The organism is Leifsonia xyli (genome assembly GCA_001647635.1).
Taxonomy (GTDB): Bacteria; Actinomycetota; Actinomycetes; order Actinomycetales; family Microbacteriaceae; genus Leifsonia; species Leifsonia xyli_A.
On the sequence record CP014761.1, the window covers coordinates 2569424 to 2624573 of the forward strand.

A 55150-nucleotide genomic window follows, 5' to 3' on the forward strand; every position below is an offset into this window, starting at 1 on the left:
TTCCACAACATCAACTACTCCAACAGCACCCAGACGAATCTCGTCACCGTCCCGATCGGTGCCGACGGTGCGATCAAGCTCCACAACGTCTCCGGCGACACCGTCCACTTCATCCTCGACATTGAGGGCTTCTACAGCCCGCTGGCGCCGAATATCTCCTGTCCTTCGCCCTTCAGGGACGGAAGTTGGACGACCGCCCTCCCCGCCGCTCCGATCGCTTGCCGCGTCGCCTCGGCGGGGACGGCTGGCAAGAATCTCATGGTCGCCCTCGACGGAGTAGAGGGCGCCCCATTGGCGATGGGACTGGAATCAACATCCGTGAACGTGGATGTCTCACCCTCTGCTGGCATCCATCTGATTGAAGCCCGGGTGATAAGCGCGAATGGCGACGTCGAGTCGAAGTCTCAATATGAGCTCTCTTTTGGTGATTGGGCGAAGTCTCCCATCGCCGGGTATCCGCAGGCCGACCTCGTAACGCAAACCTTGTCGCCGGCGCTGATGGTCAACTCCGACGGGGACAAGTTCTCTCCTGACGTGCTTATTCGATACACGGTCTCGCTCAATCCAGATGGCACGAGCCAGCCGGTTGTTACGAGCGAATGGGTGCCTGGAGAGTTTCGCGTCCCCGACGGTGTTCTTGCCGAAGGTGTTCGGTACTTCTGGTCCGCGACGGTTAAGGGCCTGTCGGGTGGTCGAAGCGCAATCGACACAGTCCACTCGGGCGTCTGGTCATTCGTTGCGAGCTCCAATGGCCCCGTGGATCCGAGTTCGTCCACCGTCGACGCTGTCACCGCCAGCCCGACAGTGGAAGACCTCCAAGCGCGGGCCGATCGGGGGGAAACCCCGCTGACTCTCAGCGAGACCGCTCCTGGTACAAGCGCACCGTCACCTGGCGTCACGCCTCTGAGCGGCGGCGGAATCAACATCACCTGCACTGGCAAACTCCAATATCCGCATCTGTCAGCGAGTTTGAAGAAGTTTGGGATCCGATCGGTGGACAACAAGATCGACATCTCCTGCACCGGTTACGGCGCGGCGTCAGTCCAAGTCAGAGTACGAGGAATCATCTCCTTTGCCCCTGCCGTCAGCGCCACAGACACGAAAAACAAGGTCTATCAGCTGCGAGCTTCAACCAGCGAGACGAAGACCCTGACGGTGAACGGGAAAAAGGTCGAATTTACCTGTCCGAGCACCGGTCGTGCGGGTGCGGGCCTCGGCAAGGGGTTCTGGGCCACTACCTTCACATACCAACCCAGCGCTGGACGGTATGTTGGCACCGTGGGCACACAGACCTCCACACATTTCCTGGACCTTCGATGAGGATCGCAAGCGGAAGCGGTCGACCGGAGTCGAGAGGTGGTTCGGCGTGGATTGGTTCGTAGACCCCTCTCGTGGCGAGTGGCTGCGGAGAAGGATAGCCGAGTTGGACACGAGCGGGCCTTCGGGCTTTCCCGCCTATATTCGAATCCTTCATCCGGTGGACGCGTGGCGGCCGTTGGTTGTCTCCGAATCCGTCGTCACAGAGCTCGAGACGGAGACCTGGTCATGGGCTCACCTCGCCGCACTCAACGGGGCATCCTTGAGTGCGAGCAGTGAGTGGTGGGACATCTCCGGTCAGACGGATTCCGTCGACGGGTGGACGTTCGCGAAGCCTCATGACGGATGGGTTGACCCCCACACGCTCGCCTCACTGGTACCCGCCCTGCGGGCCCACACGACAACACCGGCTGATGTGACAGTGGCCCTGTGGGAAGGCTGGGGTTTTGGAGCGTCGGGCTCGCCCGCGGTTCTGCGGAACGACAGTGTCGAGCTTGATGCAGCAGTCGTCGAGGGCGATCCGTTCGTCGACGCCAAGCTGGCGCTCATGGCCGCCTCCGATCGCAGTATGCCCGAGCGCAAAGAACCCGCTGAATCCATCGGGTTCCCGCTTCCCAGGTTGGAATTGCCCGACCGCAGATACGTACTGGGCGCCTCCAGTCTGACGGAACTGGAAGACCCCTCCTGGCCATTCCGTGCCGGCCTCGGCTGGCGACCCGGCGACCTCGATGGCCCCACGCCACAACTGATCTGGCCGGCGGATCATGCGTGGTGCGTCTCGACCGAAATCGACGCCCCGTACACCGTCGTTGCCGCCTCCGAGCCGCTCGCCGCAGTGCTACTGGATCGTCCCGATCTCGAAACGCAGCGAGTACCACCCCCCTCGGGCGCGCCGATGTGACTGTGGCCAAGCTGGACTGGGCTGGGCTCGCCGCTATCATCGCGATCGGTACTATCGGATACGTTCTCGGCCTGCCCTGGTGGCTAGTCGCGCTAGCCGGTGCCGGCTACGCGATAATCCAGATCGCCGTCGAGTTCGCCTGGCGCTCAAAGCGCCGCTCGACCACTCGACCGACCAAGGCTCAGGACGAGGAAAAGGGCAAGCGCTCAAGCTGTGGTTAGGCGAGCTCGAACGCCTTCAGCAGCTCGCGGTTGAACGCCTCCAGGTCGTCGGGCTTCCGCGACGACACCAGCGTGAACGGCCCCTCGTCGACGTGCACCTGCTCGTCGACCCAGGTCGCGCCCGCGTTGCGGTAGTCGGTCTGGAGGCTCGGCCAGGACGTCAGCGTGCGTCCGGACACCACGGCCGCCTCGATGAGCACCCAGCCGCCGTGGCAGATCACCGCGATCGGCTTGCCCGCGTCGGCGAACGCCTTCACCAGGGACACGGCCTCCGGGAAGGTGCGCACCTGGTCGCCGTTGGCGACGCCGCCGGGGAGCACGAGCGCGTCGTACTGGTCCGCGCTCGCTGCATCCAGCGTCACGTCCACCGGGAACGTGTCGGCGGGGGTCAGGTGGTTGAACGCCTGGACCGTGCCCTCCTCCTTCGAGATCAGCTTCGGCGTGCCGCCGGCATCGCTCACCGCCGACCACGGCTCGACCAGCTCCGCCTGCTCGATGCCCTCCGGGCCCACCAGGAACGCGATCGTCTTTCCATTCAATGCCATGGGTGTTCTCCTTCCGTGCCCCTACCTGTACGCGCGCGGAGCGGCAGAATGAACCCATGGCGAGCATCCCGGAGCTGACTCTCAACGACGGCACGACCATCCCGCAGCTGGGATTCGGCGTGTACAAGATCCCGGAGGCCGAGACCGCGGACGCGGTGCTGACGGCTCTGGACGCGGGGTACCGTCACATCGACACCGCCGCCTTCTACGAGAACGAGCGCGGCGTCGGGGAGGGCGTGCGGCTGAGCGGGCTGGACCGGTCCGAGGTCTTCGTCACCAGCAAGGTGTGGTGGACGGAGAACGGGTACGACTCGACCCTGCGGTCGTTCGACGCGACCCTCGAGCGTCTCGGCTTCGACACGATCGACCTGTTCCTCATCCACTGGCCGGCGCCGAAGAGCGATCGCTACGTCGAGACGTGGCGCGCGCTGGAGCGGGTGCGGGATGAGGGGCGGGCGCGGTCCATCGGGGTCGCGAACTTCCACATCCACCACCTGGAGCGGCTGGCGCGCGAGACGGAGACGGTGCCCGCGGTGAACCAGGTGGAGCTGCACCCGTGGCTGCCGCAGGCCGATGTGCGCGCGTACGACACGGCGCACGGCATCGTGACCGAGGCGTGGTCGCCGCTGGCGCGCGGGCGGATCCTGGGCGATCCGACGCTCGACCGGCTGGCGGCGAAGCACGGGGTCAGTCCGGCGCAGATCGTGATCCGCTGGCAGCTGCAGCTCGGCAACGTCGTCATCCCGAAGTCGACCTCGCCGGAGCGGATCCGCTCGAACCTGGACGTCTTCGGGTTCGAGCTGGACGCGGACGACCTCGCCGCGATCGCCGGCCTGGAGTCGGGCGAGCGGACGGGCAAGGACCCGGACGACCTGGGGTGAGGGGCGGCCCCGGCGCGACCCCTGCTTGGGGGTATAGGACGCGGTCCCCTCCACCGATAGCCTGACGCGGCCGCGCGTCGACGCGGCGAGACTGGGGGCCGTTCCGTGAAGTTCCGCACCGCCGCTGCGGCGTCCGTCGTCGTCGCCCTCGCCGCGGCGATCCTGCCCGTCACACCGGCGTCGGCCAACCTGTCGTCGATCGCGCCGATCGGGTCCATGGAGAGCATCTCCGTTCGCTACACCGGCACGGACCCGCGCCCGACCCTCCACATCAAGGGGTGGGCGGCGGACGCCAACGACGGATATGCGAACGGCTCGAACGGGGCGGGCGTCGAGTTCACGGTGGCCGTCGGAAGCGGCCCGCGATCCTCCATCGGCTACGCGGAATTCGGCGGCTTCGTCGGATACCGTCCGGATATCGCCTGGGCGCATCCCGGCATAGGACCGAACCAGGGCTTCGACTACCTCTCGGGAGCGCTCCCGGTGACCGGCGCCGTCAGTGTCTGCGCCCGGCTGTACAACATCGACGCCGCGCCGGTGTACACGGCCATCCTCGGCTGCGTCACCGTGAACGTGCCGGCGGCGAGGCCGGCCTGGACCGCGTCGATCACCGGCTCATCTGAGGCGGGCTCCGTCCTCACGGCCTCCCTCGCTCAGCCGAGCGGCGGCACCGAGACGTACGCGTGGAACTCCTTGGCCAACGTCATCAACACCCCCGCGACGGTCATCGCCGGGGCCACCGCTCCCACTTACACCACCGACCTCAGCCAGGCCGGTCGGGGTATCTTCGCGATCGTGACCACCCGCGTGCCGGGATACACGATCGAGCAGGCTACCGACCCGGTCCAAGTGAGCTTCACCCTCCCCGGCGGGTGGACGCGCGTCGCCGCGGCCGACCGGTTCGCGACCTCGGTGGCCGCCTCCCAGGCGGCGTTCCCGGACTCCGCAGCGGGCGTCCCGGTCGCGTACATCGCGTCGGGCGTCGCCTTCCCGGATGCGCTCTCCGCCGGTGCGGCCGCCGCGAAGCAGCACGGCACGCTCCTCCTCACCCAGCCGGGCGCGCTGGACCCGAACGTCGCCGCCGAGCTTGTGCGGCTGCATCCCACGCGGATCATCGTCGTCGGCGGCGTCCAGGCGCTGTCCGACGCGGTGGTCGCCGCGCTCCAGGGCCTTCCGTTCGCTCCGCAGGTGAAGCGCATCGGCGGGTCCGACCGCTTCGAGGTGTCGCGCGCGATCGTCGACGACGCGTTCGGAGGCAGCGTCCCCGACCTCTACCTCGTGACCGGGAACGCGTTCCCGGATGCGCTCGCCGCGGCGGCCGCCGGCGCCCAGACCGGCCGACCGGTGCTGCTCGTGAACGGCTGGCTGCCGAAGCCGGATGCGGCGACGGCGTCGGCGCTGAGCCGCTGGGGCACGACGCACGCGACCGTCGTGGGCGGGACCGACACCGTCAGCTCGGGCCTGGCCGCGAACCTCGGTGTCGCCGTCGACCGGGTGGCGGGCTCGGACCGCTTCGCGACTGCGGCGGCTCTCGCACGCACGCTGCCGCCCACTGGGATCGCCTACATGGCGAGCGGCATGAACTTCCCGGACGCCCTGAGCACCGCGGTACTCGCCGCGAGCAAACCCGGGCCGCTGCTGCTGGCGACCGGATGGTGCGCCCCGGTCAGCGCGCTCTCCGCGATGCGGGACACCGCCGTCAACCGCCTCGTCGCGGTCGGCGGGGACGATGTGCTGAACCCGTCCTCCTGGTACTACGCGTGCTGACCGGCCGCGCCCGCATCGCATCCCTCGCCGCGGTGATCGCGGCGGTCGTCGTCGGCGTGTTCTCGGCCGGTCCGGCGGCCGCGGAGCCGATCCCGGTGCATGGACTCACGGACGACTACCCGGCCGCCGTCGGCTCGATCGACGCGACGGTCATCCAGTACTCCGACTGGGACAGCCAGAACGCCTGGAGACCTCGCCTCCACATCACCGGATGGGCTGCCGACCTCCTGCACCCCGCCGCGAACGGTGTCCAGGCGTGGGTGCAGCTGACCGTCAACGGGAGCTGGAACCCGTTCGCCACCGCCACGAACGAGGGGTGGGCCGTGCCGCGCCCCGACGTCCAGCGGGTGTACCCGACGACCGGCCCGAACCAGGGATTCGACATCACGGTCGACGCCCCGCAGTCGGGCCGTTTCACCTTCTGCGCCAACATGACGTCGCCGTACGCGTGGCGGGTGAGCGCGCCCTTCGCGTGCGCGACGGTCGACGTCCCCGCCAGCGCGCCGACGTATCGGGCGACGTTGTCGACGACCTCCGGGGTGGTGGGGGCGCCGGTCTCCGCCGCGGTCACCGGATCTCTCGGCGGGCCGGCGAGCCTGCAGTGGCTGACCGAACCGCCCACGGGCTGGCGGCCGACCGCCGTCCCCGGCGCCACGACCGACACGTACACGCCGGTCGTCGCGGACATCGGTCACAACCTGTGGCTGGCAAGCACCCGCCGAATGTCTGCCGAGCGCGTGATCCAGGTGTGGAGCAGCCTCGCCGACGTCCCCTTCCCCATCCCCATCAACAGCACCAGGATTGCGGGCGACGACCGCTTCGCGACCTCGGTGGCCGTCTCCCGGCAGGCGTTCCCGGATACCGCGTCCGGCGCGCCGGTCGCGTATCTGGCGTCCGGGACGACGTTCCCGGACGCGCTGTCGGCCGGCGCGGCCGCCGCGCACCGGCACGGCACACTCCTGCTCACCCGGCCGGAGAGCCTGGACCCGCGGGTCGCTGCCGAGCTGGTCCGGCTCCACCCGGCGACCGTCGTCGTGGCGGGCGGTCCGGCGGCCGTCTCGGAGGCGGTGGTCGCCCAGGTGCGTGCGCTGCCCTTCGCGCCGACCGTCGTCCGTGTCGCCGGACCGGACCGGTTCGCGACGTCGCGCGCCATCATCGCCGACGCCTTCGGGACCGCCATCCCCTCGCTGTTCCTGGCGACCGGGGACAACTATCCGGACGCCCTCACCGCGGCGGCCGCAGGCGCGAGCACGGGGCAGCCGGTTCTCCTCACCGACGGGTGGTCACCGGGTCTCGACGCGGCGACGGCGGCTGCCCTGTCGGGCTGGGGCACCTCGCACGTCACCGTCGTCGGGGGCACGACCAGCGTCTCGAACGGCATCTACTCCGACATGCTCCACGCCGGCATCACGGTCGAAAGAGCGGCCGGCTACGACCGCTTCGACACGGCTGCGAAGCTCGCCTCCCGCCTCGGCCCGACCGGCCGGGTCTACTTCGCGACCGGTTTCGGCTTCGCCGACGCTCTGACAGCGGCGGTCCTCGCGGGCCGGTCTCCTGCGCCGCTTCTGCTGTCCGCGGGCGGGTGCGCCCCGCTGCCGACGATGCAGGTGCTGCTCGATCAGCAGCCCGGCGAGGGGATCGAGATCGGCGGCAACCCGGCGGAGAGCTCCTCGACCTCGTTCTGGTCGCTCACCTGCTGAGCGGCTCCACCGGCTGTCGCAGGATGGTGCGGAGCTTCTCCGGCTCCGTCCTGCGAGCGTCGCTGAGGTAGATCTCGTGATGGCGGCCGGTCATCCGCAGACCCTCTCCGGGGATGAAAGACTCGTGCAGCTCCGCCAGCACCGGCGCTTCGTCGTCGTACGGCCCGACGTGGAGCGTCTGCACGCAGAGCCCCTCGTCGAGAGTCGCCACGCGCAGCTCATCGAGCAGCGGCGCCTCGCCCTTCGCGGCGACCGCCGCCCGGGCCTCCTCGAGCTGGGCGTCGGTAAGCCAGTCCGGCAGCAGGTTCAGCAGCGTCCAGTCCCACTGCGATTTGTCGCGCGCGCTGGTGAACGCGGTCATGTCGTCCGCCCACCACAGCGCTTCCAGCGGCATGACCGTGTAGTCGCGGTCCAGCGTCCGCTTGCTGAGGAACTTGGCCGCGTAGGCGACCGGGTAGAGGGTGCGCAGCGCATCCTGATACCGCGCGGCGCTGTTCGGGTCCCCGTGCCCGTCGATCATGAGGTAGCGGAGCGGCGGCACCGTGACGAGGTCGAAGCGTCCCCGCCGCGCCGCGTACGCGCCGAGCTCTTTCTTCAGGTCGACCTTCACGGCAGCGCTCACTCGCCTGAGGGATGCGCCCCGACGACGTCGAGCAGCCACGCCAGCGCGAAGGCCCGCTCGCGCCATGCGGCGTACCGCCCCGAGACACCGCCGTGCCCGGCCGCCATTTCGATCTTCAGCAGCGGGTCGGCGCCCACCTCGCGCAGCTTCGCGACCCACTTCGCCGGCTCGACGTAGAGCACGCGCGTGTCGTTGAGGCTCGTGATCGCGAGGATGCGCGGGTACGTCGTGCGGTGCACGTTCTCGTAGGGCGAGTACGACTTCATGTAGTCGTAGACCTCGGGGTCGTGCAGCGGGTCGCCCCACTCGTCCCACTCGATCACCGTCAGCGGCAGCGACGGGTCGAGGATGCTGGTGAGCGGGTCCACGAACGGCACCTCGGCGAGGATGCCGGCGAAGTCCCGCGGGGCGAGGTTCGCCACTGCGCCCATGAGCAGGCCGCCGGCGCTGCCGCCCTGTGCCGCCATGCGGGAGGGCTCGGTCCAGCCGCGGTCGACCAGGTGCCGGGCGGCGGCGACGAAGTCGGTGAAGGTGTTCTTCTTGTGCAGCTCCTTGCCGTTATCGTACCAGAGGCGGCCGAGCTCGCCGCCGCCGCGCACGTGGGCGATGGCGAAGACGACGCCGCGGTCGAGGAGGCTAAGGCGCGGGATGCCGAACGACGGGTCCATGCTGGCCTCGTACGAGCCGTAGCCGTACAGGACCAGCGGGGCCGGCTCGCCGGGCGTCACGAGGTCGCGGCGGTAGACCAGGGAGATCGGGACGCGCGCGCCGTCCTCGGCGACGGCCCACTCACGGCGCTGTTCGAACAGGGACGGGTCGAAGCCACCGAGCACCGGCTGCTGCTTGCGAAGGGCGAGCTCGCCGGTCGCCACATCGTAGTCGTACACGGTCGACGGGGTGACGAAGCTGCCGTAGCCCAGGCGGAGGAACGGCTGCGTCCACTCGGGATTGCCGCCGACGCCGACGGTGAACAGCTCCTCGTCGAAGTGCAGCTCGTGCGGGGTGTCGTCCTTCGGCTCGCCGTCACGCGGGAGGCGGGCCACGGCGACGCGGGTCATGCCCTCGCGCCGGTACTCGACGCTGACGAAGTCGCGGAACGCATCCACCCCCTCCAGCCGCACGGCCGGATCGTGGGGGAGCAGCACGCGCCTCGCACCCTGCGGGTCCTCGGCGGCGACGCTCACCAGCTCGAAGTTGACGGCGCCGTCGTTGTGCACGATCAGCAGCCGGTCGTGGCCGCCGACCACCGCGTGCTCGATGTCGTACTCGACGCCGTCCTTCCGCGGCCAGACGACGCGGAACTCGCCGGTCGGGTCGTCCGAGCGCAGAAGCCAGGCCTCGCTGGTGATGCTCGACCCGGCCTCGATCACGAGGAACCGGCGGCTGCGGGTGAGGCCCACGCCGATCCAGAAGCGCTCGTCCGGCTCGTGGAACACCCGCGCGTCGTCGACGTCCGGGCCGTCGCCGACGCGATGACGCCAGACGGTGTCCGGCCGCCAGGAGTCGTCGACCGTCGTGTAGAAGACGTAGGCGCCGGTCTGGTCGAACAGCGCGCCGCCCGCGGTCCCGGCGATCTCGTCGGGGAAGGTCGCGCCGTCGTCGGTGAGCGAGCGGACCCGGAGGGTGTAGCGCTCGTCGCCCTCGGTGTCGACGGCCCAAAGCAGCCGCGTGCCGTCGGCGCTGACGTCGAAGCTGCCGAGCGCGTAGAAGTCGTGGCCCTCGGCCTCCACGTTGTCGTCGAGCAGGATCTGCTCGCCGGGAAGGCCGTTCTGCTGCGCGACCTCGTCGAGCACCGGCGGAACCCAGTCGTCGGCCGACGCGATGGGGGCGCGGCAGTGGATGCCGTACTGCTTCCCCTCGACCGTGCGGGTGTAGTACCACCAGTCGCCTTCGCGGACCGGGACGCTCATGTCGGTCTCGCGGGTACGCGTCTTGATCTCGTCGAAGATCTGCTCGCGCAGCAGGGAGAGGTGCTCGGTGCGGGCGTTGGTGTAGGCGTTCTCCTCGTGGAGGTGCGCGGTGACCGCCGGGTCGTCCTTCTCGCGCAGCCACTCATAGTCGTCGACGTAGACGTCGCCGTGGTGAGTGCGTTCGACGGGCTTCTTCGGCGTGACCGGCGGGGTGAGCATGAGCCCAGGCTATCGGGCGCAGCCCACCCCGTCGGTGCCGGTCAGGGGCGCAGGAGCACCTTGCCGACACGGCCCGGCTGGTCGCTCGCGGCGACGGCGGACGCGATGTCGTCGAGGGAGTGGATGCTCGCGACCGGGAGGGTCAGCGTCCCGTCGAGGATGCGGGCGAACAGCTCCTGGAACAGGCGGCCGCGGATGTCGGCGGGCATCTCGCGGCTGACGACGCTGCCCCAGAATCCCTTCACGGTGGCCTGCTTGAAGATGATGTCGCCCGAGGAGAGCTCGAGGGTCGAGGACGCCATGGCCCCGAACACGACGAGCGTGCCGTTCTCGGCGAGCGTCGACAGCACGTCGCCCGCGGAGGACCCGCCGACGGAGTCGACGCCCACGCGGATCGGGGCGCCGCCGGTGATCTCGGCGAGGCGGTCGCGCCAGCTCTCGTCGTCGGTCGCGATGACGCGCTCGATGCCCTGAGCGCGGAGCTCGTCGACGCCGGCGGACCGGCGGACCAGCCCGACGACGTTCAGCCCGCGGGCGGCGCCGAGCTGCGCGACCATCCGGCCGACGGCGCCGTTCGCGGCGTTCTGGATGAGCCAGTCGCCCTCGCTCAGGTCGAGCGACTCGAGCAGGCTGATGGCGCTGAACGGCATCGAGACCAGCTGTGCGGCGGACTCGTCCGGGAGTCCCTCCGGAACCGGGATGAGCCCGGCCGCGCGGGTGACGAAGTACTCGCTCCAGACGCCGAAGGTGCCGCCGGTGACGACGCGCTGGCCGACCGTGAGGTTGTCGACGCCCTCGCCGAGCGCATCCACGACGCCGAGCGCCTCGGTGCCGGCCTGCGCGGGCAGCTCCGGCTTGTAGCCGTAGGTGCCGCGGACGGTCCACAGGTCGTGGTTGTGAATGGGGGAGAGCAGCAGGCGGACGCGGACCTCGCCGGCGCCGGGCTCGGGGAGCGGACGCTCCTCGGTGGCCAGCACCTCGGCCGGGTCGCCGAACTCGTGGTGGATGAGCGCCTTCATGTCAGTCCTCCGAGACCAGGATCTGCACGTCGATGTTGCCGCGCGTCGCGTTCGAGTAGGGGCAGACCTGGTGGGCTGCATCCGCGAGCGCCTGCGCCTGGTCCGCCTCCAGACCCGGCAGGACGACCTCGAGCAGCACCGCGAGCTGGTAGCCGCCCTGGCCGTTCGGGCCGATCTGCACGCGGCCGCCGACCGACGAGTCGTCGATCTTCACCTTCTGGCTGCGGGCCACGGCCTGCAGCGCGGAGTGGAAGCACGCCGCGTAGCCGGCGGCGAACAGCTGCTCGGGGTTGGTGCCGGAGCCCGAGCCGCCCATCTCCTTCGGCACGGCGAGGTCGAGCGCGAAGGTGCCGTCGCTGGTGGCGACGCGGCCGTCGCGGCCTGCTCCGGTCGAGAGGGCTTCGGCGGTGTAGAGGACGTTCATGAGTTCCTTTCTGAGGGGGTTCAGTTCGTCGGGGCGACCGTGCGCTCCGCGGTAGCGGCGTGCATGGTCTCGGTGAGACGGTGGAGGGTGTCGATCAGGGCCGTGGCGGCCTCCTGGTCGGGAAGCCCGGTGCCCGCGGCGATCCGGGCGGGGATGTGCGCCAGCTCCGGACGCAGCTCGCGGCCGCGCTCGCCGATGCTCACGGTCACGACGCGCTCGTCGTCCGACCGGCGCTCGCGCGTCACCAGCCCGGCCTGTTCCATGCGGCGCAGGAGCGGGGACAGCGTCCCCGAGTCGAGCTGCAGGTGGTCGCCGAGGGAGGACACGGTCTGGTCGCCCTCCATCCAGAGGGTGACGAGCACGAGGTACTGCGGATACGTGAGGCCCCACGGCTCCAGCAGTGTGCGGTACGCCTGGGTCGTGGCGCGGGTCGCTGCGTAGAGCGAGAAGCACACCATCTCGTCGGTCACGGGCATACCGCTAACATCGCACACAATCCAGTTGTGCACAACTCATTCTCACCGACTGGACGCCTAGTTGACGCAACACGCCGTCGGCGGTGCACGCATTGCGGCGTGTTGCGTCAACCAGACGAGGGAGAGGGTAGGGGCGGGCGGGGTCAGCGGGCGGCGGCGAAGGCGAGGAGCGCGGCTCCGGCGCGGCCGGCGTCGCCGCCGAGGGCGGACTGCACGACCGGAGGGCGGTCGCGCCAGGCGAGGCCGGCCGACATGCGCTCGCCGAGCGGGGCGAACAGCGCGTCTCCGGCGTGCGACACGCCTCCGCCGAGCACGATGAGCCCGGGGTCGAGCAGCAGGGTGAGGATGTTGAGGCCCTGCGCGAGGACGTCGAGCGCCTCCGACCACACGCGATCAGCGATCGGGTCGATGCCCAGTCGCTCCACGATCCGCCGGGTGCTGAGGTCGCCGCCGCCGGCCGCGCGGTAGCGGCGGGCTACACCCGCGCCGGACATGTAGACCTCGAGGCAGCCGCGCTGCCCGCACGTGCACGGCTCGCCGCCGGGGATCACGGGGATGTGGCCGAACTCGCCGGCGGCGCCGGTCGCGCCGGTCACGGCGCCGCCGGACGAGACGAGGGCGGCGGCGACGCCCGTGCCGATCGGCACGAGGGCGAAGTCGCCGAAGCCGCGGGCCGCCCCGGCGCTGCGCTCCGCGAGCCCGGCCGCGCGCACGTCGTGGCCGACGGCGACCGGAAGGCCGAGCTCGGAGCGCAGGATGTCGAGGAGCGGCACATCCCGCCAGCCCAGATTGGACGCGTAGTGCACGAGCCCGCGCTGCTCGTCGAGCATCCCGGGGGTGGCCACGCCCGCGCCGACCACGTCGTGACCGTCGTCGCCCGCGGTCCGCCGCAGCTCCTCCAGCATCGCGACGAGCGACCCGAGGATGCCGTCGGCGGGTGTCGCGCGCGTCGACTCGGCGACGGCGGTGCCGTCCTCGGCGACGATCGCGCCCTTCATCGCCGTCCCGCCGAGGTCGACGGCGAGGACGACGGAGGACCCGCTCACGCGACGCCCTCCTCGACGCCGGTATCCCGCCCGATCGCCGCCATCACGGCGCGCACGACACCCGCCGACGTGACCTCGCGCGTCCCCGCGTCGTACGCCGTCGGCGCCCCGGCGGCGACGGTCGCGACCGGCTCCTGCGCCCGAAGGTGCACCTCCCGCACGCCCGTCCGCGATACCAGCTCGGCCACGTTCGCCGGCCGCACGCCGCCACCGGCGAGCACCGCTATGCGGTCGCCCGCCTGCGCCACGAGCGCCGCGAGCGACTCCGCACCGGCCGTTGCCGTCTCCGCCCCTCCGGACGTCAGCACCCGCGCAACACCCAGCGACACCAGGCGCTCCAGCGCCTCCGCCCGGTCGGGCACCTGGTCGAACGCCTTGTGGAACGTCAGCGGAGCATCCCCGCACGCGGCCACGAGCCGTCGCGTCGCGTCCACGTCGATCCGACCGTCCGGCCGGAGCGCCCCGACCACGAAGCCCAGGGTGACACCCGGTGCGTGGGGCAGCACGCGCAGCGAGTGGATGTCGTCCACCATCGCCTGCAGCTCGTCCTCGTCGTAGACGAAGTCGCCGGGCCGCTGGCGGATGAGCACCTGGATGCCGATCCGCGTCGCAGCACGCAGCGCGCCCGCGACCGTCCCGACGGACGGGGTGATGCCGCCCTCGGACAGCGCCGCGCACAGCTCCACCCGGTCTGCCCCCGCCTCCTCGGCGACGCGGACCCCGGGGAGGTCGTCCAGGCAGATCTCGACGACGGTCACGCGAGGCGCTCCAGCGCGGCCGTCAGGTCCGCGCCGGGCTCGATCGCGCCGACCGGCACGCCGCCGCCGAGCACCGGCAGGTCGACGAGCGCGCGGGCGTCCGCGATCGGGGTGCCCAGCGCCTCCAGCACGCGCAGGGCGATCAGGGTCGTCGCCCGCGGGCTGCCGTCCACGATCTTCATGGCGACCGCGGTACCGTCGGCCGCCGCGACGCCGATCACGCCCTCGGCGCCGCCCTTCGCGAGCGCGCCGGGGACCGTCTCCATCAGCGTCGTGTTCTGGTGGCCGCTTCCGCCGACGTAGTAGGGGTGCTCGCGCATGGCGTCGGTGACCGCGCGCTCCGGCGTCCCGGGCTCGGCCTGCACCAGGCGGCCGAACGCGCGGGCGACGCCGCGCACGCTGGTCCCGAAGAGCGGCGCGCCGCAGCCGTCGATCGCGTCGTGTCCCACGGGGACGCCCGTCAGCGAAGCCATCGTGGCGCGGACGTGCTGCTGAAGGGGGTGCGACGGATCGAGGTAGCCCTCGGTGGGCCAGCCGTTGGTCGCGGCGGCGAGCAGCATCGCGGCGTGCTTGCCGGAGCAGTTCATCCGGATCCGCGACCGGCCCTCGCCGTCGCGCAGCATCCGCTCGAACGTCGCCTCGTCCTCCGGCCGGTCGACCGGGCAGCCGAGCGCCGCGTCGTCGACGCCGGCCCGCGTGAGCAGCGAGCGCACCAGGCGCACGTGCTCGTCCTCGCCGGTGTGGCTGCCCGCCGCGATCGCCAGTTCGGGGCCGGACAGCGGCGCACCCGCCGTCAGGCAGGCGAGCGCCTGCAGCGGCTTCACCGTGCTGCGCGGCAGCACCACCGCATCCGGGTCGCCCAGCTCGATCAGCGGTGATCCCGCCGGGTCGAGGGCGACGAGGCTGCCGAAGTGCCGGCTCTCGATCAGTCCCGAGCGGCGGACGACCGCGAGCTCGGCGAGGGTGGAAACGGTGGGTGCGGCGCTAGGCATGATCGGCTCTCGGGTGGCGGTGGCCGCGTCGTCGTCGTGGTCGACGGCGGCGACGGCGGGAAGGGACGGGAGGGTCGGCGGCGCGGTGCTCCGGCGCCGCGACCCGCGCTGCAGGCGCGACGCGAACGCCGACAGGCTGCCGTTGACGATCAGGTAGATCACGGTCACCGCGACGTACGTCGGGATGAGGAGGTGCAGGTATGACGCGAGCACCTGGCCGCGGTACAGCAGCTCGGTGAAGGCGACGATGTAGCCGAGCGATGTGTCCTTGAGAAGGCTCACGAACTGGGTCACCAGCGACGGCGTCACGTTCCGGATGGCCTGCGGCAGCACCACGTACGTCATGGCCTGGACCGGCCGCATCCCGAGGCTGAGCGCCGCCTCGCGCTGCCCGCGCGGAAGGCTCAGGATGCCGGCGCGCACGATCTCGGCGAAGACGGCCGCGTTCGCGATGGTCAGCGGCACGACGAGCTTCCACAGCGTCGGCAGGTTGATGCCGATCTGCGGCAGGCCGAACAGCATCAGGTAGATGACGAGCAGCACGGGCACCGTGCGCGCGATCTCGATGTAGAGGCCGCAGACGAAGCGCACCCAGCGGACCTGGCTGACCCGGCCGAGCGCGAGCAGCACGCCGAGGATGGCGCCGAGCACGGCGACGATGGCCGCTGCCTCCAGCGTCCCGAGCAGTCCGACCAGCAGGTACTGCCAGATCGCCCACTCGGTGAACGGAGCCCAGCGCTCGGGCGCGAGCTGCCCGTGCGCGGCGAACTGCCAAAGCCCGAGGCCGACGATGACGGCGAAGATCAGGATGCTGACGATCGACCCGACGAGGATGTTCCGACGACCGCGGGGCCCCGGCACGTCGTAGATGAAGGCGGCGTCGTAGCGGCGCTTCGTGCGCGTGGCGCGCACCGGCGCCGGACGGTCGGGGATGAGCTGTGCGGTCATCGGGCGATCGCCACCTTCCGCTCCACCCAGCCGGCGGCGAGGCCGATGGCGAGGGCGATGGCCATGTACACGAGTCCGGCGCTCGAGAAGATCACGATGGGCTGCGCGGCGACGAGGTTCACCTTGTTGACCTCGGCCGTGAGCTCGACGACGCCGACCGCCGCGGCGAGGGCGGTGTTCATCGCGAGGGCGATCATGACGTTTCCGATCGGCTGCACGACCGCACGCAACGCCTGCGGCACGACGACGTACCGCAGCGACTGCCACAGGGTCAGCCCGAGCGCGCGGGACGCCTCCACCTGCCCGACCGGGACGGTGTTCACACCCGAGCGCACGGCCTCCGCGACGTAGGCGGCCTCGTACACGGTCAGCACGATGATCGCCGTCGGGGTCAGCGGCAGCAGGATGCCCGCATCCGGCAGTGCGAACACCGCGAGCAGGAGCAGCGCCAGCAGCGGCACATTGATGAAGAACTGGACGTAGAGGAACGCCGCGGCGCGCAGCACCGGAATCGGGCTGACGCGCGCGATCATCACCAGCACGCCGAGCACGATGGAGCCGACGCCTGCCACCACGGCCATCAGCAGCGTGGTGCCGAGCGCCTGGACCAGCGGTCCCAGGTTGTCGATCAGGGGGTTCATCGTTCTCTCGTCGGGCGCGGGTGGGAGCAGAGGGGGAGGGGAGGCCGGATGCGCGCGGGCGTGGGGGTCGCCTCCACGCGCATCCGGCCCGTCTGTCAGGAGCCGGGGACGGACCCGATCTCCGGCGGCGTCGGCACGTCGGAGTCGGTCACGGTGCCGAGCGTGGTCTTCCACGCCTTGCCCCACTGGCCCCCCTTCTGGATGGTCTTCAGCCAGTCGTTGACGAACTTCTTGAAGTCGTCGTCGCCGTGCTTGAGGCCGATGCCGTAGGGCTCCTTCGTGAAGGGGTTGCCGACGACCTTGATCTGCTTCTCGCTGGCGGCGTCGCTCGCGAGCAGGGTGTAGTCCTGCACGTAGGCGTCGCCGCGGCCCTGGATGAGCGCCTGCACGGCGGCCGGGTCGGTGCCGAACGCGGTGACGGTGGCCTTCGGGGCGATCTTGGGCACCTCGGTCACGGCCGGCGTGTTGGCGCCGACGATGACGTTCTTGCCGTCGATGTCCTTGTAGCTCTTAATGTCCGTGTTGTCGCTCTTGACCGCGACCGCGAGGCCGGACTCGAAGTACGGACCGGCGAACGCGACCTGCTTGGCGCGCTCCTCGGTGATCGTGTACGTGTTGAAGACCACGTCGACGGTGTCGTTCTGGAGCATCGCCTCGCGGGTCTCCGACGCCGGCGGGACGATCTCCACGTTCGGCTTGCCGATGATGTAGGTCGCGAGCAGCTTGGCGAGCTCGGCGTCGAAGCCGTTCACCTTACTGGGGTCGGTCGGGTCCTGCTGCGAGAGCAGCGGGGCGTCGAGCGCTTCGGCGACGATGAGCTTGCCGCGCTTCTTGATCTTCTCCATGGTCGAGCCGGAGAGGATGAGGTCGGCCTTCGCGACGGGCGCGCCGGCCAGCACCGAGTCACCGGACGCGGTCGAGCTGGCGTCGCTGCCGGGCAGTGCCGTACCTCCGGAGCACGCGGTGACGGCGAGCGTCACGGCGGCGAGCAGGACGCCGGCGACGGCGCTCTTCCTGCGGATGCTGCGGGTCATGGGATGCATCCCTTTCTGATGTGGGCGGGGTGTGATGTGGAGCGGTGGTGCGCGGCCCTGCGCTGTCAGTGCGACAGCACGGAGGCCAGGAACGACTGCGCCCGCGCGGTGGCCGGCGAGTCGAAGAACTGTGCGGGCGGGGCCTGCTCGACGATCTGGCCGCGGTCCATGAAGACCACGCGGTCGGCGGCGCGACGGGCGAAGCCCATCTCGTGGGTGACGACGATCATCGTCATGCCCTCCTTGGCGAGGGAGGTCATGACATCCAGCACCTCGCCGACCATCTCGGGGTCGAGCGCGCTCGTCGGCTCGTCGAAGAGCATGACCTTCGGTTGCATGGCGAGCGCGCGGGCGATGGCTGCGCGCTGCTGCTGGCCGCCGGAGAGCTGGGCCGGGTGGCTGTCGGCCTTGTCGGCGATCCCCACACGGTCGAGGAGCTGCATCGCCTGGGCGCGCGCGGCGTCCTTGCCGAGCTTGCGCACCTTGAGCGGGGCGAGTGTGACGTTGTCGAGGATCGTGCGGTGTGCGAACAGGTTGAACGACTGGAAGACCATGCCGACCTCGGCGCGGAGCTTCGCGAGCGGAGCGCCCTCCTCGGGGAGCAGCTCGCCGTCGACGCGGATCTCACCGGAGTCGATCGTCTCGAGCCGGTTGATGGAGCGGCACAGCGTCGACTTGCCCGAGCCGGACGGCCCGACCACCACGACGACCTCGCGCTCGGCGACGTCGAGGTCGATGTTCTGCAGCACGTGGAGGTCGCCGAAATGCTTGTCGACCGCGCGCAGGCTGACCATCGGCCGGGCGTTCGTTGCTGTCATCGGTGGTTCCTCGCGTCGTTGTCGGGCAGGTTTCGATGAGCGTACTAAGTAACCCCCGATAACCGCAATATCGAAATTAGTTAATGCGATATCGAACGAACTCGGTACAGTATTCTCGACGAAACGAGGGGACGCGCCGATGGTGAGCACGATGGGGCCGAGCACGGTCGAAGGGACGCCGGTCCACGCCGGTCCCGGTACACCCGGTGGCATCCTCGACCTCGTGCGCTCCGGCCGCTCCCGGTCGCGCGCCGACATTGCGCGCAGCACCGGCCTCTCGCCCTCGACCGTCTCGCAGCGGGTGGACGCTCTGATCGCGGCGGGCTATCTCCGCGAGGCCGGCGCGGGCGTCTCGCACGGCGGACGCCGCCCGCGGGCCCTCGAAGTGGATGCGTCCACGGGTGTCGTCTGCGCCGCAGACCTCGGTTCGCACCACGCCACGTTCGGACTCATCGACCTCGGCGGCCGCCTCCTCGCCTCCCGGAACGAGCCGATGGACATCGGCACCGGCCCCGGCGCCGTGCTCGGCTGGATCGCCGAGATCGCCGCCGAGCTGACGGCCGAGCACGCGCAGCCCGGACAGACACTCCGCGGCTTCGGGATCGGCTTGCCCGGCCCGGTCGACTCGACCTCCGGCCGCATGGTGTCACCCTCGCGCATGCCTGGATGGAACGGGGTCGACGTCGCCGCCGAGCTCACCCGGATCACCGGCCTCCCGGCCGCCGCGGACAACGACGCCAACCTGATGGCCCTGGGGGAGTACGACACCCTCGCGGCAGGGGGCGCGGAGGTCGGCGAGCTGGTGTTCGTCAAGGCGGGGTCGAGCATCGGCTGCGGCATCATCGCCTTCGGCGGCGTCTATCACGGCTTCCATGGCATGGCCGGCGACATCAGCCACGTCACGGTCCCCGGCGCGCCTGCCGTCCTCTGCTCCTGCGGGCGGATCGGCTGCCTGGACGCGGTCGCCGGGGGCGCCGCGATCGTGCAGGCCCTGCGGTCCTCCGGCGTCGACGTCGCCGACACGCGCGAGGTGCTGGCGCTGGCCCGCGACGCGCATCCCCGTGCGACGCAGGAGCTGCGGGAGGCGGGTCTCCGCACCGGCGGCGTGCTGGCGACGATCATGAACTTCTTCAACCCGCAGCGGCTCGTGCTCGGCGGCATCCTGGGCGAGGCGGAGGCGTTCGTCGCCGGTGTGCGGTCGGCGATCTACTCCGACTGCCTGCCGATGATCACCGACCAGCTCGACATCGCGGTGAGCGCGGCGAAGGAGAACGCGGGCATCCGCGGCGCCGGTCGGCTCATCCTCGACGCCCTGTTCGACCCGTCGCGCGTCGACCTCGTCGTGCGATGACCGCGCACGGCGTCGCGGTCGTCGGCGCGGGCCGGATGGGTGAGGCGCACGCGACGGCCTGGGCGCGGCTCGGCGTTCCGGTGCGCTGGGCCGTCTCCCCGCGCCGCCGCCCCGAACTCCGGGATGCGCCGGACGCCCGCTGGGCGACCTCCCTGGCGGAGGCGCTCGCCGATCCGGACGTCACGATCGTGTCCATCTGCACGCCGACGCCGTCGCACGCCCCGCTGGCGATCGAGGCGCTCGACGCCGGGCGTCACGTGCTGCTGGAGAAGCCGATCGCGCTGACCGTCGACGACGCGCACCGGGTCGCCGCTGCGGCATCCCGCGCACCCGGGACCCTCATGGTCGCGCACGTCGTCCGGTTCTTCCCCGGCTACGCCGCGCTCGCCTCCCGCGTCGCCGCCGGGTCGGTCGGCCGCCCACGGGTCGTGCGCGCCTCCCGGATCTCGGACGCGCCCGTCGGCTACGACTGGCTGGAGGACGAGGAGCGTTCCGGCGGGATGCTCGTCGACTTCGCCATCCACGACATCGACCAGGCGAACGCCCACCTCGGACGCGCGGTCGCGGTGACGAGCGTCCCGCTGCGCGGCGAGGGCTTCGGTGCCCCGGTCGCCACCACCATCGAGTACGCCGACGGCGGTGTCGCGCAGCTGCTGCATGCCTCCGACCTGCCCGCCGGCGTTCCGTTCCGTTCCACGCTCGAGGTCGTCGGGGACGCCGGGGTGGACACGGCAGAGACGGCCGCCTGGGAGGCCTTCGTGGCGCAGGCCCGCTACTTCCTGGAGTGCGCCGAGCGCGGCGCCGAGCCGGCGCGCGCGCCCGTGGCCGCGGCGGTCGAGGCCCTCACGGTCGCGTTGGCCGCCCGCGAGTCGGCGCGGACGGGACGGCGGGTGCCGCTCCCCGGGTAGGGTGGGCGCGTGAACGACAAGTGGTGGCAGTCGGCGGTCGTCTATCAGGTCTACCCGCGGAGCTTCGCCGACAGCGACGGCGACGGCATCGGCGACCTGCGCGGCGTGATCGAGCACCTCGACTACCTCAAGACGCTCGGCGTCGATGTGGTCTGGCTGTCCCCGATCTACGCCTCGCCGCATGACGACAACGGCTACGACATCAGCGACTACCGCGCGATCGACCCGCTGTTCGGCACCTTCGAGGACTTCGACGAACTGCTCGACGGCCTGCACGCGCGCGGGATGAAGCTCGTCATGGACCTCGTGGTCAACCACACCTCCGATGAGCACCCGTGGTTCATCGAGTCGGCATCCTCGACCGACAACCCCAAGCGCGACTGGTACTGGTGGCGCCCGGCGCGGGCCGGCCACCAGCCCGGCGAGCACGGCGCCGAGCCGAACAACTGGGGCTCCTTCTTCTCCGGTCCCGCCTGGCAGCTCGACCCGCAGACCGGCGAGTACTACCTCCACCTGTTCTCCCGGAAGCAGCCCGACCTCAACTGGGAGAACCCGGAGGTGCGCGAGGCCGTCTACGACATGATGAACTGGTGGCTCGACCGTGGGGTCGACGGGTTCCGGATGGACGTCATCAACTTCATCTCGAAGGTGACCGACCTGCCCGACGGCGAGGTGCCCGAGGGCGCGCTGTACGGGAACGCGTACCCGTACTTCGGTCAGGGGCCGCGCATCCACGAGTTCCTGCACGAGATGCACCAGCGGGTGTTCCTCGGCCGCGGCGACCGCTACCTCACGGTCGGCGAGATGCCGGGCGTCGACGTCGAGCAGGCGCGGCGCTTCACCGACCCGGCGAACGGCGAGCTGGACATGGTGTTCCAGTTCGAGCACGTCGACCTCGACCACGGCCCCGGCGGCAAGTGGGACCACCGTCCCGCCTCGGTACTGGACCTGAAGCGCAACCTGTCGAAGTGGCAGGAGGGTCTCGCGGAGGTGGGCTGGAACAGCCTGTACTGGAACAACCACGACCAGCCGCGGGTCGTCAGCCGGTTCGGCGACGACGGCGAGCACCGGGTGGTGTCCGCCAAGGCGCTCGGGACGGTCCTGCACCTGATGCGCGGCACGCCCTACGTCTACCAGGGCGAGGAGCTCGGGATGACGAACGTGCCGTTCGCGTCCATCGACGACTTCCGCGACATCGAGTCGCTCAACCACTACGCCGAAGCGGTCGACATCCTGGGCGCCCCCTCGGAGGTCGTGCTGGCGGCCCTGCGGCGGACCAGCCGCGACAACGCCCGTACGCCGATGCAGTGGACCGCCGGCCCGAACGCCGGGTTCACGACCGGGACGCCGTGGATCGCGGCCAACCCGAACGCGAGAGAGATCAACGCCGAGGCGGAGGTCGCCGACGACGACTCCGTGTTCGCGCACTACCGCGCCCTGATCGACCTGCGGCACCGGTCGGAGGTCGTGGCGCGCGGCGACTACACGCTGGTGCTGCCGGAGCATCCGCAGATCTTCGCGTACACCCGGATGCTCGGTGACGAGGCGTTGCTCGTGCTCGCGAACCTGACCGGCGACGAGGCGACGTTCGACCCCGCAGAGCTGCCCGGATGGTCGGACGCGGAGCCCGTGCTCTCGAACCTCGACGGCTCGGCCGCCGCCCGTGGCGTGCTGCGGCCCTGGGAGGCGGTCGTCCTCGCGCGAGGCTGACGTGCGCCGCGCCGGTCTTGCGCCGTCGCTCCCGAGAGGTGTGGGATAGGCGGCACGAACCGGGAGGCGATATGGGCGAGTACGTGGCGCGTGCGGAGATCGACGTGACGGCCCCGCGCAGCACGGTCTGGAAGGTGCTGACCTCGAACGGCGCACGGCCGGAGATCATGTTCGGGGCGGAGGTCGTCTCGGACTGGCGGGTCGGTTCGAGGATCGCCTGGCGCGGCGAGTGGCAGGGCAAGACGTTCGAGGATCACGGCCGCGTCATCGAGCTCGAGAACCGCGAGGAGCCCTGGCGCATCGTGCTGACGCACTTCAGCCCGCTGAGCGGTCAGCCGGACGTGCCCGACAACTACCACACGCTCCGGTTCGAGTTGGATGCCATCCCGGGCGGCACGCGCATCACCCTCGACCAGGACAACAATCCCACCCGGGAGGCCGCCGAGCACGCGCAGGCGAACTGGGCTCAGATGCTCGCCGGCGTGAAGACCGTCGCCGAGCGCGACCAGAACTGACGCTCAGTCGCCGAACGCCTCGCGGAGGAACGCCGTCAGGAAGACGTCGAACGCCTGCACGGTGCCGTTGCGGTCGCCGCTGATCAGGAAACCGAAGTGCAGGCCGGCGGCGGAGTCGACCAGCCAGTGCGCGAGCACCCCCGCGCGGCGCGTCTCGATGCCCTGCTCCTTGAGCCAGGACTTCACGGTGTCGCGCCACTGCGTGAAGGCGACGGTGACGCGCTGTCCGATGTCGGGGTCGATCGGCTCCAAGGCGCCCGCCTCGAACTGCAGGCGCAGGGCCGTCCGGTTGTTCTCGCGGAGCGAGTGACGGAAGGCCTCCTTGTACCAGTCGCGGAACTGATTGCGGTCGAATGCGGTCACATCCACGCCGACCAGCGACTCGGACTGCTGGCGCACTCCCTCTTCGAGGATGGCGTCGATCATCTCCTGACGCGACCCGAAGTGGTAGACGAACGAGTAGGTGCTGACCCCGAGGGCGCTCGCCAGGCTGCGGAACGTCATGCGCGAGAGCGGCTCGGTCGCGACATGGTCCATGATGCGCGCGAGGAGCTCCGGCTTGCGATTCGGATCTGGAGTGCGGCCCACGCGATAACACTAGTCCGAATATCGCGCCGGATGACTAGTCGTCTCTAGGGCTTCTTCCCCGGAGGATTGCCGCCGTTCCCGTTGCCACCCGCACCAGCCCCGGGCGCGGGCGCGGGCGCCGCCGGGGCGCTGGGCGCGGTGGGTTTCGTCGGCTTCGGCGCAGGCGGAGCGGTCGTGTACTTGCCGGCCGGCGACGGGAAGGCCGAGCCCCCGTACGCGGCGTTCAGCGCCGTCATGACCCGCTTCGCGATGGCGAACTTGACGTTGCCGCCGCCGACGCCCTGGAAGCTGACGCTGCGGAGCGCGACGCCGCCCTCGACATTGCCCACCCAGGTAGCCTGGGCGACCTTCGTAGTCGAGGTCACGAGCCAGTTCTCGACCGAGTTGTCTGTCGTACCCGTCTTGCCGAAGACCGGGATGCCGTCGCCCGGGTTTGCGGAGGCTGCCGTACCGCCGCCGCGGAGCACACCCTGGAGGGCGTAGATCGCGGCCGCAGCCACCTGGGGGTCGATCGGCGTGGTCGAGCACTGCGACTTCGGAACGGCGTGCGCGCTGCCGTCGGCGTTCACGATCTTGTCGATCGCGATCGGGCTGCACGCCACGCCGTTGTTGGCGAGGCCGGCGTACGCGGTCGCCATGGTCAGAGGCGCGATGTAGTTCGTGCCGAGCACCGACGACGGGTTCGCCCTGTATGGATTGGTCTGCTCGTCGGCCCCGTGCACCAGCAGGTCCTGAGCGCGCTGCTTGATGCCGCAGAGGTCGAGCGAGGTCGCCATCTTGGCGAAGATCGTGTTGATCGACTGCGCGGTCGCGTTCATGACCGTCGTGGAGGTGACGGACTCGCCTTCATCGTTCGAGACGTTCCACGGCGCACCGCCGATGTCGTTGCAGGGGTCGCTCGAGTGGAACGAGGTCTGCGGAAACACATGCTGCGTGCCGTTGACGGACTGGTAGAGCGAGTGCCCCTCGTTAAGCCACTCGAGCAGGTCGAACACCTTGTACGCCGACCCGGTCTGGAAGCCCTCCGAGGCTCCATAGGCGTAGTCGGTGTTGTAGTTGACCGCCGTCGTGGACGGAGCCGGGGCCGCGGTGTTGTCGTACGGCCGGTTCTGGACCATAGTCACCACCCGGCCACTGCCGACTTCGACGGAGACGTTGGACGATCCGACATCGAGGCGGGGATCGGCCGGCGGGATATAGGCGCTGACAGCAGCTTGGGCCTGCGACTGCAGGTCGAGGTTCAGCGTCGTGTAGATCTTGAGGCCGCCGCGCGTGAGGAAGTTGGAGCGGTCGTCGCCGGTCTTGCCGAAGATCGGGTCCTGCTCGATCACGCGCTCGACGTAGTCGCAGAAGAACGCCGCGTTGTACTGCTGGGCCGACATGCAGCCGTTCTGCGACGCGGTGATCTTCGGCTCGACCTTCGTCGCACGCGCGGCGTCGTGCTCCTCCTTGGTGATCTTGCCGTTGGCGAGCATCCGGTCGAGCACGTAGTTGCGGCGGTCGAGGGTCTCTTTGTACCCGTTGGCCGCGCCGTTCTCCTTACTGTCAGGCTTGTCGATACGCAGGTTGTCCGGGTTGTTCAGGATGGCGATCAGCGTCGCCGCCTGCTGCAGGTTCACATCCTTCGCTCCGACGCCGAAGTAGTACTCCGCCGCCGACTGCACGCCGTAGACGCGACCGCCGAACAGGGCGATGTTCAGGTAGCTCTGCAGGATGTCGTTCTTCGAGTACTCCTTCTCGAGCCCGATCGCGTACCGCATCTCTTTGAGCTTGCGGGACGGGTCGACCTTCGTGGCGTCGTTGTAGCAGGCCTCGTACGCGGTCAGCTGCTTCTTCTGCACCGCATCGGTCGCCGTCGGGTCGGGCTGCTTGTTCTCACAGCGCTGCACGAGGATGTTCTTGACGTACTGCTGGGTGATGGACGAACCGCCCTGCACCGACTTGTGCAGCGCCGTGAGGACGGCGCCGCGCAGGGTGCCGGAGACGTCGACGCCGCCGTGCTCGTAGAAGCGCGGATCCTCGGTCGCGACGGCCGCGTCTTTCAGGTTCTGGGAGATGCCGTCCCAGCCGACCTCGATGCGGTTCTGCGAGTAGAAGGTCGCGATCGGCACCTGCTTCCCGTTGCTCAGCGCGTACATCGTGGAAGCCTGGGCCAGCGGCTCGACCTTGATGTACTCGGGCAGTCCGTCGAAGACGCTGATGGTGGAGTCGGCCGCCGAGCCGGTCAGCGCGACCGCCGGTGTGACCGCAGCCGCTGCGAGCACGCCGGCCAGACCGCTCAGCGCGACGAATCCCGCGAGGGCAGGAGCCCATCCCCATCTCATGCGTCCAGTTCTCCCTCGTCGAGACCGTTCTTCCGTGGCGGCAATGATACGCGTCGGTCGTGACGGCTCCGGGAGGTCGACGCTCAGGTTGTGGAGAGAACGAACGCCTCCGGGCCTGTGGACGGTTTCCTCAGGAGGTCTCGCGCAGCTTGTCGCAGAGCTGGGCGAGCGTCTCGAGCTCCTCGGTGGTCAGCCGTCCGCCGACGCGCGCGTTGATCGTCTTCATGTGATCGACCGCGACGCGGCGGAACATCTCGAACCCCGTGTCGGTCAGGCGGATGACGGTGCCGCGGGCGTCCGACGGCTCCGGCTCCTTCGCGACGAGGCCGCGGGCGACCAGGCGGTCGACGAGCCTGCTGACGCTGGGCTGGGTGAGGAGCACGTGCTTGTTGAGATCCCGGAGCCGCAGCTCACGGTTCGGCTGCCGCGAGAGGTTGAAGAGGACGTCGTACTCGTTGAACGAGATGTCCCGCGTCGGGAACTCCGCCGCCAGCGTGCGCATGACGGCGACCTGCGCGCGGAACAGCGACTCCCACGCCGCCACCGCGCTGATGCGGGACCGGCCGGGTGAGCTCTGCGTCGCGGTCTCGGCCATGGCTCTCCTCCTCATGCTCGATGCATTCGCATCTTCTCATCATGAGGGTACGTCGACATCCGTGTCACCACGGGCGCGAGGCGGATGGAGAGGGCCCCGGGCAAAGATCGAGGGCCGGTCGCAGAGGCTAGCGACCGGCCCTCTCCCTTGCACCAAGAGTGTCCTGCAATCACATTCCGCGATGGCTGCCACAGCAAACAACCATTGCTCTTGAACTATATAACGAAGAGGTAACGGCATCTAGTTATCAAGTCGTTATTTTTTCTGCGAATCTTCTCTGTCCTGCCAAGCGGTCCGCTGAGAGGTACCCTCATCGCGTGAGCGAGGACTCCGCGGCCTTCCGGGGCGACATCCCGGCGCACTACGACTCGAACCTCGGGCCGGTGCTGTTCGAGCACTATGCCGACGTGCTCGGGCGCGCGGTGGCCGAGACCGAGCCGGGCCGAATCCTCGAGACCGCCGCCGGCACCGGCATCTCTTCTGCCGCGATCGCGCGCTACAGCCCGCGGGCGGAGCTCGTCCTCACCGACCTCAACGAGGCGATGCTCCACCTCGCGCACAAGAAAGTGCCCGCGTCGACCCGCATCGACGTCGCCGACGCCCAGCACCTGCACTTCCATGACGGCAGCTTCGACGTGGTCGCGTGCCAGTTCGGCGTGATGTTCCTGCCTGACCTGGGCGCGGGTCTTCGTGAAGCCCGTCGCGTGCTCGCGCCGGGCGGCGTCTTCCACTTCTCGGTGTGGGACAGCCATGCGAAGAACCGGTTCGCCGCCATCACCCACCGCCTGATCGTCGAGACGTTCCCCGACGATCCGCCGGCGTTCTACCAGGTTCCATTCGGGCTGAGCGATGTGGGCTACCTGCGCGACGCCGCCCAGGCGGCGGGGTTCGGCCGCATCCGGGTGGATGTGCTGCCGCACCGGTCGAGGGTCGTCTCCTGGTCGGTCTTCGCGGATGGCCTGCTGCTGGGCAACCCGGTGGCGGACCAGCTGCGCCGGCGCGGGGCCGACCTGCAGGCGCTCATCCGCGAGCTCGCGCGCCGCCTCGAGGTGGAGTACGGACCGTCGCCCGCGGACATCCCGCTGCAGACCCTCTTCTACCGCGCCTATCCGGCGTGACGCTGGACAAGATCACTCGAAAGCGAATACTCTACTCAGAGTAATTGATCTCGAGTGGAGGTGACCATGCCCAAGCGCGCCGTATCCAACCCGCTGGCCCTGGCCGTGCTCGCCTGCCTCTGGGAGCGCCCGATGTACCCGTACGAGATGACGACGACCATGCGCGAGCGGGGCAAGGAGGACAGCATCCGCCTCAACTTCGGCTCCCTCTACGCGGTCATCAAGTCGCTCGAGAAGCACGGCTTCATCGAGGTCGCGCAGACCGAGCGCGAGGGCAACCGGCCCGAGCGGGTCGTGTACGCGATCACCGACGCCGGGCGCGTCGAGGCGGAGGAGTGGCTCCGCGAGCTCATCGAGGTGCCGGTGAAGGAGTACCCGGCGATCGAAACCGGCCTGTCGCTCCTGCCGATGCTGCCGCCGCAGGTCGCCGCCGACCTGCTCGAGAGCCGGCGCGACCGGATCGACGAAGACCTCGCCGCACGGCGCACGCTGCACGAACAGGCCCAGGGGCTTCCGGAACTGTTCATGATCGAGTCCGACTACCGCGTCGCGATCCTGGAGGCCGAGCGCACGTTCGTCGCCGATCTGGCCGCGCGCATCCGCGACCGCTCGATCGGCGGCTTCGACGGCTGGGAGGAGCTGCACCGGCTGCTCGCCGAAGGCGTCGGGATGGAGGAGCTGACCGAGCGCATCGCCGTCGGCTTCTTCGGGGAGGAGGCGGCCGCCCTGTACCGCGCGTAGACAGAACGATGGCCGGAGAGCGGCAACTCTCCGGCCATCCACACCTTCAGTCGTTCCATCCGGAACCTGCGTCAACAGTCACCGAGGGCTCCTTCCAGGATATCCCGTTGCGGTGGCTGACCATCAGATCAGAGAGGAAAGCCACCATGGCATCCGCAACCGGGCCGGCGCTCGCCGCCGCCCACCTCGTGAAGACCTACAGCGGCGGGAGGGGCAAGCCCGCCGTCCGCGCGCTCGACGACCTCGGCTTCGAGGTCGAGACCGGGACGGTGTTCGGCCTGCTCGGCCCGAACGGCGCCGGCAAGTCGACCACGATGAAGATCCTGTCGACCCTCGCCCGGCCCGACTCCGGGTCGGCATCCGTGGCCGGGATCGACGTCATCCGCCATCCCGCCCGCGTGCGCCGGGCCATCGGGTACGTCGCCCAGAAGCCGGTCTCCGACCCGTCCGACACCGGGGTCGAGAACCTCGTGCTGGCCGGGCGGCTGCAAGGCATGTCCGGTCGGGAGGCGGCGGCGCGCGCCCGCGAGCTGCTCGACCGCTTCGGCCTCACCGACCACGCCCGGCGGCAGGTGAAGACCTATTCCGGCGGCATGGCCCGCAAGCTGGATGTGGCGATCGGCCTCATGCACCGGCCGCAGGTGCTCTTCCTCGACGAGCCGACCACCGGTCTCGACCCGGAGGCGCGCGCGGAGCTCTGGCTGGAGCTCGAGCGGATGACGGCGGCCGAGAACCTGACCGTGCTGCTGACCACGCACTACCTGGACGAGGCTGACCGCCTCGCCGACCGGCTCGCGATCGTCGACCACGGCCGCATCGTCGCCGGCGGCACGCCGGAGGAGCTGAAGAACGGCCTCCGCGGCGACGCCATCGTCGTCGAGCTGGCCGGGGACGCCGATCCACTCGCCGGGCTCTCGGCCCTGGAACGGGTGGATGCGCTGCGCGAGGTGGGCGGCGACGGCCGCACCCTGCGCGCCCGAGCGGACGTGGGCGCATCCACCCTCCCGCTCGCCCTCGCGGCGCTCGAGGCTGCCGGCGTCGCGGTCGCCTCCGCCACGGTCGCCCGGCCGAGCCTGGACGACGTCTACCTGCGGCACACCGGCCGCACCTTCACGCGGGCGCAGGAGTCCGCCGAGTTCGTCCTGGAGGATGCATCATGACCGCCGCAACGCTCGCCCCGTCCCGTCCGCTCCGCCGGACCGGGCCCACCTTCGTCACCCACACCCTGCTGCTGACCGGGCGTCAGCTGCGGGCGGCATGGCGGATGCCGGCGTTCCTCGTCATGAACCTGGTGCAGCCGGTGATCTGGCTGCTGCTGTTCGGGCAGCTGTTCAAGTCGGTCATCGAGATCCCCGGCTTCGGGGTCGGGCAGAGCTACCTCGAGTACCTGACTCCGGGGGTCGTCATGATGCTCGCGCTGTTCGGGAGCGCGTGGTCGGGGACCGTCTACATCCAGGACATGGACCGCGGCGTGATGGATCGGTTCCTCACCTCGCCGACCAATCGCGCGGCGATGATCGTGTCGACGCTGGTGTACCAGTCCATCCTCGCGGTCGCCCAGTCGCTCGTGGTGGTCGGGATCGCGTTCTGGGCGGGCGCGCGCTTCGAGGGCGGGGTGGTCGGCATCCTCCTGCTCCTTCTCGGAGTGGTGCTGCTGACCGCGGTGTTCTGCTCGCTGTCGAACGCGGTCGCGCTGCTGGCCCGCGAGCAGACCGCGCTCATCGGAATCTCGCAGCTGATCACGCTGCCGCTGATGTTCCTCAGCTCGGCGATCATGAACACGAAGCTGTCGCCGGAGTGGGTGCAGAACGTCGCCGCGTACAACCCGTTCGAGTGGGCCGTGATCGTGGGCCGCCAGGCGCTGAGCGCCCATCCCGACTGGTCCGACCTCTGGTTCCACGCCGGGCTGCTGGTTGCGCTTGCGGTCGTGATGGCAGCGTGGGCCACCTCGGCCTTCCGCACCTACCAGCGCACCGCCTGATACCGGGCGGGCGCCGCCTCCCCCGTCAGAAGAGGTCGGGGGAGGGGGCGCTGGCGTAGCGGATGGAGACGTCGGCGTGGCGGTCGAAGCGGTAGCCGACACCGCGGACCGTGCGCACGATGTCCTCGTAGCGGGCCAGCTTGGAGCGCAGGCGGCGTACGTGGACGTCGATGGTGCGCTCGTTCGGCACCTCGTCCTCGTCGGCGTCGCTCCACAGCGAGCTGATCAGCTCGGAGCGCTCGATCGTCCGGCCCTCGCGCAGCACCAGGTACTGGAGGAGCTCGAACTCCTTGTACGTCAGCGCGACGGTCTGGTTGTCGAGCACCAGGCGCTTGCGCGAGATGTCGACGACGACACCGGAGGCGGCGCGGTCCTCGTCCTCGTCGACCGTGACGGCCTGGCGGTGCTTGGCGACCGCCGACGGGTCCTGCAGGGCGAGGCGGACCACATCCACGTCGCGTCCGCCGGCGCCGGCCGGGGCCAGAGCGACCGCGGCGTACGTCTCGGCGGAGGGGGCGATCTCGGCGGTCAGGCGCTTCAGCGCCTCCACGATGCGGCCGAGGTCGGTGCCGTCTGCGAGGGCCTTCGCCTCGTCGATGCCGACGTAGAGCACGAAGCCGCGGGCCTCGGTGCCCTCCGGGACGGCGCGGATGCGCGGAGCGGAGTCGGTGGGGGCCGGTGCGTTGGCGGCCGGCGCGGCGGCGGGGGCCGGACGGACCGGGGAGACCGGCGAGACGGTGGCGGTGCGGGCGTAGGTGGTGTCGATGGTGGCCAGAGACATGGGGATCAAGTCCTTCGATGATGATGTTCCGCGTCCCGGTGTGCGACGATGCTCCGCCGATGCGACGGAGGTGCGGGGACTCGCGGGGAGTGTCGTGTTGTGCCCTGTCAGAGAGGGCTGATGCGCGGGAGCCTGGTTGCGGCGATCCCGGGGAGCGTTCGCCAGGTCACGACCGGATCGGGTCGGAGGGCGGCTGCTCGGCGAATGGTCGTCAGATCAGCGGCACATTCGGCAACACATGACTGCGTCGCGGCCGGCCATCATCATGCCGGCATTCCCAAGGGCCTCGAAGGAGGTCAGGGTACGCGCGTTGTCAGTCATGCAGGAAAGTAAAACCGATCATGACTCGACGTGTCAAATGGTTACGTAATATTGCGGGCCGCTACACGGTGCCGTAGAGGCGGTCGCCGGCGTCGCCGAGACCCGGCACGATGTAGCCGTTCTCGTTGAGCCGCTCGTCCAGCGAGCCGAGAACGATGGTCACGTTGCGGCCCTCGGTCGCCTTCTCCAGCGCCTCCAGGCCCTCGGGGGCGGCGAGCAGGCAGATAGCGGTCACATCCACCGCGTTGCGCTGGAACAGGAAGTCGATGGCCGCCCCGAGCGAACCGCCGGTGGCGAGCATCGGGTCGAGCACGAAGCACTGCCGGTCGGAGAGGTCCATCGGCAGGCGCTCGGCGTACGTCGTCGGCTCCAGCGTCTCCTCGTTGCGCACCATGCCGAGGAACCCGACCTCGGCGGTCGGCATCAGCCGCACCATCCCCTCGAGCATGCCGAGCCCGGCGCGCAGGATGGGGACCACCAGCGGACGCGGCTCGCTCAGCGCGACGCCGGTCGTCTTCGTGACGGGAGTCTGGATCTCGACCGGCTCGACGCGCACACCGCGCGTGGCCTCGTAGGCGAGCAGGGTCACGAGCTCTTCCGTGAGCTGGCGGAACACCGGCGACGGGGTCGACGCGTCGCGGAGCACCGTCAGCTTGTGGGTGATGAGGGGGTGGTCCGCAACGTGCACTCGCATAGGCTCAAGGCTAGCCGAAACATCCCGGAGGAGCCCCCGTGAGCCTGACCGTGCCCAGCTCGTACGAGCAGTGGATGCGCGCCGCGCTCGACGACGCCCGCCGGGCGTTCGACACCGGCGACGTGCCGGTCGCCGCGCTGGTGCTCGACGAGGCGGGCCGCGTCATCGGCCGCGGCCGCAACGAGCGCGAGCTGCGGCACGATCCCACCGCGCACGCCGAGGTGCTGGCCCTGCGGGAAGCGGCGGCTACGCGTGACGACTGGCACCTCGAGGGATGCACGCTCGTCGTGACGCTCGAGCCCTGCGTGATGTGTGCTGGGGCGGTGCTCGCGGCGCGCGTCCCGACCGTCGTGTTCGGCGCGTGGGATGAGAAGGCCGGCGCCGGCGGGTCGGTCTACGACGTGCTGCGCGACCGGCGGCTCAACCATCAGGTGCAGGTGTACGCGGGGGTGCTCGCGGAGGAATGCGGCGAGGTGCTGCTCGATTTCTTCCGCGCGAAGCGCTGAGGCAGCGCTTACTTCTTCAGGCTGCTGAGCCACTCCGAGAAGGCCGCGCGTGACGCCTCCTGCATCCGGGCCGAGTGCAGCTCGCGGTCGCGGCGAAGTGCCTCCGGGTCGATCGCCAGCTCGTCCAGCTCGTTGTACCCGTCCGCGACCCACGCCTCGTGCATCTCGTCGGTGACCTCGGGGTGGAACTGCACCGCGAGCGCGAAGTCGCCGATCGCGAACGCCTCGTTCGAGTAGTCGCTGGACGACGCGAGCAGAGTCGCCTCCTCCGGCAGCTCGAACGTGTCGCCGTGCCACTCCACCACCGGGACGCCGTCGAAGTGGCGGATGGGGGAGTCCGCGCCCGCCTCCGTCGGCTCCACCCGGCGGTAACCGATCTGGGTGGTGTCACCGCGGTACACGCGCTGCCCGAGGGCCCCGGCCATCAGCTGGGCGCCCAGGCAGACGCCGAGGGTCGGACGCTCCGCCTCCAGCCGCGCGCGGAGCAGGTCCCTCTCGGCCTGCAGGAAGGGGAACTCGTCCGTCTGATACGCGCCCATCTCGCCGCCGAGCACGACCACCAGGTCGGCCTCCGCCGGGTCGATCGCCGTCACGTCCTCGCTGCTCGCATCCACGATCCGCAGCTCGTAGCCGTGTTCGACGAGGACGGGGCCGATGTTGCCGAGGTGGATGGTGGGGTCGTGCTGCAGGATGACGGCGGTGCGGGTCACTCGAGTCCTTTGATGACGATGGTGTCGGTGGCGGGCGCCCGGTCGTTGGGGTCGACCCAGACGTCCGGTTCGATGTAGATCACGCGAGCGGCGGGCACGGCCTCGCGGATGCGGCGCTCGACGTCGTCGATCGCGGCGGCGACGTCGGCCAGCCTGTGCTCACCCGAGAAGGCGAGTTTCGCGGCGACCATGAGCTCGTCCGGCCCGAGGTACAGCGTCTTCATGTGGATGATGCGCTCGACGTCGTCGCCCGATGTCACGGCCTGCTCGATCGCTGCCAGGTCCTGGTCGCTCGCGCCCTCGCCGACGAGCAGGCTCTTCGTCTCCATGCCCAGGATGATCGCGACGGTCACCAGCAGGGCACCGATCAGCACCGTCCCGATGCCGTCCCAGACGCTGTTGCCGGTGATGATCGTCAGCCCCACGCCGAAGAGGGCGAACACCAGACCCGTGAGGGCGGCCACATCCTCCAGCAGCACGACCGGGAGCTCGGGGGCCTTGGCGCGGCGGACGAACTGCGGCCACGTCATCCCCTTTTTATGCGGGCGCGACTCGTGCACGGCGGTGCGCAGCGAGAACGACTCCAGCGCGATGGCGATCAGCAGCACGAGGATGGGCAGCCACGCGTTCTCGAGCGGGTGCGGGTGGGTGAGCTTCTCGACGCCCTCGTAGATCGAGAACACGCCGCCGACCGAGAACAGGATGATCGACACGACGAACGCGTACACGTAGCGCTCGCGGCCGTAGCCGAACGGGTGCTCGCGGTCGGCCTTCCGGCGGGACTGGCGACCGCCGAGGAGCAGGAGGAGCTGGTTGCCGGAGTCGGCGAGCGAGTGGACGCCCTCCGCCAGCATCGACGACGACCCGGAGAAGAACCAGGCGATGAACTTGGTCAGGGCGATTCCGAGGTTGGCCGCGAACGCGGCCACGATGGCTCTGGTCCCACCTGATGCGCTCATGGCCCCAATCCTAGGATGGAGCCATGGACGACGCGCAGAGGTTGACACTTCCGACGATCGCGATGCTCGGGGCGGGCTCGATGGGCCGCGCCATCCTGAGCGGCCTGCTGGCGCCCGGGGTGCAGGTGGCGGGCATCCGGGTCACCAACCGGTCGGAGGCGAAGGCGGCGGAGCTCGCCGGCACGCCGGGTGTCACGGCGTACGCGACCGAGACCGAGGCCGACGCGAACCGGCTGGCCGTGGACGGCGCGCAGGTGGTCCTCGTGGCGGTGAAGCCGGCCATGGTGCGCGACCTGCTCGCCGAGATCGCCGATTCGCTGGCGCCGGAAACGGTCGTCGTCAGCGTCGCCGCCGGCGTGACCGCGGCGACAATGGAGTCGCTGCTGCCCGACTCCGTGTCGGTCGTCCGCGCGATGCCGAACACGCCCGCCGTGGTCGGCCAGGCCGTGACGGGGGTTTCGGCCGGGTCGCGCACCGATCCGTCCGACCTGGACGTGGTGCGCGCCCTGTTCGAGACCGTCGGCGAGGTCGTCGAGGTGCCCGAGTCGCAGCTGGATGCGCTGAGCACGATCTCCGGCTCCGGCCCCGCCTACGTGTTCCTCCTGATGGAGGCGCTGACCGAGGCCGCCGTGCAGAAGGGCTTCACCCCCGAGCAGGCGGCGACGCTCGTCAACGGCACCTTCCTCGGCGCCTCCCAGCTGCTCGTCTCCTCCGGCGAGGACCCGGCCGAGCTCCGCCGCCGCGTCACGAGCCCCAACGGCACCACCGAGCGCGCCATCGCCGTCCTCACCGACGCCGACCTCCCGGCCCTCTTCGCCCGAGCCACCGACGCCGCCCTGGCCCGCGCCCGCGAACTGGCCGCCGGCTGACCGAAGACGCGCCGTCAGGACTCGAGGGCGGCGAAGCGCTCGATGTCGGCGGAGGCGCCGGAGACGATGACGAGGTCGTGGTCGGTGACGACGGTGTCGGCCGTCGCGTAGGTGAAGGGGCGGCCTGGCGGCTTGACGCCGACGACCGTGATGTTGTGCTTCGAGCGCACGCCCGACTGGCCGAGGGGCAGGCCGCGGATCGGCTTCGGCGGGTACATCTTGACCAGCGCGAAGTCGTCGTCGAACTCGATGAAGTCGAGCATCCGCCCCGAGACCAGGTGGGCGACGCGCTCGCCGGCCTCCGCCTCCGGGTAGATGACGTGGTTGGCGCCGATCCGCTCCAGGATGGTGCCGTGCGACCGCGAGATCGCCTTCGCCCAGATCTGCGGCACCTTCAGGTCGACGAGGTTGGCCGTGATGAGGACGCTGGACTCGATCGACGACCCGACGGCGACGACGGCGATGGAGAAGTCCTCCGCGCCGATCTGCCGGAGTCCCTCGATGGACCGCGCATCCGCCTGAACCGCGTGCGTCACTCGATCCGCCCACTTCTGCACGAGTCCGGCGTCCGTGTCGATGGCGAGCACCTCGCGCCCGAGCCGGTCGAGCTCCCCGGCGGTCGCCGCACCGAAGCGGCCGAGGCCGATGATGAGGACGGGCGCGTTGTGCTTGATCCGGTCAACCAACGAGCGGCCTCTCCTCGGGGTTCGTGTAGAGCTGCCGGCGCTGGCTCTGCGCCAGGGCGGCGGCGAGTGTCACTGTACCAACGCGTCCGCAGAACATCGTGGCGGCCATGATGTAGATGCCGGCATCCGGGAGCTTGGCGGTCAGACCGGTCGACAGGCCGCAGGTGGCGAAGCCGGAGATGACGTCGAACAGCACGTGATCCAGCGGCGCCTTCGTGATCTGCAGGATGAGGATGGTCGAGACCGCCACGATGGTCGCACCCCACAGGGCGACCGCGACAGACAGCCGCAGCACGTCGATCGGGATGCGGCGGCGGAACGCGTCCATCGAATCCACTCCTCGGGCCTCGGCGAAAGCGGCCAGGAAGAGGACGGCCAGCGTCGTCACCTTGATGCCGCCCGCAGTGGATGCGGACCCGCCGCCGATGAACATGAGCATGTCGGTGACGAGCAGGCTCGACCCGTGCAGGTCGTCGATCGGGATGGTCGAGAAGCCTCCCGATCTGGCCATGGTCGAGAGGAAGAACGACTGGAAGACGGTGTGCCCGGCATCCAGCTGCCCGAACGTCTTCGGGTTGTCGTATTCGAGGATGATGTACAGCGCAGCGCCCGCGACCAGCAGGATCACGGAGGTCAGGAGCGTCAGCTTGACGTGGATGGACCACTTGCGCCGCTTCTTCCGGAGATTGGATGCGATGGCCAGGATGACCGGGAAGCCGATCGCGCCGAGGAACACGCCGACCATCAGCGCCGACAGGAACCAGTAGTCGGTCGCGAAGGCGTCGATGCCCTCGGCGTTGGGCGTGAAGCCGGTGTTCGTGAACGCCATGGCGGAGTAGTAGAACGACTCCCAGGCGGCCGTGCCGACGTCGATGCCGGCGATCAGCATCCGCGGGAAGAGCAGCAGCGCGACGCCCGCCTCGATGACGACCATGCTCAGCGCCACTGTGGTCAGCAGCTTGCCGACCTCGCCCAGCCGGACGGCCTGGCCCTCGGCGACCGGCCCGGCGTGCACGCGCAGCGGGTTGCTGTCGCTGGCGGCCATCAGCTTGGCGCGCAGGCCGAGCTTGCGCGAGACGATCAGGCCCAGGATGGAGGCCATCGTCAGCACGCCGACCGCGCCGATCTGCACGCCGAGATAGACGAGGATGTGCCCGAAGTAGGACCAGTGCGTCGCCATGTCGACCGTCGAGAGCCCGGTGACGCAGATGACCGACATCGCGGTGAACAGCGAGTCCGCGAGCGGCGTCCACGTCCCGTCGGCGGAGGAGATGGGCAGCGAGAACAGCAGCGTGAAGACCAGGATCAGCGCTGCGAACACGACGATCGCGAACCGGGAAGGGCTGCGCGCCGCGAAGCCGTTGACGGCGGCGCGGACCGGTCCGACGGACGCCAGGGTGCCGCCACGGACCGCCCGAGTGGTGCTCATGTCGCGTCCTTCCCGTCGTTTCCTGTTCGGGGGCGGGCTTCGGACATGGTACTGCGCCGGGGGAATGACTAGCCTGGGGAACATGGCCGACATCTTCGACGTGATCGCCGACCCGACGCGGCGCGAGATCCTGCGCGTGCTTCTCGACCGCAGTTCGGATGCGACGCATGCCGCAGGCGATATATCCGTCTCGGAGATCGTGGCGACCCTCGAACTCAGCCAGCCGACCGTGTCCAAGCACCTCAAAGTGCTGCGCGAGGCGGGACTGGTGGCCGTGCGCGAGGAGGGCCAGCACCGCTACTACCGCCTCGACTCCCGCCCCCTGGAGTCGGTCGAGGACTGGATCATTCCGTTCACGGCATCCGACGACGACCTGGAGCTCAGCGTCCGGCTGGCGCAGGAGACTCGCGACTTCGCGAGCTCGGTCGGCAAGGTGCTCGCCGACACCCGGCACCGCGTCTCGTCGGCGACCGAGCGCGTGACGCCGAAGAAGTGGCGCAGGGACTGACCCGTCCGGGTACCATGGCGGTCAGGAAAGGGACACGATGGCACACGATCTGAAGGATGTGCGCTTCTTGACGGTCGCCGAGGTGGCCGACATGATGCGCGTCTCCCGCATGACCGTCTATCGCATGGTCCACGCGGGCGAGCTGCCGGCCATCCGCTTCGGGCGCTCGTTCCGCGTTCCGGAGTCCGCGGTCGAGCACCTGCTGCAGACGGCCGCCGTCCACGAGGGCGGCGTCGCGGACTTGGCGTGACGTCGGGTAGACTGTCACTTCGTGTCGCCGCGCGCCCCGCGGCATGCCCCTGATTCTTTGTGAGGTCCACGTGGGTTCCGTTATCAAGAAGCGTCGCAAGCGTATGGCGAAGAAGAAGCACCGCAAGCTTCTTCGCAAGACGCGCCACCAGCGTCGCAACAAGAAGTAGGCCTCCGGCCTGCAGCTCAAGCGTCGGTCCGATCGGCCCGGCGCTTTTTGCTGTGCTCGGCGGTTGACCTGTCGTGTGCTTAGAGTGGGGACGTGTCCACCGTCTCCGTGACCCTCATCGGCAAACCGGGCTGCCACCTCTGCGACGACGCGAGGGAGGTCATCCGCGGCGTGATCGCCGACCTGCCGGACGGTGAGCCCGAGGTCGGCGTCGAGGAGCGCGACATTTTGCAGGATGCGGAGCTCTACGAGAAGTACGTGGAGGAGATCCCCGTCGTGCTCATCGAGGGCCGAGTCCACACCTACTGGCGCGTGGACCCCACCCGGCTGCGGAGCGCCCTGCTGGACGCTGCCTCCTGACCGCTCAGAAGACGGGCGTGTGCTCGATGTCGGCGTCGCGGCGGCGGTAGTCGTCGAGGAACTGCTTCAGCGGCGCCCGATAGAGCGCCTTGACCAGGTCGCCCGCCTTCGCGCCGTCGCGGTCCTTCGCGGCTGCCGCGATACCCGCCAGCGCGTCGGCGAGGTCGTCGACGCCGAACGGGATCTGCCACGCGGAGATGTAGCGCAGCAGCTGCGGACTGAGCCCCTCGCTCATGGAGACGAGCACGGCGTTGTCGCCGGCGCGCTCCAGTTCGAGGAAGAAGTCGTTGAACGCGTGGCCGAGGCCGGGGAGGTCGCGGGACTTCGCGGCCTTGCGCACCGCCTTCTGCGCCTTGTCGAGCTTCGTCACCACGGCGGTGTCGAGCGTCGGGACGATCGTGCGCGCCGCGTGCTCGTGCAGCAGGCCGGTGGCGTAGATGGCCTCGTCGATCGCCTTGAGGTCGATGGGCGCGACCCGCGTGTAGCGGTTCGGAGCCATCTCGACGAGGCCGATGTCGGCGAGCTTCATCAGGGCCTCGCGGATGGGCGTGCGCGAAACACCGAGCCACGCGGTCAGCTTCTCGTCGAGCAGCGTCTCACCCGGTTCGAGGGTGCCGTCGAGGATGCCGTCGTAGAGACGCGTGTAAACGACGTCGCGCAGCAGCCGGCGCTCGACGGGGGCGGTGTCGTTCGCGGGCAGCGGCATCAGCGGCTCTCCTTCTGGGATGCGGCGAACTCGTCGGCGAGGGTGGCCAGCGCCGCGTCGAACAGCTCGGTGGCGGCACGGCCGGCCTTGTCGGCCTTGCCCGCCGTGGCCGCGTCGACGAGGGCCTTCACGGACGGCCGGGCCTTCTGGAAGGCGGCATCGGACGGGGCGGCGTTGAGCGCACGCTGCACCTCGGGCAGGTGGCGCTTGAGGAGCCGCGCGACGGTGCCGTTGTCGAGGCGCCGGACGAAGACGCCGAGGAAGCCGTCGGCCGACAGCCCGGTGCGCACGACGGCGGCGGCGTCGCCGTCTGCGGCCGTCGCCAGCTCGTTGCGGTCCGCGTCGGTCAGCAGCGGAGTCGCATCCCGGACCACACCGGCGACGAGCACGCCGACGGTGGCGACGAGGTCGCGGAGCCGCTCAGGCTCGATCGGGGTGACGCGCGTGCGGCGCTGCGGGAGGATCTCGACCAGCCCCATCGTGGCGAGCTGATTGAGGGCTTCGCGGACGGGGGTGCGCGAGACACCGACCCATCGCTCGATCTCGGCGTCGTAGAGCTGTTCGCCGGGGAGGAGGTCGCCGTCGACGATCGCGTCGAGGAGGCGCACGAAGACTTCGTCGCGGATGAGCCGCCGGGGGCTGGCGGCTCCGGTCACGGGCACGGGCATAAATGAATGTTACATCCCGGTCGTTCACGTCGGGCGCTGATGTACCGAGTGTCGAAAGCGTGCATCGCATGCACATCCTTCCCCCATCGGGCGCTCAGTCCGGCGGGCGTAGGCTGGTCCAGTGAGATCAGCCCCGACCGCTCGGCGGGAGACTGGCGTGACGGTCCTCGAGGCCGAGACCGCACCCCTCGATGACGTCCGCCAGCTCATCCCCTTCCTCGATTCCCGCACGCCGCTGCTGTGGCTGCGCAAGGGAGAGGGGATGGCCGGCATCGGCGAGGTGCTCCGGCTGGAGTTCACAGGACCCGACCGCATCGAGCAGGCCTCGGCCGCCTGGCGCGAGGTCGCCGCGGCGGCGATCGTCGACGACGCGGTCCGCACACCGGGCACCGGCCTCGTGGCCTTCGGCACGTTCGCGTTCGACGACGAGAGCTCGGCGACCAGCACGCTGATCGTGCCCGAGGTCGTCATCGGGCGTCGCGGCAGCCGCAGCTGGATCACGCGCATCCGCCGAGCCGGCGACACGGCGGAGCCGGTGCTGCCGCGCCCGAGCGCCTTCGGCGACGAGTACCGCCTCAGCCTGCTGCCGGGTCGGCTCGGCGGCGAGGGCTACCGGGCGGCCGTGGCGGCGGCGGTCGAGCGCATCCGCGAGGACGACCTCTCGAAGGTGGTGCTGGCCCGCGACCTGCGCGGCCACCTGCCCGTCGAATCCGATCTGCGGCGCGCGCTCGTCGACCTCGCCCTCGGCTACCCGGACTGCTGGACCTTCGCGGTCGACGGGCTCGTCGGCTCGTCGCCCGAGACGCTCGTGCGCGTGCACCACGGGACGGTCACGGCCCGCGTGCTCGCCGGCACCATCTCGCGTGGAGCGGACGCGGCACGGGATGCGGCCGCGGCGGCCGAGCTCGTCGCCAGCGCCAAAGACCAGGGGGAGCACCGCTACGCCGTCACCAGCGTGATGGATGCGCTGCGCCCGCACAGCGCCGATCTCGCCGCGAGCGACGAGCCGTTCACCCTCAAGCTGCCGAACCTCTGGCACCTGGCCACCGACATCGCCGGAATGCTGAGCGACGGGTCCAGCTCCCTCGACCTCGCCGCGGCGCTGCACCCGACCGCCGCGGTCGCGGGCACTCCGCGCACCGAGGCGCTCGCCCTCATCCGCGAGCTGGAGCCGTTCGACCGCGGCCGCTACGCCGGTCCGGTCGGCTGGGTCGGCGGTGACGGGGACGGCGAGTGGGCGATCGCGCTCCGCTGCGCCCAGGTCGACGCGAACGGCGACCTCACGGCGTACGCGGGAGCGGGCATCGTCGCGGATTCGGATCCCGACCGCGAACTCGCCGAGACCACGATGAAGTTCCGGCCGATCGTGGAGGCGTTCGGCTAGTCAGGACTCCGCGAGACGGCGCAGCTGCTCCTGCACGTCGTAGTCGGGCTTCGGCCATTCCAGGTTGAGGTCGGACAGGGCCCGGATGAGCAGCTGCTGCACCGCCGCGCGGGCGTACCACTTCTTGTCGGCGGGCACCACGAACCACGGCGCGTAGGCCGACGTGGTCCGATCGAGCGCCACCTGGTACGCCTCCTGGTAGTCGTCCCAGAGCAGGCGCTCGTCGACGTCGGCCGGGTTGAACTTCCAGTATTTGTCGGGGCGCTCCAGCCGCGAGGCGAGACGCTTCTTCTGCTCGTCCTTGCCGAGGTGGAGCATCACCTTGATCACCGTGGTGCCGGACTGCGCCAGCTCCTTCTCGAAGGCGTTGATCGCGCCGTAGCGGCGTTCCAGCTCCTCCGGCGGGGCCAGCTGGCGGACCCGGCCGATGAGGACATCCTCGTAGTGCGACCGGTCGAACACGCCGACCTGGCCCGCCGCGGGCACCTCCCGCCACACACGCCAGAGGAAGTCGTGCGCGAGCTCCTCCGGGGCCGGCTTGCCGAATCCCGCGTAGTGCACGCCGCCCGGGTTCATCGAGCCGATGACGTGGGACACGATGCCGCCCTTGCCCGCGGTGTCCATGGCCTGCAGGACGAGCAGGACGGAACGCGGCTCGCCCTCCCTCCCGCAGGCGAACAGCAGTTCCTGAAGATCGGCCAGCCGTGCGGCGTCCTGCGCGAGAACCCTCTCGCCGTCCTTCTTGTCCCCACGGAACCCGGGCGTCGCGTCCGTCGGCTGGTCGGCCAGCCGGAAGCCTGGCGTGACCCGCAGCAAGTCGTAGGGATCGTCGGTCCAGTTCGTGTCGTCGCCCATCGCCGCCTCCTCGTCGCCGGGACGCCCATGGTAGACCCGTCGCGACCGCTGTGGCCCGGCCGAAAATGCCCGCTAGCCGAGCGCACCTGCGCCGCACTACGGTGTGCGCGATGAGAGGGGCCTCTAATGGACACGTTCTGGAGTGTGTTTCTGTACACCTTCTGGATCTTCGCGTTCGTCGCGTTCCTGATGCTGCTGTTCCTGGTGCTGGTGGACCTGTTCCGCGACCCGTCGCTGAACGGCTGGTGGAAGGCGCTGTGGGTGATCTTCCTGGTGTTCTTCCCCGTGCTCGCGGTGCTCGTCTACCTGATCGCGCGCGGGCGCGGGATGGCGGAGCGGAACATGGCGCGCAACGCGACGGTGCCCGAGGACGACAGCTGGGGCCAGAACCCGACGCCTTCCGCGACGCCGGCTTCCGACATCCAGCAGGCGCAGACGCTGCTCGACCAGGGGGTCATCAGCAAGGGCGAGTTCGACGCGTTGCGCGCGAAGGCGCTGGGGCAGCGGTTCTGAGCGTTCGGCGTGCGTTCGGGGCCCTGACTGCAACGGTCCGACGCCGCAGCCTAAGCTGGTGGGGTGAGTAAGGCCGACCTCAGCAAGCAGCCCGCCCAGGTCGCCGCCATGTTCGACCAGGTGTCGACGCGCTACGACCGGACCAACGCCGTCCTGTCGGTGGGCAATGCGGCGCTGTGGCGCGTGGCGACGACCCGTGCCGTCGACCCGCGCGCCGGCGAGACGATCCTCGACGTGGCGGCCGGAACGGGCACGTCGAGCGCGTCGCTCGCCCGCAACGGCGCCTCGGTCGTCGCCGCCGACTTCTCCGAGGGGATGATCGAGGTCGGTCGGCAGCGTCAGGCGGACAACCCGTTCGTCCGGTTCGTCCAGGCCGACGCCACGGCGTTGCCGTTCGAGGACGACTCGTTCGACGCCGTGACGATCTCGTTCGGCCTCCGCAACATCGTCGACCCGAAGAAGGCGCTCGCCGAGTTCTACCGCGTGGTCAAGCCCGGCGGCCGCGTCGTCGTGTGCGAGTTCTCCCAGCCTCCTCTCTCGCCGGTTCGTGCCGGGTACTCGGCGTACCTCAAGTACGGGATGCCCGTGCTCGCGCGCGTGGCCAGCTCGAACCCGGCTGCGTACGAGTACTTGATGGAGTCGATCCAGGCCTGGCCCGACCAGCGCGCGCTCGCGGCCTGGCTGCGTGAGGCGGGCTTCGAGCGCGTGGCGTACCGCAACCTGACGGCCGGCATCGTGGCGCTGCACCGCGGCTTCAAGCCGGAGCGTCCGGTCGTGGTGGAGGAGACCCCCGCGAAGCCGAAGGCGGCCGCGAAGCCGAAGCCCAAGGCCGCACCCAAGGCGCCCGCCGCGAAGCCCACGCCGGCTGCAAAGCCCGCTCCCGCCGCGAAGCCGAAGGCCGCGCCGAAGCCGAAGCCGAAGCCGAAGGCCGACCCGGCATCCGGCGCGTCCGCCGGTTCCGAATCCTCTGCGTCCACCGTCCCGTCCGAGGGGGAGTAGTGCCACGAAGTGTCCCGGCCGTGCGGCGTCCGTCGCTGACCGGCCAACTGGGCTTCACCGAGCGGATCTTCGTCCGCGGTGAGGACCGCGAGCTGGCCAACGCCGTCGACGACGGCCTCGCGCTCGTCGAGGAGGGCCTGCACCGCGAGATGCACTTCGCGGACGGCCTCGCCGACGTCACGGCGCGCTACCTGCTGGAGGCCGGCGGCAAGCGCGTCCGACCCATGCTCACCCTCCTCGCGGCCCAGCTGGGCGACGGGACGAACGCCAACGTGATCCAGGCCGCGGAAGCCGTCGAGATCACCCATCTCGCATCGCTCTACCACGACGACGTCATGGACGACTCGCAGATGCGCCGCGGGGTCCCGAGCGCGCAGTTCGTCTGGGGCAACTCGGTGGCCGTGCTCACCGGCGACCTGCTGTTCGCCCGCGCGAGCAAGCTCGTCTCCGCGCTGGGCGAGCGCGCCATCCAGCTCCAGGCCGACACGTTCGAGCGGCTGTGCCTCGGCCAGCTGCACGAGACCATCGGCCCGCAGGACGGCGAGGACCCGATCGAGCACTACATCCAGGTGCTCGCGGACAAGACCGGCTCCCTCATCGCCGTGGCGGCCCAGATGGGCGTCGTGTTCTCGAACGCCCCCAGCGCCTACGAGCAGCCCGTCGTCGTGTTCGGCGAGAAGATCGGCGTCGCCTTCCAGCTCATCGACGACGTGATCGACCTCTCCGGCCAGGGCGTCGCCGAGACCGGGAAGACCCCGGGCAACGACCTCCGTGCCGGTGTCGCCACCCTCCCGGTGCTGCGACTCCGCGAGCGGGCCGCATCCGACCCGGAAGCCGCCGCCCTGTTGGAGCGCCTCGAGCGCGACGTGATCGGCTCGGCCGAGGACGGCGAGGTCACCCCCGCCGCCATGGACGCGATCGCCGCGCTGCGCGAGCACGACGTGACGCGCCAGACGCTGGAGGAGGCGCACCGCTGGGCCCGCGAGGCGGTTGAGGCGCTGGAGCCCCTGCCGGACGGCCCGGTGAAGAAGGCCCTCGTCCGCTTTGCGGACACCATCGTCGAGCGCTCCAGCTGAGCCGTACGGAACACCAGAAGGAATCAACGAATGACCAAACTGCGACTGGCCATCGTCGGCGCCGGCCCGGCGGGCATCTACGCCGCCGACATCCTGCTGAAGGCCGAGCGCGGCTTCGACGTCTCGATCGACCTGTTCGAGCAGCTGCCGGCGCCCTACGGCCTGGTCCGCTACGGCGTCGCCCCGGACCACCCGCGCATCAAGGGCATCATCACGGCGCTCCGCGAGGTGCTCGACCGCGGTGACATCCGCATCTTCGGCAACGTGGAGTACGGCAAGGACATCACGCTCGACGACCTCAAGCGTCATTACAACGCCGTCATCTTCGCCACCGGCGCCGTCCGCGACGCCGACCTCGAGATCCCCGGCATCGAGCTCCACGGCTCGTACGGCGCCGCCGACTTCGTCAGCTGGTTCGACGGCCACCCGGATGTGCCGCGCACCTGGCCGTTGGAGGCCAAGTCGGTGGCCGTGATCGGCAACGGCAACGTCGCCCTCGACATCTCGCGGATGCTGGCCAAGCACGCCGACGACCTGCTGCCGACCGAGATCCCGGACAACGTCTACGAGGGTCTCAAGAACTCGCCCGTGACCGACGTGCACGTGTTCGGCCGCCGCGGGCCGGCCCAGGTGAAGTTCACCCCGCTGGAGCTGCGCGAGCTCGGCGAGCTGCGCGACGTCGACATGATCCTGTACGACGAGGACTTCGACTACGACGAGCAGTCCAAGGCCGCGATCGCGAGCAACAAGCAGGTCATGGTCATCGACCGCGTCCTGCAGCAGTGGCGGCAGCGCGAGGTCGGGAGCGCCTCCCGCCGCCTGCACCTGCATTTCTACGCCAAGCCCTTGGAGGTCGTCGGCGACGACCACGGCAACGTTCGCGCGTTCCGGTACGAGCGCACCGAGCCGGACGGCGAGGGCGGCGTGCGCGGGACCGGCGAGATCCGCGAGCTTGAGATCGACGCGATCTACCGCGCCGTCGGCTACTTCGGCTCGCCGCTGCCCGGCATCCCGTTCGACCGCAAACACGGCGTCATCCCGAACCACGAGGGCCAGGTGCTGCGCAAGGGCGACAACGAGCGCATGTACGGCGTGTACGCGACCGGGTGGATCAAGCGCGGTCCGGTCGGACTCATCGGTCACACGAAGTCGGATGCGATGGAGACGATCAAGCATGTGATCAACGATCAGGGCAACTGGTGGTCTCCCGCCGACCCCTCCGAGGAATCTGTGGAGAACCTGCTGCGCGACCGGGGTGTGGAATACACGAACCTCGACGGCTGGCACAACCTCGACGCGCACGAGCAGTCGCTCGGCGCCGAGCAGGGTCGTGCACGCATCAAGGTGGTGCCGCGCGACGAGATGGTCCGCGTCTCCAACGGGGTCCCCGCCGTCGACTGACGGGACCGTACCGCGATCGCCCCGCGCCTGGCACGCTGTAGGGATGACGACGACGCACGGATGGCGCCCCGACATCCTCGGAGAGCCGTTCGAGCAGCTGACGCTGCCGCTGGGAGAGGACGCCGAGGGGGAGGTCGTCGCCACCCTGGTCCGCTACTCGCCGCCCCCGCGCCTCCAGCTGCACCGCGGTCCCGCCGCGGACACCGACGTCCTCTACGTGCACGGCTGGTCGGACTACTTCTTCCAGACCGAGCTGGCGCGGTTCTGGCACGACCAGGGCGCGCGGTTCCATGCGCTCGACCTGCGCAAGTACGGCCGCAGCCTGCGTGAGGGGCAGACCCCCGGGTTCGTCGACGACCTCGCGATCTACGACGACGACATCGCCGCGGCCCTCGACGCGATGGGTCACGGGGAGGACGCGCGCGGGCACCGCCGCCTCATCCTGCTCGGCCACTCCACCGGCGGCCTGACGCTGAGCCTGTGGGCCGACCGGCACCCCGGGCGAGCGGAGGCGCTCATCCTGAACAGCCCGTGGCTGGAGTTCCAGGCGCGTTCGGCCGGCCGGGCGGCGCTCACCCCGCTGGTCGACCTCCGCGCCCGCATCGACCCCAAGGCGCCGATGCCGAACGTCGACCTCGGTTTCTACACGCGGACCGTCTCGCGCACGCTCGACGGGGAGTGGGACTACGACCTGGCGTGGCGTCCGGTGCGCGGCTTCCGCGTCCACCCGGCCTGGCTGACCGCGGTGCTCGCCGGGCACGCCCGCGTCGCCGCCGGCCTGCACATCGACGCGCCCGTGCTCACGCTGCTCTCGGCGCGGTCGACGCTGTTGCCGTATTGGACGCCCGACATGCTGAAGTCGGACGTCGTCTTAGTCGTGCGCGACATCGCCGAGCGAGCGCTGGGGCTCGCCCCTACGGTCACGGTGTCGTGGGTCCAGGATGCGCTCCACGACGTGTTCCTGTCGGCGCCACCGGTCCGCCGCGCGGCGTACGCGGCGGTGGAGCGGTGGATGCGCGGCTACCTCAGCGGAAGTTGACGAACTGCACCGCGACGTCGAGGTCGGCGTTCTTGAGCAGCGCCATGGTCGCCTGCAGGTCGTCCCGGCTCTTCGAGCTGACCCGGAGTTCGTCGCCCTGGATCTGCGACTTGACGCTCTTGGGCGCCTCATCGCGGATCAGCTTGTTGATCTTCTTGGCGGCATCCTGCTCGATGCCGTTCTTGAGCCCGACCTCGATGCGGAACTCCTTGCCCGACGGGTAGGGGGCGCCGGTGTCGAGCGACTTGAGCGTGATGCCGCGCTTGATGAACTTGGACTCCAGCACCTCGAGCACGGCCTTGACGCGCTCCTCGGTGTTGGCCTTGAGCAGAACCTTCTCGCCGCTCCACTCGACCGACGCTCCGACGTTCTTGAAGTCGTAGCGCTGGTCCACCTCCTTGCGGGCCTGGTTGACGGCGTTGTCCGCCTCCATCTTGTCGACCTTGCTGACGACGTCGAACGAGGAGTCTGCCATGGTTCCGTCCTTCCCGAGTTGCGTGCGTCCAGTCTACGAGGGACGCACGCGGAGCGAGCCGGGGCCGGGAGGCTCCCGCTCGACCCGTCTTGCGCCCGGTCGCAGGATGCGTCAGGCTTAGGCAAGCCTTACCTGAGTCAGGAGACCCGCATGGCCGACCCCATCCCCTTCTCGCAGGCACTGAGGGAGCGCACGCGCGGCGTCCACCAAGAGAGCGAGGGCGCGGTCTTCATGCAGGACCTCATGTCCGGCAACGGTTCGCGTGACGACTACATCGCCCTGCTCTCGCAGCACTACTTCATTTACGAGGCGCTGGAGGAGGCGGCCGATCGCATGGGGGCGGACCCCGTGGCGTCGCTGTTCATCACCCCGGCGCTGACACGCCTGCCGGCGATCGAGGCCGACCTGGAATTCTTGAACGGCGAGGACTGGCGGGAGCGGATCGCCCCGCTGCCATCCACCGTCCGCTACACCGCCCGCATCCGGGAGATCGGGAGCACGTGGCCCGGCGGGTTCGTGGCCCACCACTACACGCGCTACCTCGGCGACCTGTCCGGCGGCCAGATCATCCGCACATTGCTGCAGCGCGCGTACGGCTTCGAGACGAACGGGGTGGGTTTCTACCTCTTTGCGGACATCGCGAAGCCGAAGCTGTTCAAGGACACCTACCGCTCTCAGCTCGACGCCGTCGACTGGACGGAGGAGGAGCGCGACCGCGTGATCGACGAGGTCGGGCTGGCGTTCCGCTTCAACACGGAGCTGTTCGACGACCTCGCGGTCGCGAAGGCCGCCGCCTGAGTCAGGCCGGGCGACTTACGCCGTCTGCGCCAGCTCTTCGTAGTAGGTGACGTGGCAGCCGTCGCCGCTGCACTCGACGCAGACGGTGATCTCCTCGAAGTGCTGCATCGGGTCGGCTCCCGTGCCGTCGCACCGTTCGCAAATCTCCAACGTTCTCATGCCCACGATTGTGCGCTCGACCTCCGACATCGGCCGCAGGCGCGCCGGGGTGTCGCGAGCGCACAGCATCCACTCGGCCGTTCTGCCCAGAGCAGAACCGCCGGAACCCGCAGGCGCGGAATCGCCCGCTTCGACATAGGCTTGCCGCATGCTTCTGCGGCACGCGATCGGCTCGGTGCTCCGCCGGATCAGGACGGAGCGGGGGACGACGCTGCGCGAGCTCTCGGAGCACTCGCGGGTGTCAGTGCCCTACCTCTCGGAGATCGAGCGTGGCCGCAAGGAGGCGTCGTCCGAGATCCTGGCGGCGCTGTGCCGGGTGCTGGGCGTCACCGAGGGGGAGCTGCTGACCCGCGTCGCGGCCGAGTTCGCGGGCGGCCAGGTGCTCAGCCTGGTGCCGGAGGATGTGGGCGTCCGGACGACCGCCGAGCTGCAGCCCGGGGTCGCGGTCGCCGCCGGCCAGAAGCCCGGTGTGGTGGCTCTCGCGGCCTGACCGGACTGTCCGGCTCCCCGTGCGGAGGCTGGGCGCCGGCTGATTTCGTGTGCGGGCGCGCGTACGGCTATTCTTGTCTGGCGCCTTCGGTCACGAGAACACTGGTGGTCGGGAGCGCCTCGGCGAGTTACCCAAGCGGCCAAAGGGATCTGACTGTAAATCAGCTGTCTACGACTTCGGGGGTTCGAATCCCTCACTCGCCACCACGAAGCAAAGGGACTCAGCCGGATCGGGCTGGGTCCCTTTCTCGTTGCTACGAGGAGTCAGCGGCGGACCATGTCCAAGAACGCTTCGGCCAACGCGTTGAGGAACGCGGCGACCCTCGTCGCCTGCAACCGCCAGTATTGGCTCATGGTCGCAGCATAGTGGGGGGCGCGGTTCACGGTCCTCCACTGAGAGAGCAGTAGAAGTACGAGTCGCCGTTCCGCACCGCGATCCCGATGGGCAGGGTGAATCCGGGTGGGGCGTAGATCGTGCCGCCGCCGATGGTGCGCCCGCGCGGAACCATCCCCGCGAGATCCGCGGCGCGCGCTTCGCTGTGCACGTTCCCGCAGCTGAAGTCGCGATCGTCGTACTGGACCACCGTCGGCACGGCGCTGGGCCACCAGTCGGACGTCGCGCGGTGCACCTGGTAGAAGAAGGTGCCCACGGCCACCAGCAGGAGCGCAAAGACCGCCACCGCGGGGACGAGCCACCACCGACGCCGCATGGGGTCAGGGTAACGCCTCGTCCACGGGACACCGGACCGTGACAGGCTTGACCTCATGACCTCCCCCGTCGAACTGCTCGAGATCGCCGCCACTGTCGCCCGCCGGGCCGCCGCCTTCGCGTTGCAGCGGAGGCAGGATGGGGTCGAGATCGCCGCATCCAAGTCGTCGCTGAGCGACATCGTCACGCGGGCCGATCGCGAGACCGAGCAGCTGATCCGGGATGCGCTGGCCGCCGCGCGTCCGCTCGACGGGTTCCTGGGGGAGGAGTCGGGCGACAGCAGCAGCCGGAGCGGGCTGACCTGGGTGGTCGACCCGATCGATGGGACCGTCAACTACTTCTACGGCATCCCGGCGTGGGCGGTGAGTATCGCAGTCGTCGAAGGGGACCCGGATCCGGCGACCTGGCGGACTCTGGCGGGCGCGGTCGTCAACCCGGTGCTGAAGGAGACGTACACCGCGGCGCGCGGTGGCGGCGCACGGCTGAACGGCGCGCCCATCCACGTCAACGAGGGTGTCGACCTCCCGCTCGCGCTGGTCGGCACGGGCTTCGGGTACGACGCCGAGGTCCGCCGGCGGCAGGCGTCCTTCGTGCAGGAGCTCATTCCGCAGGTACGCGACATCCGCCGGATCGGCGCCGCGTCCCTCGATCTCTGCTCGGTCGCGGCCGGGCGGCTGGACGCGTACTTCGAGCGTGGGCTCAACCCCTGGGATCACGCCGCGGGCGCGCTGATCGCGGAAGAGGCGGGCGCGCGCGTGGCCGGGATCGACGGAGGCCCGGCGGACCGCCGCCTGCTGGTGGCGGCCGCGCCGGGCCTCTTCGACGAGCTGCACCCCCGCGCCGAGCGCTTCTACGCCGGCTGGGAGTGACCGGGGTTCAGACGAGCCAGACGGCGGTGTCCTGCGGGAGCATGCCCTCGGAGAGCTCGCCGCTCGCGAGCACGATCTCGCCGTTCGGGATCGCGACCGGTGTCGTGCCGAAGTTGACCACAACGGTGACCGCGCCGGTCCGGAAGGCGAGCGTGTCGCCGCCGAGGTCGATCCACGCGGGAGCGCCGAACGCCAGGTCGTGGCGGCGGCGGAGCGCGAGCGCATCCTGGTACATGGTCAGGGTCGAGCCGGCGACGCCCTGCTGCGGGGTCCGCGTGTACTCGGCCCAGACCGCGGGCTGCGGCAGCCAGCTCGCCGGGGAGGGACCGAAGCCGTACGACGCCTCGTCGCCCTCCCACGGGATCGGGACGCGGCAGCCGTCGCGGCCGTAGCGCTCGCCGTTCGTGCGGAACCACGTCGGGTCCTGACGGGCCTCGTCGGGCAGGTCGATCGCCTCGGGAAGGCCGAGCTCCTCGCCCTGGTACAGGTACGCCGAGCCGGGCAGCGCGAGCATGAGCGCCGTCGCCGCACGGGCGCGCCGGAGGGCGAACGCCGGGTCGGGCAGGCCCTTCGTCTTCGGGCCGATGCCGTGGCCCTGCAGGTTCTCGCCCTGCAGCGCCAGCCGGGTCGCGTGGCGCACGACGTCGTGGTTGGAGAGCACCCAGGTGCTCGGCGCGCCGACACTGCTGAACGCCGCGATGGAGCGGTCGATCACGCTGTGCAGCGCGTCCGCGTCCCACGGGGTTTCGAGGTACGCGAAGTTGAACGTCTGCTGCATCTCGTCGGGACGCACCCAGCGGGCCAGCTTCTCCAGCGGCTCCACCCAGGCCTCGCCGCACAGGACGCGGTCGCCCTCGTACTCGTCCAGGACCTTGTGCCAGTCGCGGTAGATCTCGTGGACGCCGTCCTGCGCGAAGTACGGCGGGGTCGGCGGGTCGAGCTCGGCGTGAGCGTGGATCTCCGGCTCCAGTGGGATGCCGCCCGTCTCGAGGGTCGGGGCCGTGCCGCCCATGCTGCCCATGCCGGTGGGCGGGGTGTAGTCGGGGAGGCCGGCTTCCTTGACCATGCCGTGTGCGACATCCACGCGGAAGCCGTCGACGCCGCGGTCGAGCCAGAAGCGCAGGACGCCGCGGAACTGCTCCCAGACCCACGGGTTCTCCCAGTCGAAGTCGGGCTGCGACTTGTCGAACAGGTGGAGGTACCACTGGCCCGGGGTGCCGTCCGGCTCGGCCACGCGGGTCCACGCCCGGCCGCCGAAGATCGACTCCCAGTTGTTGGGGGCAGCTCCCCGTTCTCGCCTTTGCCGTCGCGGAAGATGTACCGCGCCCGCTCGGGACTTCCCGGGGCGGCGGCCAGCGCCTCCTGGAACCACACGTGATCGCTCGAGGAGTGGTTCGGGACGATATCGATGATGACGCGAAGGCCCAGGCTGTGCGCCTCGGCGAGCATCGCGTCGAAGTCGGCGAGGGTGCCGAAGCGCGGGTCGACGTCGCGGTAGTCGGCCACGTCGTAGCCGGCGTCGTGCTGGGGCGAGCGATAGAAGGGGGACAGCCAGACGGCGTCCACGCCCAGGTCGCGGAGGGCGCCGAGCCGGCTGGTGATGCCGGGGAGGTCGCCCATCCCGTCGCCGTCGGAGTCGGCGAAGGAACGCGGGTAGACCTGGTAGATCACGGCGGAGCGCCACCACTCGCGGCCGGGGCCGAAGGGATGAGCGCGCTTTCGGGGTTCGTTGCTGCGGAGATGGTGGTCACCTCGTGTTCGTGTGGTTGGGGTGGGGGGTCAGGGGTGGACGGCGGTGCTGGACCGCACGATCAGGTCGGCGGGCGCGACGTGGCTCACCGGGTCGGGACGGGCGGCGGGGCCGCCCCTGCGGGACGCGTCGAGGGCGGCGAGCAGGAGGTCGGCCGCGCGCTCGCCCTGGGCGACGGGATGCTGCGCCACGGTGCTCAGCCCGAAGAACTCCGCCAGGGGGTGGTCGTCGATGCCGATGACCGACACGTCGCGCGGGACGTTCAGCCCGAGGTCCCGTGCGGCGAGGATGGCGCCGATCGCCATCTCGTCGGACGCCGCGAAGATCGCGGTCGGGCGCTCGTGCGGCGTGCCGAGGAGCTGCTTCGCGGCCTCGTATCCGCCGGGCAGGGTGAAGTCGGCGGCGCGGTGCAGGCGCTCGTCCACCGGGATGCCTGCCTCGGTGAGCGCCTGCTCGTAGCCGAGGCGGCGGCTGGTCGGGATGTGGAAGTCGAGGTCGAACTCGTGGGAGGCGCCGATGTGCGCGATGTGGCGGTGACCGAGGGAGAGCAGGTGGTCGGTCGCGAGATGGGCGACCGCGACGTCGTCGATCCGGAGGGTGCTGACGCCGGGCAGCGGACCGCCGACCCCGACGAGCGGCTTGCCGAGCGCGAGCAGGCGGGAGACCTCCTGCTCAGCGAGTTCGAGGGAGACCGCGAACACTGCGTCCACCCGGTTCCGGAGCAGGTGGTGCTCGAAGACGCGCTGCCGCTCGTCGCCGTCGCCGCTCAGGTTGTAGAGGGTGAGGTCGTACCCGCGACGGAGGAGGACGCGCTCGGCGCCCTCGATGACGGACGTGAAGAACCAGCGGTTGAGGTGCGGCACCACGGCGCCGATGTTGCGCGTCCGGCCGGAGGCCAGGCTGGAGGCGTTCGAGGACACCACATAGCCGAGGTCGGTCGCCGCCTGGACGACGCGGGCACGGGTGGTCTGCGAGACCGGGCCGTTGCCGCTGAGCGCGCGCGACACCGTTGCGGTGGACACGCCGGCGAGGCGGGCGACGTCATCGATGCCGGGCATCCCACCTCCTGATCGGTTCCGGTTCGCCGTGCGGTGGAAGCGCTTGCGTCCGCCGGTGCGCGGGTGTGACCGTGCACACGGCGAGTATAGCGAGGGGAGTGGAAGCGTTTGCACTACCCCCATGCGGGGTTACGCAGGCTCAGCGCCAGTGGCTCGGGCGGTCGAGCATCTCGGGCAGGCCCGTGCGGGAGTCGCCGACGGCGGCATTCACCTGCGGCTGGGTGAGGTAGATCGCCTCTCGCAGGTCGGCGCCGTCCAGGCGCGCGTCGCGCAGGTCGGCGCCGATCAGTTCCGCGCGGGAGAGGTCGGCATCGCGGAGATCCGCGGCGATGAGCAGGGCGCCGCGCAGCTCGGCCCCGCGCAGGTCGGCCCGGCGGAGGTCCGCGCCGAGCAGGTCGGCGCCGGGGCGGATGCGGGAGCGCGCGACCCGGGTGGGTCCCGAGCCGATCGGCCCGGCCTCGCGGGTGAGGCGCGCGGCATCTCGGAGGAGGAGCGCGGCGGGATCGCGAAGGTTGTCGACGTCCGCTTCCCGGATGACGTCGGGAGACGCGTCGGCGAGGGCGCGGACCTCGGAGCGGATGCGGCGAAGCGCCGGGTGGAGGGATGCGGCAGGCGCGAGCGCCAGGGCGTCCTCGAGATACCAGAGGAGTTCGTGGAGCTGGCGCATGATCGGGAACACCGCGAACATGTCGGCGCGCACGTCGGCGTCGTGCCAGGTGGCGCCGTCGAACGTGCCCTGCGTGCTGTGCTGGCCGGCGCCGAAGCAGTCGAACACCGTGCAGCCCTTGAAGCCGCGCTCGCGGAGCTCGGGGTGGATGCGGCAGCGGTAGCCGGCGTCGAGGTTGACGCACGGGTCGCCGGCGGCCTTGTCGAACGCGAAGTCGGCGGACCGGGCGAACGCGAGGGCGACGCAGCAGAGGCCGACGCAACGGGAGCAGTCCGCGCGGAGATCGCGGCGGGAGTCGCTGCGGGCGTCGTCGGTGGTGCGCATCTGTCCACAGTACGGGCAGCCTGCAACCTTTCCACATCTTCAGGCGCAACAGGAATAGCGCCGGGACGCCCGCGTTAGCGTGGAAGAACAGACGGAAATGAAGGAGACAGACGCATGACCGCACCTCGCCGCACCATCGGTTCCTCCGACCTGGAGGTCTTCCCCCTGTCGCTCGGAGGCAATGTCTTCGGCTGGACGGCCGACAAGCAGACCTCGTTCGACGTCCTCGACGGCTACACCGGCGCAGGCGGCAATTTCGTCGACACGGCGGATGGCTACTCGGCGTGGGTCCCGGGCAACACCGGCGGCGACTCGGAGCGCATCCTCGGCGAGTGGTTCGACGCGCGCGGCAACCGCGACCAGGTGGTCCTCGCCACCAAGGTGAGCCAGCATCCCGACTTCAAGGGCCTCGCGGCCGACAACATTCGCCGCGCCGCCGACGCCTCGCTCGAGCGCCTGCAGTCCGAGTACATCGACCTGTACTACGCGCACTTCGACGACGAGTCGGTTCCGCTGGAAGAGACGGTCGCCGCGCTGTCCGGCCTCGTCGACGCGGGCAAGGTCCGCTACATCGGCATCTCGAACTACTCGCCCGAGCGCATCGAGGAGTGGTTCCGCATCACCGAGCGCGAGGGCCTGCACCGCGCCGTCGCGCTGCAGCCGCACTACAACCTGGTGGAGCGCGCCTACGAGACCACATACCGTCCGATCGCCGAGCGCGAGGGCCTCGGCGTCATGCCGTACTTCGCGCTCGCGGCGGGTTTCCTGACCGGCAAGTACCGCGACGGCGTGACCGTCGACAGCGCCCGCGCTGGGGGAGCCGCGAAGTACCTCGACGAGACCGGCCGCTCCGTGCTCGCCGCCCTCGACGAGGTCGCGGCCGCCCACGACGCGTCCGTC

The 55150-nt window shown here is 70.1% G+C and carries 58 protein-coding genes, 1 tRNA gene and 2 pseudogenes (2 of these 61 cut by a window edge); 30 read left to right on the forward strand and 31 right to left on the reverse strand.

Going from position 1 to position 55150, the window contains the following annotated elements; genetic code table 11:
* From A0130_12685 to A0130_12695, 3 genes are all read left to right on the forward strand, one after another.
* Positions 1 to 1320, forward strand: partial view of a hypothetical protein gene (locus A0130_12685; GenBank protein ID ANF32416.1) — the 3' portion only. It extends 1080 nt beyond the left edge of the window; only the last 1320 of its 2400 coding nucleotides appear in the window; its start codon lies beyond the left edge, outside the window; it ends in the stop codon at positions 1318 to 1320.
* A 157-nt stretch (positions 1321 to 1477) separates the two neighbouring features.
* A complete protein-coding gene (locus A0130_12690) occupies positions 1478 to 2218 on the forward strand; it encodes a hypothetical protein (protein ANF32417.1) in 741 nt (246 codons plus the stop codon).
* Between the two features lie 2 nt (positions 2219 to 2220).
* Positions 2221 to 2439, forward strand: coding sequence for a hypothetical protein (locus A0130_12695; GenBank protein ID ANF32418.1), 219 nt, complete (start codon positions 2221 to 2223; stop codon positions 2437 to 2439).
* Here A0130_12695 and A0130_12700 read toward each other — a convergent pair.
* Positions 2436 to 2984, reverse strand: coding sequence for a glutamine amidotransferase (locus A0130_12700; protein ID ANF32419.1), 549 nt, complete (start codon positions 2982 to 2984; stop codon positions 2436 to 2438). The genes A0130_12695 and A0130_12700 overlap by 4 nt on opposite strands.
* A 56-nt stretch (positions 2985 to 3040) precedes the next feature.
* Here A0130_12700 and A0130_12705 point away from each other — a divergent pair, with 56 nt between their 5' ends.
* The 3 genes from A0130_12705 to A0130_12715 all read left to right on the forward strand — a co-directional run bounded on the left by A0130_12705 (position 3041) and on the right by A0130_12715 (position 7332).
* The gene (locus A0130_12705; GenBank protein ID ANF32420.1) at positions 3041 to 3865 is read left to right on the forward strand and encodes an oxidoreductase; all 825 of its coding nucleotides are present in this window, start codon (positions 3041 to 3043) and stop codon (positions 3863 to 3865) included.
* A gap of 105 nt (positions 3866 to 3970) precedes the next feature.
* Positions 3971 to 5632, forward strand: a complete 1662-nt coding sequence (locus tag A0130_12710; protein ANF32421.1) for a hypothetical protein — start codon at positions 3971 to 3973, stop codon at positions 5630 to 5632.
* Positions 5626 to 7332 (forward strand): hypothetical protein, encoded by a 1707-nt coding sequence (locus A0130_12715; protein ANF32422.1) that lies wholly within the window; start codon positions 5626 to 5628, stop codon positions 7330 to 7332. The genes A0130_12710 and A0130_12715 overlap by 7 nt, the downstream gene beginning before the upstream one ends.
* Here the strand turns inward: A0130_12715 and A0130_12720 are convergent.
* The 12 genes and pseudogenes from A0130_12720 to A0130_12775 form a co-directional block, all read right to left on the reverse strand.
* Positions 7322 to 7942, reverse strand: a complete 621-nt coding sequence (locus A0130_12720; GenBank protein ANF33432.1) for a hypothetical protein — start codon at positions 7940 to 7942, stop codon at positions 7322 to 7324. The genes A0130_12715 and A0130_12720 overlap by 11 nt on opposite strands.
* Positions 7943 to 7950: 8 nt before the next feature.
* Positions 7951 to 10083, reverse strand: a complete 2133-nt coding sequence (locus tag A0130_12725; protein ANF32423.1) for a protease 2 — start codon at positions 10081 to 10083, stop codon at positions 7951 to 7953.
* A gap of 41 nt (positions 10084 to 10124) precedes the next feature.
* The gene (locus A0130_12730) at positions 10125 to 11102 is read right to left on the reverse strand and encodes an NADPH:quinone oxidoreductase (protein ID ANF32424.1); all 978 of its coding nucleotides are present in this window, start codon (positions 11100 to 11102) and stop codon (positions 10125 to 10127) included.
* A gap of 1 nt (position 11103) precedes the next feature.
* Positions 11104 to 11526 carry an organic hydroperoxide resistance protein gene (locus A0130_12735; protein ID ANF32425.1) on the reverse strand — a complete coding sequence of 141 codons (423 nt, stop codon included), beginning with the start codon at positions 11524 to 11526 and terminating at the stop codon, positions 11104 to 11106.
* Between the two features lie 20 nt (positions 11527 to 11546).
* The gene (locus A0130_12740) at positions 11547 to 11984 is read right to left on the reverse strand and encodes a MarR family transcriptional regulator (GenBank protein ID ANF33433.1); all 438 of its coding nucleotides are present in this window, start codon (positions 11982 to 11984) and stop codon (positions 11547 to 11549) included.
* A 161-nt stretch (positions 11985 to 12145) separates the two neighbouring features.
* A complete protein-coding gene (locus A0130_12745) occupies positions 12146 to 13048 on the reverse strand; it encodes a sugar kinase (protein ANF32426.1) in 903 nt (300 codons plus the stop codon).
* Complete coding sequence (locus tag A0130_12750; GenBank protein ANF32427.1) at positions 13045 to 13806, reverse strand: copper homeostasis protein CutC; 762 nt, start codon at positions 13804 to 13806, stop codon at positions 13045 to 13047. The genes A0130_12745 and A0130_12750 overlap by 4 nt, the downstream gene beginning before the upstream one ends.
* Positions 13803 to 14798: an asparaginase gene (locus A0130_12755; protein ID ANF33434.1), complete on the reverse strand. Its 996-nt coding sequence runs from the start codon at positions 14796 to 14798 to the stop codon at positions 13803 to 13805. Before A0130_12755 ends, A0130_12750 begins: the two co-directional genes overlap by 4 nt.
* Positions 14799 to 14807: 9 nt before the next feature.
* Positions 14808 to 15746: pseudogene (locus A0130_12760) on the reverse strand (amino acid ABC transporter permease).
* Positions 15743 to 16387, reverse strand: coding sequence for an amino acid ABC transporter permease (locus A0130_12765; GenBank protein ANF32428.1), 645 nt, complete (start codon positions 16385 to 16387; stop codon positions 15743 to 15745). The pseudogene A0130_12760 and the gene A0130_12765 overlap by 4 nt, the downstream one beginning before the upstream one ends.
* Positions 16388 to 16482: 95 nt before the next feature.
* Positions 16483 to 17421 carry an ABC transporter substrate-binding protein gene (locus tag A0130_12770; GenBank protein ID ANF32429.1) on the reverse strand — a complete coding sequence of 313 codons (939 nt, stop codon included), beginning with the start codon at positions 17419 to 17421 and terminating at the stop codon, positions 16483 to 16485.
* A gap of 65 nt (positions 17422 to 17486) precedes the next feature.
* Complete coding sequence (locus tag A0130_12775) at positions 17487 to 18215, reverse strand: glutamate ABC transporter ATP-binding protein (GenBank protein ANF32430.1); 729 nt, start codon at positions 18213 to 18215, stop codon at positions 17487 to 17489.
* 175 nt (positions 18216 to 18390) lie between these two features.
* On the opposite strand from A0130_12775, the gene A0130_12780 reads away from it, so the two are divergent.
* From A0130_12780 to A0130_12795, 4 genes are all read left to right on the forward strand, one after another.
* Positions 18391 to 19590: a transcriptional regulator gene (locus A0130_12780; protein ANF33435.1), complete on the forward strand. Its 1200-nt coding sequence runs from the start codon at positions 18391 to 18393 to the stop codon at positions 19588 to 19590.
* Positions 19587 to 20498 carry a hypothetical protein gene (locus tag A0130_12785; protein ANF32431.1) on the forward strand — a complete coding sequence of 304 codons (912 nt, stop codon included), beginning with the start codon at positions 19587 to 19589 and terminating at the stop codon, positions 20496 to 20498. The genes A0130_12780 and A0130_12785 overlap by 4 nt, the downstream gene beginning before the upstream one ends.
* Before the next feature lie 9 nt (positions 20499 to 20507).
* Positions 20508 to 22208 (forward strand): glucohydrolase, encoded by a 1701-nt coding sequence (locus A0130_12790; GenBank protein ANF32432.1) that lies wholly within the window; start codon positions 20508 to 20510, stop codon positions 22206 to 22208.
* A 71-nt stretch (positions 22209 to 22279) separates the two neighbouring features.
* Positions 22280 to 22723: an ATPase gene (locus A0130_12795; protein ANF32433.1), complete on the forward strand. Its 444-nt coding sequence runs from the start codon at positions 22280 to 22282 to the stop codon at positions 22721 to 22723.
* A gap of 3 nt (positions 22724 to 22726) precedes the next feature.
* Here the strand turns inward: A0130_12795 and A0130_12800 are convergent, their stop codons facing one another.
* From A0130_12800 to A0130_12810, 3 genes are all read right to left on the reverse strand, one after another.
* On the reverse strand, positions 22727 to 23311 hold the full coding sequence (locus A0130_12800) for a TetR family transcriptional regulator (protein ID ANF32434.1): 585 nt from the start codon (positions 23309 to 23311) through the stop codon (positions 22727 to 22729).
* Between the two features lie 44 nt (positions 23312 to 23355).
* Positions 23356 to 25635: a penicillin-binding protein gene (locus tag A0130_12805; protein ID ANF32435.1), complete on the reverse strand. Its 2280-nt coding sequence runs from the start codon at positions 25633 to 25635 to the stop codon at positions 23356 to 23358.
* A gap of 130 nt (positions 25636 to 25765) precedes the next feature.
* Positions 25766 to 26230, reverse strand: a complete 465-nt coding sequence (locus A0130_12810) for a transcriptional regulator (GenBank protein ID ANF32436.1) — start codon at positions 26228 to 26230, stop codon at positions 25766 to 25768.
* A gap of 317 nt (positions 26231 to 26547) precedes the next feature.
* On the opposite strand from A0130_12810, the gene A0130_12815 reads away from it, so the two are divergent.
* From A0130_12815 to A0130_12830, 4 genes are all read left to right on the forward strand, one after another.
* A complete protein-coding gene (locus tag A0130_12815; GenBank protein ID ANF32437.1) occupies positions 26548 to 27348 on the forward strand; it encodes a hypothetical protein in 801 nt (266 codons plus the stop codon).
* A gap of 66 nt (positions 27349 to 27414) precedes the next feature.
* Positions 27415 to 28089: a PadR family transcriptional regulator gene (locus A0130_12820; protein ANF33436.1), complete on the forward strand. Its 675-nt coding sequence runs from the start codon at positions 27415 to 27417 to the stop codon at positions 28087 to 28089.
* Positions 28090 to 28235: 146 nt separating this feature from the next.
* The gene (locus A0130_12825) at positions 28236 to 29249 is read left to right on the forward strand and encodes an ABC transporter (protein ID ANF32438.1); all 1014 of its coding nucleotides are present in this window, start codon (positions 28236 to 28238) and stop codon (positions 29247 to 29249) included.
* Positions 29246 to 30070, forward strand: a complete 825-nt coding sequence (locus A0130_12830) for a multidrug ABC transporter permease (GenBank protein ID ANF32439.1) — start codon at positions 29246 to 29248, stop codon at positions 30068 to 30070. The genes A0130_12825 and A0130_12830 overlap by 4 nt, the downstream gene beginning before the upstream one ends.
* A 25-nt stretch (positions 30071 to 30095) precedes the next feature.
* On the opposite strand, the gene A0130_12835 is transcribed toward A0130_12830, so the two are convergent.
* Both A0130_12835 and A0130_12840 read right to left on the reverse strand, forming a co-directional pair.
* Entirely contained in the window at positions 30096 to 30851 is a 756-nt protein-coding gene (locus A0130_12835; GenBank protein ANF32440.1) for a transcriptional regulator, read from the reverse strand.
* 382 nt (positions 30852 to 31233) lie between these two features.
* Complete coding sequence (locus tag A0130_12840) at positions 31234 to 31866, reverse strand: uracil phosphoribosyltransferase (GenBank protein ID ANF32441.1); 633 nt, start codon at positions 31864 to 31866, stop codon at positions 31234 to 31236.
* A 38-nt stretch (positions 31867 to 31904) separates the two neighbouring features.
* Here A0130_12840 and A0130_12845 point away from each other — a divergent pair, with 38 nt between their 5' ends.
* On the forward strand, positions 31905 to 32372 hold the full coding sequence (locus tag A0130_12845) for a tRNA-specific adenosine deaminase (GenBank protein ANF32442.1): 468 nt from the start codon (positions 31905 to 31907) through the stop codon (positions 32370 to 32372).
* Positions 32373 to 32380: 8 nt separating this feature from the next.
* Here the strand turns inward: A0130_12845 and A0130_12850 are convergent, their stop codons facing one another.
* A complete protein-coding gene (locus A0130_12850; GenBank protein ANF32443.1) occupies positions 32381 to 33082 on the reverse strand; it encodes a hypothetical protein in 702 nt (233 codons plus the stop codon).
* Complete coding sequence (locus A0130_12855) at positions 33079 to 34041, reverse strand: cation diffusion facilitator family transporter (protein ID ANF32444.1); 963 nt, start codon at positions 34039 to 34041, stop codon at positions 33079 to 33081. The genes A0130_12850 and A0130_12855 overlap by 4 nt, the downstream gene beginning before the upstream one ends.
* Before the next feature lie 23 nt (positions 34042 to 34064).
* On the opposite strand from A0130_12855, the gene A0130_12860 reads away from it, so the two are divergent.
* Positions 34065 to 34910, forward strand: coding sequence for a pyrroline-5-carboxylate reductase (locus A0130_12860; GenBank protein ID ANF32445.1), 846 nt, complete (start codon positions 34065 to 34067; stop codon positions 34908 to 34910).
* Positions 34911 to 34924: 14 nt separating this feature from the next.
* Here the strand turns inward: A0130_12860 and A0130_12865 are convergent, their stop codons facing one another.
* Together A0130_12865 and A0130_12870 are read right to left on the reverse strand one after the other, a co-directional pair.
* Positions 34925 to 35596, reverse strand: coding sequence for a potassium transporter (locus A0130_12865; protein ANF32446.1), 672 nt, complete (start codon positions 35594 to 35596; stop codon positions 34925 to 34927).
* Positions 35589 to 37025, reverse strand: a complete 1437-nt coding sequence (locus A0130_12870; protein ID ANF32447.1) for a potassium transporter Trk — start codon at positions 37023 to 37025, stop codon at positions 35589 to 35591. Before A0130_12870 ends, A0130_12865 begins: the two co-directional genes overlap by 8 nt.
* 82 nt (positions 37026 to 37107) lie before the next feature.
* On the opposite strand from A0130_12870, the gene A0130_12875 reads away from it, so the two are divergent.
* The 3 genes from A0130_12875 to A0130_12885 all read left to right on the forward strand — a co-directional run bounded on the left by A0130_12875 (position 37108) and on the right by A0130_12885 (position 38311).
* Positions 37108 to 37533 (forward strand): transcriptional regulator, encoded by a 426-nt coding sequence (locus A0130_12875; protein ID ANF32448.1) that lies wholly within the window; start codon positions 37108 to 37110, stop codon positions 37531 to 37533.
* Positions 37534 to 37570: 37 nt separating this feature from the next.
* Positions 37571 to 37783 (forward strand): AlpA family transcriptional regulator, encoded by a 213-nt coding sequence (locus tag A0130_12880; GenBank protein ANF32449.1) that lies wholly within the window; start codon positions 37571 to 37573, stop codon positions 37781 to 37783.
* Positions 37784 to 38044: 261 nt separating this feature from the next.
* The gene (locus A0130_12885) at positions 38045 to 38311 is read left to right on the forward strand and encodes a thioredoxin (GenBank protein ANF32450.1); all 267 of its coding nucleotides are present in this window, start codon (positions 38045 to 38047) and stop codon (positions 38309 to 38311) included.
* Between the two features lie 4 nt (positions 38312 to 38315).
* Here A0130_12885 and A0130_12890 read toward each other — a convergent pair whose 3' ends face one another.
* Both A0130_12890 and A0130_12895 read right to left on the reverse strand, forming a co-directional pair.
* Positions 38316 to 39017 carry a GntR family transcriptional regulator gene (locus A0130_12890; GenBank protein ANF32451.1) on the reverse strand — a complete coding sequence of 234 codons (702 nt, stop codon included), beginning with the start codon at positions 39015 to 39017 and terminating at the stop codon, positions 38316 to 38318.
* Complete coding sequence (locus A0130_12895; GenBank protein ID ANF32452.1) at positions 39017 to 39685, reverse strand: GntR family transcriptional regulator; 669 nt, start codon at positions 39683 to 39685, stop codon at positions 39017 to 39019. The genes A0130_12890 and A0130_12895 overlap by 1 nt, the downstream gene beginning before the upstream one ends.
* A gap of 157 nt (positions 39686 to 39842) precedes the next feature.
* Between A0130_12895 and A0130_12900 the strand changes: the two genes are divergently transcribed.
* Positions 39843 to 41069: an isochorismate synthase gene (locus tag A0130_12900; GenBank protein ANF32453.1), complete on the forward strand. Its 1227-nt coding sequence runs from the start codon at positions 39843 to 39845 to the stop codon at positions 41067 to 41069.
* Here the strand turns inward: A0130_12900 and A0130_12905 are convergent, their stop codons facing one another.
* Positions 41070 to 41924 (reverse strand): phosphate--nucleotide phosphotransferase, encoded by an 855-nt coding sequence (locus tag A0130_12905; GenBank protein ID ANF32454.1) that lies wholly within the window; start codon positions 41922 to 41924, stop codon positions 41070 to 41072.
* A 126-nt stretch (positions 41925 to 42050) separates the two neighbouring features.
* Between A0130_12905 and A0130_12910 the strand changes: the two genes are divergently transcribed.
* The 5 genes from A0130_12910 to A0130_12930 all read left to right on the forward strand — a co-directional run bounded on the left by A0130_12910 (position 42051) and on the right by A0130_12930 (position 46952).
* Positions 42051 to 42437, forward strand: a complete 387-nt coding sequence (locus A0130_12910; protein ID ANF32455.1) for a hypothetical protein — start codon at positions 42051 to 42053, stop codon at positions 42435 to 42437.
* A 63-nt stretch (positions 42438 to 42500) separates the two neighbouring features.
* Positions 42501 to 43436, forward strand: coding sequence for a bifunctional demethylmenaquinone methyltransferase/2-methoxy-6-polyprenyl-1,4-benzoquinol methylase (locus A0130_12915; protein ANF32456.1), 936 nt, complete (start codon positions 42501 to 42503; stop codon positions 43434 to 43436).
* A 20-nt stretch (positions 43437 to 43456) separates the two neighbouring features.
* Positions 43457 to 44512 (forward strand): geranylgeranyl pyrophosphate synthase, encoded by a 1056-nt coding sequence (locus tag A0130_12920; GenBank protein ANF32457.1) that lies wholly within the window; start codon positions 43457 to 43459, stop codon positions 44510 to 44512.
* A 30-nt stretch (positions 44513 to 44542) separates the two neighbouring features.
* Positions 44543 to 45913, forward strand: coding sequence for a pyridine nucleotide-disulfide oxidoreductase (locus tag A0130_12925; GenBank protein ID ANF32458.1), 1371 nt, complete (start codon positions 44543 to 44545; stop codon positions 45911 to 45913).
* A 43-nt stretch (positions 45914 to 45956) separates the two neighbouring features.
* Positions 45957 to 46952, forward strand: coding sequence for an alpha/beta hydrolase (locus tag A0130_12930; protein ID ANF32459.1), 996 nt, complete (start codon positions 45957 to 45959; stop codon positions 46950 to 46952).
* On the opposite strand, the gene A0130_12935 is transcribed toward A0130_12930, so the two are convergent.
* The gene (locus tag A0130_12935; GenBank protein ANF32460.1) at positions 46939 to 47427 is read right to left on the reverse strand and encodes a YajQ family cyclic di-GMP-binding protein; all 489 of its coding nucleotides are present in this window, start codon (positions 47425 to 47427) and stop codon (positions 46939 to 46941) included. The genes A0130_12930 and A0130_12935 overlap by 14 nt on opposite strands.
* Before the next feature lie 150 nt (positions 47428 to 47577).
* Between A0130_12935 and A0130_12940 the strand changes: the two genes are divergently transcribed.
* On the forward strand, positions 47578 to 48225 hold the full coding sequence (locus A0130_12940) for a heme oxygenase (GenBank protein ID ANF32461.1): 648 nt from the start codon (positions 47578 to 47580) through the stop codon (positions 48223 to 48225).
* A 15-nt stretch (positions 48226 to 48240) separates the two neighbouring features.
* Here A0130_12940 and A0130_12945 read toward each other — a convergent pair whose 3' ends face one another.
* A complete protein-coding gene (locus A0130_12945) occupies positions 48241 to 48453 on the reverse strand; it encodes a hypothetical protein (protein ID ANF32462.1) in 213 nt (70 codons plus the stop codon).
* Between the two features lie 79 nt (positions 48454 to 48532).
* Between A0130_12945 and A0130_12950 the strand changes: the two genes are divergently transcribed.
* Positions 48533 to 48874, forward strand: a complete 342-nt coding sequence (locus A0130_12950) for a transcriptional regulator (GenBank protein ANF32463.1) — start codon at positions 48533 to 48535, stop codon at positions 48872 to 48874.
* A 121-nt stretch (positions 48875 to 48995) separates the two neighbouring features.
* Positions 48996 to 49080, forward strand: a tRNA-Tyr gene (locus A0130_12955).
* 173 nt (positions 49081 to 49253) lie between these two features.
* On the opposite strand, the gene A0130_12960 is transcribed toward A0130_12955, so the two are convergent.
* Positions 49254 to 49583, reverse strand: coding sequence for a hypothetical protein (locus A0130_12960; GenBank protein ID ANF32464.1), 330 nt, complete (start codon positions 49581 to 49583; stop codon positions 49254 to 49256).
* 55 nt (positions 49584 to 49638) lie between these two features.
* Between A0130_12960 and A0130_12965 the strand changes: the two genes are divergently transcribed.
* Entirely contained in the window at positions 49639 to 50451 is an 813-nt protein-coding gene (locus tag A0130_12965) for an inositol monophosphatase (protein ID ANF32465.1), read from the forward strand.
* A gap of 7 nt (positions 50452 to 50458) precedes the next feature.
* Here A0130_12965 and A0130_12970 read toward each other — a convergent pair.
* The 3 genes and pseudogenes from A0130_12970 to A0130_12980 all read right to left on the reverse strand — a co-directional run bounded on the left by A0130_12970 (position 50459) and on the right by A0130_12980 (position 54250).
* Positions 50459 to 52202 (reverse strand): annotated as a pseudogene (locus A0130_12970) (alpha-amylase).
* A 28-nt stretch (positions 52203 to 52230) separates the two neighbouring features.
* Positions 52231 to 53259 carry a LacI family transcriptional regulator gene (locus tag A0130_12975; GenBank protein ANF32466.1) on the reverse strand — a complete coding sequence of 343 codons (1029 nt, stop codon included), beginning with the start codon at positions 53257 to 53259 and terminating at the stop codon, positions 52231 to 52233.
* Between the two features lie 139 nt (positions 53260 to 53398).
* Positions 53399 to 54250, reverse strand: a complete 852-nt coding sequence (locus tag A0130_12980) for a hypothetical protein (protein ANF32467.1) — start codon at positions 54248 to 54250, stop codon at positions 53399 to 53401.
* A 114-nt stretch (positions 54251 to 54364) separates the two neighbouring features.
* Here A0130_12980 and A0130_12985 point away from each other — a divergent pair, with 114 nt between their 5' ends.
* On the forward strand, positions 54365 to 55150 hold the 5' portion of the coding sequence (locus A0130_12985; protein ANF32468.1) for an alcohol dehydrogenase. It continues 171 nt past the right edge of the window; the window shows 786 of its 957 coding nt (coding positions 1-786); its start codon is at positions 54365 to 54367; its stop codon lies off the right edge, out of view.

What these genes read in the sequence shown, in the direction of transcription:
- A0130_12700 (ANF32419.1), bottom strand. Translation starts at nt 2,984, where the DNA reads ATGGCATTGAATGGAAAGACGATCGCGTTCCTGGTGGGCCCGGAGGGC.
- A0130_12705 (ANF32420.1), top strand. Translation starts at nt 3,041, where the DNA reads ATGGCGAGCATCCCGGAGCTGACTCTCAACGACGGCACGACCATCCCG.
- A0130_12725 (ANF32423.1), bottom strand. Translation starts at nt 10,083, where the DNA reads ATGCTCACCCCGCCGGTCACGCCGAAGAAGCCCGTCGAACGCACTCAC.
- A0130_12730 (ANF32424.1), bottom strand. Translation starts at nt 11,102, where the DNA reads ATGAAGGCGCTCATCCACCACGAGTTCGGCGACCCGGCCGAGGTGCTG.
- A0130_12735 (ANF32425.1), bottom strand. Translation starts at nt 11,526, where the DNA reads ATGAACGTCCTCTACACCGCCGAAGCCCTCTCGACCGGAGCAGGCCGC.
- A0130_12740 (ANF33433.1), bottom strand. Translation starts at nt 11,984, where the DNA reads ATGGTGTGCTTCTCGCTCTACGCAGCGACCCGCGCCACGACCCAGGCG.
- A0130_12755 (ANF33434.1), bottom strand. Translation starts at nt 14,798, where the DNA reads ATGCCTAGCGCCGCACCCACCGTTTCCACCCTCGCCGAGCTCGCGGTC.
- A0130_12765 (ANF32428.1), bottom strand. Translation starts at nt 16,387, where the DNA reads ATGAACCCCCTGATCGACAACCTGGGACCGCTGGTCCAGGCGCTCGGC.
- A0130_12770 (ANF32429.1), bottom strand. Translation starts at nt 17,421, where the DNA reads ATGACCCGCAGCATCCGCAGGAAGAGCGCCGTCGCCGGCGTCCTGCTC.
- A0130_12775 (ANF32430.1), bottom strand. Translation starts at nt 18,215, where the DNA reads ATGGTCAGCCTGCGCGCGGTCGACAAGCATTTCGGCGACCTCCACGTG.
- A0130_12780 (ANF33435.1), top strand. Translation starts at nt 18,391, where the DNA reads ATGGGGCCGAGCACGGTCGAAGGGACGCCGGTCCACGCCGGTCCCGGT.
- A0130_12785 (ANF32431.1), top strand. Translation starts at nt 19,587, where the DNA reads ATGACCGCGCACGGCGTCGCGGTCGTCGGCGCGGGCCGGATGGGTGAG.
- A0130_12795 (ANF32433.1), top strand. Translation starts at nt 22,280, where the DNA reads ATGGGCGAGTACGTGGCGCGTGCGGAGATCGACGTGACGGCCCCGCGC.
- A0130_12805 (ANF32435.1), bottom strand. Translation starts at nt 25,635, where the DNA reads ATGAGATGGGGATGGGCTCCTGCCCTCGCGGGATTCGTCGCGCTGAGC.
- A0130_12810 (ANF32436.1), bottom strand. Translation starts at nt 26,230, where the DNA reads ATGGCCGAGACCGCGACGCAGAGCTCACCCGGCCGGTCCCGCATCAGC.
- A0130_12820 (ANF33436.1), top strand. Translation starts at nt 27,415, where the DNA reads ATGCCCAAGCGCGCCGTATCCAACCCGCTGGCCCTGGCCGTGCTCGCC.
- A0130_12825 (ANF32438.1), top strand. Translation starts at nt 28,236, where the DNA reads ATGGCATCCGCAACCGGGCCGGCGCTCGCCGCCGCCCACCTCGTGAAG.
- A0130_12830 (ANF32439.1), top strand. Translation starts at nt 29,246, where the DNA reads ATGACCGCCGCAACGCTCGCCCCGTCCCGTCCGCTCCGCCGGACCGGG.
- A0130_12835 (ANF32440.1), bottom strand. Translation starts at nt 30,851, where the DNA reads ATGTCTCTGGCCACCATCGACACCACCTACGCCCGCACCGCCACCGTC.
- A0130_12840 (ANF32441.1), bottom strand. Translation starts at nt 31,866, where the DNA reads ATGCGAGTGCACGTTGCGGACCACCCCCTCATCACCCACAAGCTGACG.
- A0130_12855 (ANF32444.1), bottom strand. Translation starts at nt 34,041, where the DNA reads ATGAGCGCATCAGGTGGGACCAGAGCCATCGTGGCCGCGTTCGCGGCC.
- A0130_12860 (ANF32445.1), top strand. Translation starts at nt 34,065, where the DNA reads ATGGACGACGCGCAGAGGTTGACACTTCCGACGATCGCGATGCTCGGG.
- A0130_12870 (ANF32447.1), bottom strand. Translation starts at nt 37,025, where the DNA reads ATGAGCACCACTCGGGCGGTCCGTGGCGGCACCCTGGCGTCCGTCGGA.
- A0130_12875 (ANF32448.1), top strand. Translation starts at nt 37,108, where the DNA reads ATGGCCGACATCTTCGACGTGATCGCCGACCCGACGCGGCGCGAGATC.
- A0130_12880 (ANF32449.1), top strand. Translation starts at nt 37,571, where the DNA reads ATGGCACACGATCTGAAGGATGTGCGCTTCTTGACGGTCGCCGAGGTG.
- A0130_12890 (ANF32451.1), bottom strand. Translation starts at nt 39,017, where the DNA reads ATGCCGCTGCCCGCGAACGACACCGCCCCCGTCGAGCGCCGGCTGCTG.
- A0130_12895 (ANF32452.1), bottom strand. Translation starts at nt 39,685, where the DNA reads ATGCCCGTGCCCGTGACCGGAGCCGCCAGCCCCCGGCGGCTCATCCGC.
- A0130_12905 (ANF32454.1), bottom strand. Translation starts at nt 41,924, where the DNA reads ATGGGCGACGACACGAACTGGACCGACGATCCCTACGACTTGCTGCGG.
- A0130_12910 (ANF32455.1), top strand. Translation starts at nt 42,051, where the DNA reads ATGGACACGTTCTGGAGTGTGTTTCTGTACACCTTCTGGATCTTCGCG.
- A0130_12925 (ANF32458.1), top strand. Translation starts at nt 44,543, where the DNA reads ATGACCAAACTGCGACTGGCCATCGTCGGCGCCGGCCCGGCGGGCATC.
- A0130_12930 (ANF32459.1), top strand. Translation starts at nt 45,957, where the DNA reads ATGACGACGACGCACGGATGGCGCCCCGACATCCTCGGAGAGCCGTTC.
- A0130_12935 (ANF32460.1), bottom strand. Translation starts at nt 47,427, where the DNA reads ATGGCAGACTCCTCGTTCGACGTCGTCAGCAAGGTCGACAAGATGGAG.
- A0130_12940 (ANF32461.1), top strand. Translation starts at nt 47,578, where the DNA reads ATGGCCGACCCCATCCCCTTCTCGCAGGCACTGAGGGAGCGCACGCGC.
- A0130_12945 (ANF32462.1), bottom strand. Translation starts at nt 48,453, where the DNA reads ATGCTGTGCGCTCGCGACACCCCGGCGCGCCTGCGGCCGATGTCGGAG.
- A0130_12950 (ANF32463.1), top strand. Translation starts at nt 48,533, where the DNA reads ATGCTTCTGCGGCACGCGATCGGCTCGGTGCTCCGCCGGATCAGGACG.
- A0130_12960 (ANF32464.1), bottom strand. Translation starts at nt 49,583, where the DNA reads ATGCGGCGTCGGTGGTGGCTCGTCCCCGCGGTGGCGGTCTTTGCGCTC.
- A0130_12965 (ANF32465.1), top strand. Translation starts at nt 49,639, where the DNA reads ATGACCTCCCCCGTCGAACTGCTCGAGATCGCCGCCACTGTCGCCCGC.
- A0130_12975 (ANF32466.1), bottom strand. Translation starts at nt 53,259, where the DNA reads ATGCCCGGCATCGATGACGTCGCCCGCCTCGCCGGCGTGTCCACCGCA.
- A0130_12980 (ANF32467.1), bottom strand. Translation starts at nt 54,250, where the DNA reads ATGCGCACCACCGACGACGCCCGCAGCGACTCCCGCCGCGATCTCCGC.